Annotated in this window: 34 protein-coding genes and 14 pseudogenes (1 of these 48 running past the window's edge); 22 read left to right on the top strand and 26 right to left on the bottom strand. The window is 47.1% G+C overall.

All coding sequences use genetic code 11. The features are described 5' to 3' along the window. The 12 genes and pseudogenes from JCM10512_RS15995 to JCM10512_RS15940 form a co-directional block, all read right to left on the bottom strand. Window positions 1-635 (bottom strand): annotated as a pseudogene (locus JCM10512_RS15995) (PAS domain-containing hybrid sensor histidine kinase/response regulator) (it extends 2,019 nt beyond the left edge of the window). Window positions 636-768: 133 nt separating this feature from the next. Next, a pseudogene (locus JCM10512_RS15990) lies at window positions 769-1,975 on the bottom strand (glycosyltransferase family 2 protein). Between the two features lie 8 nt (window positions 1,976-1,983). Next, a complete protein-coding gene (locus JCM10512_RS15985) occupies window positions 1,984-3,438 on the bottom strand; it encodes a polysaccharide deacetylase family protein (protein WP_044164698.1) in 1,455 nt (484 codons plus the stop codon). Between the two features lie 4 nt (window positions 3,439-3,442). After that, window positions 3,443-4,300 carry a glycosyltransferase family 2 protein gene (locus tag JCM10512_RS15980; protein WP_044164697.1) on the bottom strand — a complete coding sequence of 286 codons (858 nt, stop codon included), beginning with the start codon at window positions 4,298-4,300 and terminating at the stop codon, window positions 3,443-3,445. Window positions 4,301-4,303: 3 nt separating this feature from the next. Further along, window positions 4,304-5,461 carry a glycosyltransferase family 4 protein gene (locus tag JCM10512_RS15975; RefSeq protein ID WP_044164696.1) on the bottom strand — a complete coding sequence of 386 codons (1,158 nt, stop codon included), beginning with the start codon at window positions 5,459-5,461 and terminating at the stop codon, window positions 4,304-4,306. Window positions 5,462-5,471: 10 nt separating this feature from the next. After that, window positions 5,472-6,622: pseudogene (locus JCM10512_RS15970) on the bottom strand (glycosyltransferase family 4 protein). Window positions 6,623-6,628: 6 nt separating this feature from the next. After that, window positions 6,629-7,530: pseudogene (locus JCM10512_RS15965) on the bottom strand (SP_1767 family glycosyltransferase). Between the two features lie 28 nt (window positions 7,531-7,558). Further along, window positions 7,559-8,681: pseudogene (locus tag JCM10512_RS15960) on the bottom strand (glycosyltransferase family protein). After that, window positions 8,678-10,150, bottom strand: coding sequence for a lipopolysaccharide biosynthesis protein (locus JCM10512_RS15955; RefSeq protein WP_044164695.1), 1,473 nt, complete (start codon window positions 10,148-10,150; stop codon window positions 8,678-8,680). The pseudogene JCM10512_RS15960 and the gene JCM10512_RS15955 overlap by 4 nt, the downstream one beginning before the upstream one ends. 3 nt (window positions 10,151-10,153) lie before the next feature. Continuing rightward, window positions 10,154-11,110: a glycosyltransferase gene (locus JCM10512_RS15950; RefSeq protein WP_044164694.1), complete on the bottom strand. Its 957-nt coding sequence runs from the start codon at window positions 11,108-11,110 to the stop codon at window positions 10,154-10,156. After that, window positions 11,107-12,267: a glycosyltransferase family protein gene (locus JCM10512_RS15945; RefSeq protein WP_044164693.1), complete on the bottom strand. Its 1,161-nt coding sequence runs from the start codon at window positions 12,265-12,267 to the stop codon at window positions 11,107-11,109. Before JCM10512_RS15945 ends, JCM10512_RS15950 begins: the two co-directional genes overlap by 4 nt. 51 nt (window positions 12,268-12,318) lie before the next feature. Further along, window positions 12,319-12,846: a hypothetical protein gene (locus JCM10512_RS15940; protein WP_044164692.1), complete on the bottom strand. Its 528-nt coding sequence runs from the start codon at window positions 12,844-12,846 to the stop codon at window positions 12,319-12,321. A gap of 170 nt (window positions 12,847-13,016) precedes the next feature. Between JCM10512_RS15940 and JCM10512_RS21515 the strand changes: the two genes are divergently transcribed. From JCM10512_RS21515 to JCM10512_RS15925, 3 genes are all read left to right on the top strand, one after another. Then, entirely contained in the window at window positions 13,017-13,880 is an 864-nt protein-coding gene (locus tag JCM10512_RS21515) for a DUF7833 domain-containing protein (RefSeq protein WP_052517251.1), read from the top strand. Further along, a complete protein-coding gene (locus JCM10512_RS15930) occupies window positions 13,847-14,098 on the top strand; it encodes a hypothetical protein (RefSeq protein ID WP_148298434.1) in 252 nt (83 codons plus the stop codon). Before JCM10512_RS21515 ends, JCM10512_RS15930 begins: the two co-directional genes overlap by 34 nt. A gap of 748 nt (window positions 14,099-14,846) precedes the next feature. Next, window positions 14,847-16,679, top strand: coding sequence for a bifunctional DNA primase/helicase (locus JCM10512_RS15925; RefSeq protein WP_044164690.1), 1,833 nt, complete (start codon window positions 14,847-14,849; stop codon window positions 16,677-16,679). A gap of 530 nt (window positions 16,680-17,209) precedes the next feature. On the opposite strand, the gene JCM10512_RS15920 is transcribed toward JCM10512_RS15925, so the two are convergent. Continuing rightward, window positions 17,210-17,470, bottom strand: coding sequence for a DUF4248 domain-containing protein (locus tag JCM10512_RS15920; protein ID WP_044164689.1), 261 nt, complete (start codon window positions 17,468-17,470; stop codon window positions 17,210-17,212). A 249-nt stretch (window positions 17,471-17,719) separates the two neighbouring features. On the opposite strand from JCM10512_RS15920, the gene JCM10512_RS15915 reads away from it, so the two are divergent. The 4 genes from JCM10512_RS15915 to JCM10512_RS15895 all read left to right on the top strand — a co-directional run bounded on the left by JCM10512_RS15915 (window position 17,720) and on the right by JCM10512_RS15895 (window position 20,764). After that, window positions 17,720-17,926 carry a winged helix-turn-helix domain-containing protein gene (locus tag JCM10512_RS15915; RefSeq protein WP_148298433.1) on the top strand — a complete coding sequence of 69 codons (207 nt, stop codon included), beginning with the start codon at window positions 17,720-17,722 and terminating at the stop codon, window positions 17,924-17,926. Between the two features lie 262 nt (window positions 17,927-18,188). Then, window positions 18,189-18,959, top strand: a complete 771-nt coding sequence (locus JCM10512_RS15910) for a hypothetical protein (RefSeq protein WP_148298432.1) — start codon at window positions 18,189-18,191, stop codon at window positions 18,957-18,959. 349 nt (window positions 18,960-19,308) lie between these two features. After that, entirely contained in the window at window positions 19,309-19,800 is a 492-nt protein-coding gene (locus JCM10512_RS15900; RefSeq protein ID WP_044164685.1) for an HU family DNA-binding protein, read from the top strand. A 523-nt stretch (window positions 19,801-20,323) separates the two neighbouring features. Next, window positions 20,324-20,764, top strand: a complete 441-nt coding sequence (locus JCM10512_RS15895) for an N-acetylmuramoyl-L-alanine amidase (protein WP_044164684.1) — start codon at window positions 20,324-20,326, stop codon at window positions 20,762-20,764. Window positions 20,765-20,868: 104 nt separating this feature from the next. Here the strand turns inward: JCM10512_RS15895 and JCM10512_RS15890 are convergent, their stop codons facing one another. The 6 genes and pseudogenes from JCM10512_RS15890 to JCM10512_RS15865 form a co-directional block, all read right to left on the bottom strand. After that, window positions 20,869-22,068 (bottom strand): glycosyltransferase family 2 protein, encoded by a 1,200-nt coding sequence (locus tag JCM10512_RS15890; protein ID WP_044164683.1) that lies wholly within the window; start codon window positions 22,066-22,068, stop codon window positions 20,869-20,871. Beyond that, window positions 22,065-23,003 carry a glycosyltransferase family 2 protein gene (locus tag JCM10512_RS15885; protein ID WP_044164682.1) on the bottom strand — a complete coding sequence of 313 codons (939 nt, stop codon included), beginning with the start codon at window positions 23,001-23,003 and terminating at the stop codon, window positions 22,065-22,067. The genes JCM10512_RS15890 and JCM10512_RS15885 overlap by 4 nt, the downstream gene beginning before the upstream one ends. Further along, window positions 23,000-24,307, bottom strand: coding sequence for an O-antigen ligase family protein (locus JCM10512_RS15880; RefSeq protein WP_044164681.1), 1,308 nt, complete (start codon window positions 24,305-24,307; stop codon window positions 23,000-23,002). Before JCM10512_RS15880 ends, JCM10512_RS15885 begins: the two co-directional genes overlap by 4 nt. Beyond that, complete coding sequence (locus JCM10512_RS15875; protein ID WP_044164680.1) at window positions 24,294-26,507, bottom strand: GumC domain-containing protein; 2,214 nt, start codon at window positions 26,505-26,507, stop codon at window positions 24,294-24,296. The genes JCM10512_RS15880 and JCM10512_RS15875 overlap by 14 nt, the downstream gene beginning before the upstream one ends. An 11-nt stretch (window positions 26,508-26,518) precedes the next feature. Then, window positions 26,519-27,202, bottom strand: a complete 684-nt coding sequence (locus JCM10512_RS15870) for a TolC family protein (protein ID WP_081741385.1) — start codon at window positions 27,200-27,202, stop codon at window positions 26,519-26,521. 369 nt (window positions 27,203-27,571) lie between these two features. Further along, a pseudogene (locus JCM10512_RS15865) lies at window positions 27,572-28,820 on the bottom strand (BamA/TamA family outer membrane protein). Window positions 28,821-29,021: 201 nt separating this feature from the next. Between JCM10512_RS15865 and JCM10512_RS15860 the strand changes: the two are divergent. From JCM10512_RS15860 to JCM10512_RS15790, 15 genes and pseudogenes are all read left to right on the top strand, one after another. Then, a pseudogene (locus JCM10512_RS15860) lies at window positions 29,022-30,420 on the top strand (C1 family peptidase). A gap of 469 nt (window positions 30,421-30,889) precedes the next feature. After that, window positions 30,890-32,237: pseudogene (locus tag JCM10512_RS15855) on the top strand (Na(+)-translocating NADH-quinone reductase subunit A). 35 nt (window positions 32,238-32,272) lie between these two features. Next, window positions 32,273-33,444, top strand: a pseudogene (locus JCM10512_RS15850) (NADH:ubiquinone reductase (Na(+)-transporting) subunit B). An 11-nt stretch (window positions 33,445-33,455) separates the two neighbouring features. Beyond that, complete coding sequence (locus JCM10512_RS15845; protein ID WP_044164678.1) at window positions 33,456-34,133, top strand: Na(+)-translocating NADH-quinone reductase subunit C; 678 nt, start codon at window positions 33,456-33,458, stop codon at window positions 34,131-34,133. Between the two features lie 15 nt (window positions 34,134-34,148). Then, a pseudogene (locus tag JCM10512_RS15840) lies at window positions 34,149-34,786 on the top strand (NADH:ubiquinone reductase (Na(+)-transporting) subunit D). Between the two features lie 101 nt (window positions 34,787-34,887). Next, window positions 34,888-35,514, top strand: coding sequence for an NADH:ubiquinone reductase (Na(+)-transporting) subunit E (gene nqrE, locus JCM10512_RS15835; RefSeq protein ID WP_044164677.1), 627 nt, complete (start codon window positions 34,888-34,890; stop codon window positions 35,512-35,514). Window positions 35,515-35,538: 24 nt separating this feature from the next. After that, a complete protein-coding gene (gene nqrF, locus JCM10512_RS15830) occupies window positions 35,539-36,804 on the top strand; it encodes an NADH:ubiquinone reductase (Na(+)-transporting) subunit F (RefSeq protein WP_148298435.1) in 1,266 nt (421 codons plus the stop codon). A 73-nt stretch (window positions 36,805-36,877) separates the two neighbouring features. Continuing rightward, entirely contained in the window at window positions 36,878-38,212 is a 1,335-nt protein-coding gene (locus JCM10512_RS15825) for a DEAD/DEAH box helicase (RefSeq protein ID WP_044164706.1), read from the top strand. A gap of 300 nt (window positions 38,213-38,512) precedes the next feature. Further along, window positions 38,513-39,580 carry a 3-phosphoserine/phosphohydroxythreonine transaminase gene (serC, locus tag JCM10512_RS15820; protein ID WP_044164675.1) on the top strand — a complete coding sequence of 356 codons (1,068 nt, stop codon included), beginning with the start codon at window positions 38,513-38,515 and terminating at the stop codon, window positions 39,578-39,580. Window positions 39,581-39,722: 142 nt separating this feature from the next. After that, window positions 39,723-40,642 (top strand): annotated as a pseudogene (locus JCM10512_RS15815) (NAD(P)-dependent oxidoreductase). A gap of 77 nt (window positions 40,643-40,719) precedes the next feature. Then, window positions 40,720-41,966, top strand: a pseudogene (locus tag JCM10512_RS15810) (DUF1015 domain-containing protein). Between the two features lie 827 nt (window positions 41,967-42,793). Then, a complete protein-coding gene (locus JCM10512_RS15805; RefSeq protein ID WP_044164674.1) occupies window positions 42,794-43,420 on the top strand; it encodes an IMPACT family protein in 627 nt (208 codons plus the stop codon). A gap of 891 nt (window positions 43,421-44,311) precedes the next feature. Beyond that, window positions 44,312-45,145: a C39 family peptidase gene (locus JCM10512_RS15800; RefSeq protein ID WP_244437237.1), complete on the top strand. Its 834-nt coding sequence runs from the start codon at window positions 44,312-44,314 to the stop codon at window positions 45,143-45,145. A gap of 218 nt (window positions 45,146-45,363) precedes the next feature. Next, window positions 45,364-46,448: pseudogene (locus tag JCM10512_RS15795) on the top strand (HpaII family restriction endonuclease). Window positions 46,449-47,099: 651 nt separating this feature from the next. Beyond that, entirely contained in the window at window positions 47,100-47,669 is a 570-nt protein-coding gene (locus JCM10512_RS15790) for a nitroreductase family protein (RefSeq protein ID WP_044164673.1), read from the top strand. 50 nt (window positions 47,670-47,719) lie between these two features. Here the strand turns inward: JCM10512_RS15790 and gcvP are convergent, their stop codons facing one another. The 7 genes and pseudogenes from gcvP to JCM10512_RS22805 all read right to left on the bottom strand — a co-directional run. Further along, the gene (gene gcvP, locus JCM10512_RS15785) at window positions 47,720-50,569 is read right to left on the bottom strand and encodes an aminomethyl-transferring glycine dehydrogenase (protein WP_044164672.1); all 2,850 of its coding nucleotides are present in this window, start codon (window positions 50,567-50,569) and stop codon (window positions 47,720-47,722) included. An 80-nt stretch (window positions 50,570-50,649) separates the two neighbouring features. Beyond that, window positions 50,650-51,288, bottom strand: a complete 639-nt coding sequence (locus JCM10512_RS15780) for an MBL fold metallo-hydrolase (RefSeq protein WP_044164671.1) — start codon at window positions 51,286-51,288, stop codon at window positions 50,650-50,652. A 17-nt stretch (window positions 51,289-51,305) separates the two neighbouring features. Beyond that, entirely contained in the window at window positions 51,306-51,926 is a 621-nt protein-coding gene (gene rsmG, locus JCM10512_RS15775) for a 16S rRNA (guanine(527)-N(7))-methyltransferase RsmG (RefSeq protein WP_044164670.1), read from the bottom strand. Window positions 51,927-52,014: 88 nt separating this feature from the next. Next, complete coding sequence (locus tag JCM10512_RS15770) at window positions 52,015-52,860, bottom strand: DUF3298 and DUF4163 domain-containing protein (protein WP_044164669.1); 846 nt, start codon at window positions 52,858-52,860, stop codon at window positions 52,015-52,017. 138 nt (window positions 52,861-52,998) lie between these two features. Continuing rightward, window positions 52,999-54,564: a hypothetical protein gene (locus JCM10512_RS15765; protein WP_044164668.1), complete on the bottom strand. Its 1,566-nt coding sequence runs from the start codon at window positions 54,562-54,564 to the stop codon at window positions 52,999-53,001. A gap of 138 nt (window positions 54,565-54,702) precedes the next feature. Continuing rightward, window positions 54,703-56,265, bottom strand: coding sequence for a hypothetical protein (locus tag JCM10512_RS15760; RefSeq protein ID WP_044164666.1), 1,563 nt, complete (start codon window positions 56,263-56,265; stop codon window positions 54,703-54,705). Window positions 56,266-56,736: 471 nt separating this feature from the next. Further along, window positions 56,737-57,671: pseudogene (locus tag JCM10512_RS22805) on the bottom strand (hypothetical protein); the annotation flags it as partial.

Below are 57,671 nucleotides of genomic sequence, written 5' to 3'. Positions count from 1 at the left end.
TAATGAATGCTGTTATCAACCCGGATCCGGTAGTTCATGCTTTCGTCGGTCAGCGTATCGCGGTTGCGTTTCCACCAGTCGATAAACAGCGTGCGATCCTCTTCGATCACCACCGTAAGGTACTGGCTCATGGTGACACTTTGTACCGATTCCTTGCATAGAATCCCCGTATGGCCCATGTACTGGAAAGTATTGTCGTAGCTGTTGTAAATCCATTGGCCTATCTGTGCCGCCTTTTGGATCTCCCGCAGCGTATGGTTAGCGTGTTCGAGCAAGCGTTTGACGTTACTTCGTTTCGTGATGTCGCGATACTGGCAAAGCACTAGATCGTCATACGGATGCATGACACATTTGAAGTAGTATTTCTCCTCGTTTAAAACGATTTTGTAATTCTTGTTAAGTGTGACCCGTTCGTTGAGTACTCTTTCGAAGTCAGGTTTCAATTGTTGCAAGGTGTATTCGGGCAATAAGTCGAATATATTTTTCCCCAACAGCCGTTCCTCCGTCATAAACCAAAGGTCGCTGTGGACATCAATATCGACGCAAATCCCATCCGAGTTGACCAACAACATCGTGTCGGCGGTCATCTTTAGAATCCGTTGGAAATTATCGGGATTATGTAGTGTTCTGCTCATGTTCATTCGCAATTATTAGGCAAAATACTGGTTATTCTGTATTTCATTATAAAGGTAACAAAAAAGTTGAAAGATTGGTTTATCAAAACTGAAAATATCGTTTCAATGCAGTGACGGTTGGATTTTCGGGGAATCATACCTTTGCCCTCCGTGATTTTTCCCAAGCTCCGTTGCCCTGTCTTTTGCGTAGATAACCGATGCCTTTGAGTACGTTGATGTTCATAAATAGAAAGTAATAAGGAATGAAAAGATATTTGTTTCTGATCTGCCGGGTCGAAAGCACATAACCCCTCCATCCTGCCAGATAGAAGACCGCTTGCAGTATCAGTAAGGTGCCGTAAAGGCAGTTATTCCCGCCTGCCAGGCAGATTGCCAGGTTGAGTGGGAGCAGTGCAAAGAGTAGGAAAGGGTGATGGACCACCGCAGTACCCGGTGCGATACATATTGAAAGTTCAGTACACCGTAGCGGAACGGATTTAGTAAAGCTCGCAGCCGTGCGATGGATTGCCACCCTCCGGCAGCGATGCGTACCTTTCGTTTTTCCTCCTCGCGCATATCCGCCGAACCGCTTTCGAGTGCATAGGCGTTGTTGCAGTAGGCGATGATGTAGCCCCGCATGGTGATTCTCATCGAGAGTATAAAGTCGTCGAGAAGCGTGTCCGGCTCCATCGGTTCAAAGAGTTCCCGGCGGATGGCAAACAGTTCGCCGGCCGCCCCAACAGCCGAGTAAAGGCGTGCGTCGAGTGCTTTCAGGGTCGATTCGTACCGCCAGTAGATTCCTTCACCACCGGCTGCCGCTCCATCTTTTTCCTGAGAGGCAACCCGTTTCTCACCTGCCACGCAGCCCACTTTCGGGTTGCAGAAGGCACGAACGATTTCCCGTACCGCTTGGTCGTTAATCATCGTGTTGGCATCGGTGAAGATCACCAACGGCGAATCCACGAGCCCCATTCCCCGCGTCATAGCGGCAGTTTTCCCCTGTCGCTGGGGTTGGAAGTGCACGGTAACCTTTCCCGCCCAACGGGTTTGCAGGCGTTGGTTGGTGTCGTCGGTCGTTCCGTCGGTCACCCAGACAATATGGAGCTTGTCCGCCGGATAGTCCAGTGCCAAACAATTCTCCATCTTCTCGTCCACCACCGCTTCCTCGTTGTAGGCCGTGATGAAGAGCGTCACTTCAGGTAGCAGGCTGTCGGTATCAGGCAGTTGCCACTTCGTGGGTTTGACAAACATCTCTTTCAGCCTGACCAACAGGTAGAGCAAAATCCCGTAGCCAGATAGGTGTAGAACACCACAAACAGGGCGATCCAGAAGATTATCTCGAGACAAAGTAACGTGCTCATAGTTGCTTCTATTTGATTCGTTTATTCAATGCATCCTTTTGAGCCGACTCCTTGAGCATGCTCACAAAATAGGTGGCATCAGCCTTTGCCGACGCGTCCGACCGATTCTTCTCATACCGTTCCACAAAGTGTTCGGCATGCTCCGCCAAGTACTTCCGGCAGTCAATGTTCAGCATCAGTCCCTCGCCGTAATTGGCGTACGACAGCCCGGTGACCGTTTCGTTGGACTCGACCGAAGCAATGTCTTCCAGCTGCAATCCGGCTACGTTCACCGTCACCGAAGGGTAGTAGAAATACGAGCCGGCTGTTAGCGTCAAGGTCAGTTTCCACGTAGTTGCGTCTTGCTGTTCTAACTTTATCAGACTGCGATTGCGGTAATAAGTATATTCATAATACTCCTCTTGATTGGGAAACCATACACTGTCGTCTCCATCTTTGCCATACGAGTCATTGATCCATTTCAGCAGATCCACCCAACCAATATCCGTGTTGTGTACACCTATGTAAATAGCCGGTAACTTCGTATAAGTATCCGAAGCAAGCGTCTGCGTTATTCGCTGTTCTACCTGAGCAGGCCTGTCGTAGAATGCTCTTTCTATTGGCGTATGATCTATATCTAAACCCTCTTTGAACGGATAGACTTTCAACGCTCCGGCTTGGGCAGTGAGTGTTGAGATAAGCGGGTAATTTTGGGCGGCTTCAAGATATGCCTTATCCCCGCCGGGCTCTGCCAACATCTTACATCCTCTTCCGGATAGTTTATTTAGTATAATCTCCTGCGACTTTTCAAAGTGAGTGACTAGGTCTTGTGAGGTGCTGTTATCCATTTTCATATCATGGAACGCAATCCCGACGCCATAGTTTAGCATCTCTCTCACATTGCCCCATATCAACCCCGATTTCAGGAAAAAACGATAGTAGTTTTCGGTGAATCCTTTGAATACATTCGTGGTTGCGTTCATATAATCCCATTCAGGAGCGAGAGTCGTGGTAAACGAGAAACGCACCTCACGCCCCGTACCGTCCGTGGAGCCCAGCGTCTTTCCCAGAAAATAAGCGTCCGGAGGTAGATCCCCTTCATAAAGCTGTGCTACGTCATAATAGTATCTGTCCGATATTGGTTTCCCATGGATGGCAGCCCACGTTCGACTAAAAGCAGCCGGTTTGCAGTCATCCTGTGTAAGCATGAATAACCACTTTTTATTATATTTAAGTGCGGGCATGTTTGCCGTCAGACCAGCTAGCGGCTTGCCGGGTTGAAGGCGGATCGTGATTTCGATTTGTTTTTCGGGCGTTTCGTTTATAAACGGATACAGAAAGTCGGTTTCGCTAATCACCTCTCGCGCTTGTCCTTTGTCCTGTGTCTTATCATCCGGGTCATACAAACTCTGCTGCTTGACACAACTCATCGTTGTCAGGCCAATCCACAGGATACATAGATAAAATAAACTAGTAGAATTCATGCGATTATTTCTTTATCATATTGTTGTCTTTATCTTCGTATTTTTTTTGGGAAGTGAAAAGTCCACTGAGACCTTTCAGCCCTTTAACGACCCGTAGCTTGAAGCTGTTCGCTAAGCTTCCGTCGGTGTTCAGCGTACCGTTGCCCGTCATCACCCGGGCTTTCTTCGAGCGAATGAAAACGAGCTTGCCATGTGGTTTCATAGCCAGAGCCAGCGATCCGTCTTCACCCCGGCGAATATCCGTGCGGAATCCGAAATGTCGTCCCAAAACCGTGTGGAAGCCGAATGTCATACCGCGTACACAGAGTTCGGGACGATTGATAGCCTGAATGTTCAGGTAAATATCCCTGAGTGTCTCATAGCACCATAACCCCAGCTTCGATTGCCCCTCCTGCGGCATGAAACTCCACAAACTGAATGTGGCTGCTACGCCAGGTTTCATCAACGCCTTTACGTGCGTTTCAATATAGTGTGGCGGGTAGATTGTGTCGGCATCGATGCATAGATGATACGTACCTTTTGCATGATCCAATCCACATTGGCGTGCATGTCCCGGCCCTTTCTTCTCCTCGTTGAAGTAGGTTACGCCCAAGGTCTTCAACGCTTGTTCCGTTCCGTCGCTTGAATGATTGTTGACGGCAAGTATCTCAATTGGGAAGCTGCATTGATTTTCGACAAGCGACCACAGGCAACTTGTTAGATGAAGTTCCTCGTTGTAGCAGATTAGAACGACCGAAACCAGCGGCTGTTCATGTGTGTTCAGCGTTTTTAGTTCCCGCTCAATACTGCTAATTATATCTTGCGGAACAGAACCAAAAGGTTTCTCGTATATTGTCAAATACTTTTCAAACCATTTACTCATGAATTAGTTCTTAAGGATTAATGACTCGAATAACTTCTGCCATTGAGGCATTACATTCTCCGGTAGGTATCTTTTCACATTTTCTCGGGCTTTGCGGCCCATCTCCATGCGAATGTCTTCGTGTTCAATAAGATATCCTATGTTTTTGGCCAACTGCTCAACATTACCGTTTTCCACAAGCAATCCGTCTTCTCCATTTTTTATAATGTCCGAAGGGCCATGCGGACAATCAAAAGAAACGCAAGGAATGCCACATGACATTGCTTCTGCTAATACCAAGCCAAAACCTTCCCAGCGGGAACTCATCACATAAAAATCACTCTGCTTATATTTGTCATAGATATCGGGAGTGGCATGATACAGATAGACTGCTGTTTGTAAGCTCTTCTCTTCGATTTGCTTGGATAACATTTCTCTATCCTCTCCATCTCCGTATATCTCTAATGTCCAGTCAGGATGTTGCTGATGTACGATGCTCCAAGTGGCTAATAATAAATCATAGCCTTTCTGTTCGGTTAGTCTGCCTGCACTGATGACCCGCTTATGCGTTGAAGTATTGATTGTTAACTCTGGCGGATAGTAGTGCAATAGGTTAGGAATAACGATCGCATCGGTTATTTCTGACCAGTCTCTGGCATCATTTCGGGTCAGGGTAACGAAAGCCGACATCTGCTGCACAAGGCGATGCAATTGTTTGTTTTTCCATCTAAACGCTAGTCGTGTGAAGGGGTTTTTCACTCCTTCAATATCTTTTTCAATGCTTTTTCGCATGCTATGACTTTCCAATATCGTGCGCACGCTATTACCCAACAAGTTCATTCCCACCATTGTTGGAAACTCACAACTAGCTCCTATCACGATATCCGCTTGGGTATCACTTACCAAATCTTGAATCTTTTTGAAGAATAACTTCTCCATTTGTCGATGCGCCCACATACGTTTAATAAACGTGTAAGTGTACTCTTTGTAGAACAGTATGCCCAAATCGATATGGGTGGCTTTCGGGGATAAGGGATGGATGATGGGGTGTGTACCTTGCTCCCAAGTAACTATATAAATTTTATATCCGAGGTTTTCTGCCAGATAGTTTATCTTGTCGATGAATATTCTTTCTATTCCGCCATACACGGCCAGCGATCGATATAAATAGATAATAGTCATTTTATATGCTTTATTTAGTTGACATAAGTTCTTCAAATAAGGCTTTCCACTGAAGAGAGATGGCTTCCATTGTGAAGTCTTTAGCTCTTTGATGAGCCTTTTCCCCCAACTGCTTGCGAATGTCCTCATGCTCAATCAGGTAACCGATACGATTCGCAAGCTGTTCGATGTTGCCATCCTCTACCAACAAACCGTTTACTCCATCAGTTATCATGTCGCGTGGCCCGCAGGGACAGGTGAAAGCAACCGGAGCGACTCCATACGCCATTGCTTCGCCCAATACCAACGGCAAACCTTCGTAGCGGCTTGATAAAACGAAAATCGAACTCATGCAGTATTTGTCGGCAATGTTCGAAACCGTATGATGGAGTATGCAGTTCTCGTGTAGGCCTAATTCATCTATTTGTTGCTGGAGAACAGTTTGCAGTTCGCCTTCTCCATAAATGTCCAATGTCCAGTCCGGATGCTTCTGAGCCACTATGGCCCAAGCGGCAATCAGCCTGTCGAATCCTTTTTGAGGAGCGTATCGCCCTACTGCAATGGCATGTTTGGACGATATATCCGTTTGCTTTCCTTCCAATGGCGTTGCTATGGGATTGGGAATAACCGTTATGTTGTTTAGTTCAGGCCAGTCTTTTGCACCTTCATGGGTGAGTATGACAACTTTAGATAGCTAGATAGACCCCTGACGAATCTTTTCGACCATCTTTCTTTAATCAGGCCGATCCAGAAATTCTTGCTTTGCACCGCTTCTGCCCCGTAAGCATACCGGCTGACGTGGAATTCTCCCATCTTAATACTACCATCTTTCAAGTCAGTGATGAAAGTAAGCTCCCGGCGTAAAGTCGAGATCGTGATATCCGGTCTCAATGAATTTATGGCATTGGATAACCGTTTGCGGAAGCGGCGGTAGCGAAACGGAAATTTCAACGCTTTACTTAGGCGTGATTGATCATACGGCCAGTCGAAAACAACATCCAAGTCGATATGTTTCACCTTTGGCGAGAGCGGGAAATGCGGCTCCTTGCCCATCTGCTCCGAAGTAATGATGTAGACCTCATACCCTTCGAAATGCTCCGCGAAATAGTTGGCTTTGAAGGTGACAATTCGCTCCAGCCCGCCCGGAGCATATAAAGAGGGTAAATAATAGACGATTTTCATGGTGCGTTATTCATTTATTTTAGCGATGATCTGTTGGGCATATTCCTCTCCGGCATCCGATACCTGCTTGCCGTCGGCTGCCTCGTTTACATACTTACGTTCCACTTCACTTTCCGGTGTGCGCCCATTTTCCACCATTCGTATTCCACATCCACGTGGCCGATGTCGATTGCCTGATAGCCTGCCTTGAACAGATCGTAGGCCAGAATCGTGGCCGTGGGGCCTAACGCGATGAGAAACAAAACTCCTTTTTCCTGTTTTTGGGCTTCCGTCAGAATGTCATCGTAGCGGTCGAACGCGTTGCAAGGCGGACAGAGGATGCGTCGGATGCTGCGTGCTCCGTCGAAAAGGTCGTTGCCAACTCCCAGCCGGCTTTTCTCACCTTCGATGAAGACCACATCGCGCCCTTGCCAGATGTCGCGCATGTTGTGAAACCATTTGGCAGAGTTCGCTTTGTCGGCGAAGTCCATATACGGGCGGGTGACAAATGTGTTGTAATACACTCGGTTCGGCACCAGCAGCCGGTCCCACCAAGAACCGTAAATGAAGAAATGCGTCCGCCAGAAGCGGCGTGCCTTCCGGTTGTATCGGTATAGGTCGGTAAACGTATCGGATATGCAGACCAAATGCCCCTTTTCCTGACTTCTGAGCACCTCCTTCAGGCGTTCCGCCATGCGGGCATCCCCCTTTTGGAAGCCGATGTTTTTGTCCGGCGAGGTGAGCAACATCTCCCCGTCACCGAAGCGGCTCACCGAACAGCGATCTACAACGATGCGCTCAATTGTTTCGTCGATAGAGGCTACGTGCGGAATGACCTTCTGATGGCGACGAAGTACCATGTACCAGAAATTATACCATTCTACGGTGATCCCGTATTTGAGCTTGTAGCGGATTTGTTGTAGATTCATATGAGTAGGCTCCTTTAGGTAAATTAGCTTATAATTGATCTATCACTTGTTGCATCTGGCTTTTCCAGGAAAGCGATTGCTCGATCGAACGGCGTATCTCTTCAGGCGATAAATGGACTGACTCTCGAAAGCGTGCCAATTCATTCATATCCAACGGAGATTCGTCTGCCGGAACTCGCCACACATAGCTGAATGTCGAAATCACTGTCCGTCTCTGAGTACACAAATGGAATACCTCGCACGGCATACTCTCTGTTTTTTAGTGAGCGAAGATGGGTGATTCCACTGCGATGGCGTGCCAAACTGCCGATACCCATCTGACAATGGTCGAACAGCGTATCCAAATCACTACCGAACATGGCTCCGTGAAAATGTACATATTCCACCAAATTGTTTTCTTTGACCAGCCGGTGATACTCGTCTACAACTTCGGGTACGCCTACGCCTACGATATGTAGCATGATGCGAAGCGTCGGGGAAGGACTCTGCTGATAATAGTTCGCAAGCCCACGGATGGCCCGATCGAAACCATGCCACGGATGAATGGTGGCAATAGCAATCAAGTGTAATTCGTTGAGGGGTGCGTCAGGTAAAGTCTTTTTCAGTGGAATCTCATCAGGATCTATACCGTTGGCTATGCGTATCGTCGGTCGTCCGAAGATCGTTTTGTGGTCGGAGAAAGTCACGATTTTATCAATATAGCGGGCCATGGTACCTCGCAAGCATTTGTCCATGAATAAAATATATTGATAGGGCAGAGGCAGGCTCTTGTATTCCTGATCGTAGGGGTAGGTAGGGATTTCCATGATCACCTTGATCCCTTTTCTCTGTAACTTTCGGTAGAGATTGATTAGAAACGGTGTTGTGTTGTGGTCACAGCGGGCATATACCCACTCGATGCCTTCTTCCACGGCGTACCGGTAGATGCAATCGAGTCCTGTACGTTTGCGTATTTTTCCTTTCAGGCCGCTTCCGTAGTCTTCCAGAATGGCGTTGTCAATCATCCGGCGTTTGTGATTGTCGGTGTCGTCCAACCAGCAGACGCGTACATCCGCTCCGCAGGCACGAAGGCCTTTTACCTGGTAATGTATCTTTTTACTGATTCCGCTTGCTTGGCTGAAACCGTGAAAGATAAGAAATAGAGTTTTCATTCCTTTTTCGCTTTTCTCAATCTTTGTACAGCTTTCCGTACGACGCCCCCAATGTCATACTCATGCGTAAGCTGTATATACAGTCCAAAGATACTAAAAGTTAGCAAACTTTTCGCTATAAATGACAAAAAAATGTGCGTCCCGTCCAATGTTATTTGCAAGGGTAGCAAACACCCCGCTAAAAGTAGGCTGAGGGCGAGCGGTGAAAGTAATTGACGGATCAGAAAACGAAACTGCCGACGGCCGAATGTCACCCGGTACATTATCCAGTAACATTGCATGAAGTTGATGGTGAACGTGACGGTGATGCAGGTTGCCACCGCTGTGAGTGTGCCGAAATAGAAGATTCCCAACAGCATGCCCGCTACGTTGAGCGTTGACGAAAACACCCCGCATACGAATAAACTACGGGTGTCGCCCGAGGCTTGAAAGATGGAGCCGGACGAGGAGAGTATGATCTGCACACCGACCGAAAGAGCGAGGATGCGAAACACCGGAACGGAGGGCATCCACTGGTCACCGAAAATGAGAAGTGTCAACTCTTCGGCTGTAAAAAATAAGAACACCGCCATTGGTAGGCCGATGAAGGCGAGGAAGCGGAGGATGCGTTCGTAAGACACTGCCAGCCGTTCCCGGTCGTTCTGAAAATCGCTTAGCACCGGGTGCATCACCGGGGTGATAACCTGCGTGATATTCTGCAAAGGGAGCATCATCAGGCGATACGACTTCTCGTAATATCCCAAAGCGGACATATTCATATACTTACCTATCAGGAGTTTGTCGAGGTTGCGACTGAAGTAGTTGATCACATTGAAGAGGAACTGATAGGCGGAGTAGGAGAAGATGCGCCGAATGGCCGTCAATCCCCACGACAGGCGCAGGCGTTGCGGGTAGCGGGCGTAGGAGACAATAAATATCAGTATGCTCGACAAGATTGGGTTGATAATAAGTGCATACAATCCGGCTCCGCAGAAAGCGGCGGTTACGGCGGCAATTCCCCCGATCACCTGAATGGTGAAGCTCCGCAGGGCGATGAACCGGAACTCTTTGTTGCGGTAGAACATGGCTCCGGGCACGATGGTGGCGGAGGCGAAAAAGAGGTTGACCGACAACAGTTGGCAGAGCGTGCGCAGGATTTCGCTCTCGTAATAGTCGGCAATGGCCCACGAAGCGGCGAAGAACAGCAGGCTGATTACGATTCCCGTCCAGATGGTAAACGAGAATATGTTGGATAACTCGCGCTTGGTAAGCGACTTATGCTGCACGATGGCGGGCGAAATACCCATATCGGTGAGCAGGTTGAAAAAGGCGATAATGACTGTCGCGATGGCCACCACACCGAAGTCGTCGGGGGTGAGTAGGCGAGCTAGTACGCCCGCCACGACGAGGGAAACGATAACACCGCTGTATTTGGCCAGAGCGGTGTAGAATACACCCGAAAAGAGTTGTTGTTTAATACTTTTTGCCATCGGTTACCGATTTTGTTTGTTGCCCGAAAGCGCGGATTTGAACAGTAACACGGCCAGGTTGCGGAATGTTACGTATCGTTTGTATTTGAAAAGGCTGATCCGTGCCAGTCGCAGGCGTTGGCGCAGGGGGAGTACGTGGGCTTCCCACACCATGGCGTTGAACATCTGTCGGAGGTAGGCGTCGATCAGGCTAGCGATGTATACATCGGCTGTCTGCCGCTTGTAGGCGAGTAGCTTATGGGTTACTGTGAGGTAGCCTACCAAGTTACGTTCCGAAAATTTGCGGGTCATAGTGGAGTCGGCACGCATACGTCGCTTGAAAAAGGTGCGGCGGATGCAGGCGGTTCGTTGGGCCTGGAGGTAGAGCAGGGCGGTGAAAAGTTGGTCTTCGTGTACAATGCCGGGGGTAAATCGCAGGTGGTGATCTTCCAGAAAACTCAGGCGGATGAGACTCAGGCAAGGCGAGGGGGTATAAACCTGCCGGTTTATTTGGACTTCGAGTGCCCGAGGCCCGCTGTAAACTTGGTCGGTCAGCTTATCGGTACGTTTGTAGATCAGCGGGGGCGCGTTGGTAATTCCGTCGTAGAAGTTCTCGGCATCGAAAAACACAAAGTCGAGTAGGTCTTTTTCGCAACGAAGGTAGCAGAGTTCGAGGGCGTCTTCTTCCAGCAAATCGTCACTGTCCATGAAGTAGATGTACGCCCCTTTGGCTTGTGCGATGCCGGCGTTGCGTGCCATCGACTGGCCTTGGTTGGCTTGCGGATATATGCTGATGCGAGGGTCGGTGCAGGCGAGTTCGGCCAGGATGTCGGCACTTTGGTCTGTTGACCCATCGTTGATCAGGATAATTTCCAGTTCTTTGAGGGTCTGTCGCATGATGCTTTCTACGGCTGCCCGGACATATTTTTCGGTGTTGTAGACCGGAATGACAACGCTTACTTTGATAGGGTTCGTCTTCATAAATTTATTTCTTGAATGCGCGGCTCTTTTTTCCGCTCTGCCAACTCGTTGTAGAGGTTGGCGTATCGAGTGCCTACTTCCTTGATACTCATTCGATCGAGGGCGTAGTCATGGTTCATTTCTCCTTTCAACTTGCGCGACAACCGGCGTGCCTGAAGCAGGGCGTGTCCGATCCGGAATTTGTCTCCGGGGTGAAAGGTTGGGTTGCCTGTTTCGCGCAGCAATTCGCCGATGTTACCGCTGTCGGGCCCGGCTACAACCTTGCGGAAGAGGAAGGCGAGCAGGATGTCGCTGGTGCTCAAGTCACCTTTCTGACCAATGAGGATCACGTCTGCGGCAGCGATATAGTACGGCAGGTCGCAAGGGTCCACCACTTCGTCACTGGCTCCGGCCCGTAGGTTGAACCAGCGGTTGAGCAGGGGAATCAGTAGGTGATATCCCATTCGTGAAAGGTAGCGTTTGAGTGGTTTCCCGGGGTAGGGGTTTTGCCTTGAAAAGGGGTATAGGCGTGGTGCGAGCAGCAGTTTGTGGTCTACCGGTGTACGACGGAATCCGCCAACGGTCAGGCGTATTTCATCGCGGCTTCGATATTTGCCGAGAGCGGCTACAATAAACGCGCCTTGAGGAAGTCGCAATTTCTGTCGGGCATGTTCGGTGCTGATATCTTCTTTATAAGTATATTGGTAGAGGTGGTGGGGGATGACCACGTTTAGAGCCTCGGGGTAGAGCTCGATAAATTCCCTGTGGCTGAACGCGCCCATGTGTACCACCACATCACTGTTCGATTCAATCACGTCGTAAGCACGGCCAATTATTTCGTTGCCGTTTTTTGGGCGGCTGTTGTGTCGAGTATATATAAATCGGGTGCCGGCGGACCGAAAGTGAGCGATCCGTTCCTCCAATCGGTGGACTGCCAACGGATCGTGACAATTCCACCCTACCACCTCTTCCGGCCATTGAAAGTGTATGACGGCGTAGTGAGTAGATGGATTCCAAAACTCTTCGGTCGAGCACCGGACATCGATTTTCCGTTGCCGAATGGCGTCGCATAGGGTGGGGACGAAGAGGTTGTCCATCTCCCCCGACTCACGGAAGACAATCAGAGCTTTAAACGGTCCGATGTCCGGTGCTGTTTTTTTTAGTTTGTTTTTGTCCATTCCAAATACTGTTTCTTCTAAACACAAAGATAATAAAAGATTTTCGTCTTTCTATTTATTACTACGCTTCTTTTTGACCAAAGTTTGCTTTGCTTTTTCCGCCTCCTGGGCCTTGCGTTCGCAGCTCTGGGTATAGTGGGTGTTAAATTGCACCTTCTTCTGTATGGAACGGCGCCTTTGGATCTCCTCAATATCGTCGGTGTCTTGCACGAAGAAGATTTGGGATTCGTCGTACTTGTCCAGTTCAGAGGAATCAACGGATTTGAACACGATGCATTTCCCGTTGAGCAGGTTGATATACATCATTTTGATAAGCCGATAGGGGTAGATCATGCATTTAATCGACTTCAGGTGATTGAATACCGCTTGTATGAACAAGACCACTAGGAAGTTGCTGTGATTCTCCAGCCTCCATGCACTACTCGAGTTAACGGTGGATCGTAACCCAAGTCCTTTGTGGGACAGAGGTGATAATAAACGCAATCTTTTCACAAAACGACCGAAGATTACATGAACCCGTCTTCTTATTTCTTCAAGTAAAATCTCGTCGTCATTCTTAATTCGTGTTAATTTTTTCATGCTTTTCTCTTTTTAAAAGTTTGAATACAAAGGTTTTAAAAATTTCGCAGATAGGGTTATTCAATAATGAATAACCCTAATTCAAATGAATGAAAGATCTTTGCAATCACGAAGTTAACTCGTATTGAGATGCGTAAAATAAGTAAAAATAATTATTTAAAAAAGAAAAAATGAAGAATGATAATTTTTTTAAGCACGATGCTTCGGCTTGTAACGGAGAAAAGATGATGAACTTAATCGACAAAGAAGGTTTGCGTGGGTACGGCGCTTATTGGGTGTTGTTGGAAGCGTTGCGTAAAGGGGCTGATTTGTGTTGTCCGCTGAGCATTTTACAATCGTTGGCGGTTCGTTCACGAGTACGGGCGTCTTACTTGCTGCATATCGTGCAAGATTTCGGCCTTTTTGTGGTCGAGAAAGATCATTTCTATTCACCGGGTATGAAGCGGCGGATGTCTACCTATTTGCTGAGTAGCAAATTAGAAAGTGTTAAAAAACGACCTAAAGTGTTGGAAATGAGCGAAAGTTCGGCTGTACCCGCGCGTATAACAGAAAAGAACAGAACAGAAAAGAATATTACCGTCGTTGACAGTAATATTGGGGGCGGGCAAATTCCACTGAAGCCCATTATGGGTTGGGAGGCGTTGGTGAACGAAATGGCGCTTTGCGAGGATTACATGAATCAGGCCGGGGTTCATTCGGGATTGGGTGGACTTTACCTCCGTTGCCGGAAACGCATTGTGGGGCTGTTCAAGACGCATATTCAGCTTCAGGGAAAACAGGAAAACCTGCTTACACTGGGGGATGTGAAGTCGTATTTCACGAATTTCATTGCTGCGGGAACGGTGACGAATCGGAAGGTTCGGGAGGCTTTGCAAAGGGAGAAACTGGAGGAGGAACGCTTTGACTTTCATCGCTTTGAGACGGTTGTCGATGGGCAGCGATCGTACTTGGGACATCTCATCCCCAATGACGCCCCGCCACGTCCTGACCCTTCCTCGGTATGGGACAACTTGCTCAAGCAATGGCATCACTGAGTCTGCTCTTGGATGCTCGCTGCTTGGCTTTGGATGTTCGCTGCTTGGCTTTGGATGTTCGCTGTTTTGGCTTTTTGGATGTTCGCTGCTTGGCTTTGGGATGTTCGCTGTTTGGGTTTGGGATGCTCGTTGCTTCGCTCTTGGATGTTTATTGCCCACGTCTTTCGGGAATTTGCCCGGCTCTCCGACGCTCATTGCCCTGGGCAAGCAGTCCGTAAGCCCTGGGCATTTGGAAATTTGCCCAGGGCATTCTGAAGAACGTTTTTTGCAGAGCGATTGCTGGGGTATGATTTGACCGCTAAGGCCATCCAACTCCTGAAAACCCAAGAATGAAGGGGGATTATTCCTCCCCGACAGTCTAAGGCAACCAGCAGCTGCACAACCCTTGATGGCTCACTAAACAGCAGATTAGCTAATTCTGACAGTCTAAGGGCGCAATGAAATTATTAACTTAAAACCAACGAATAAGCATGAAATCAAACGGAGAACTGAAACGATCCGGTTAGCCCAATATCGCTTGGAATGAGCTTTGCAGTCGCTAGAGCTTTCGGCAGCTATCGGTGCGTCCTTGCATCTGCCGGCTCCGAATCAAGCAAATAGGCGGTAAAATAGTCAGAGAACGGACGCTGATAGCCTAACAGTACAGCGAATTTATTGACTTAAAAACCAACGAACTAGCTATGATTCCAAACGGCAACTTGAATCGGTTCGGCTAGTCAAGTACCGCTTGGAGTGAACCGTGCAACCGCTCACGCTTTTGGCGACAATTCATGAATATATCCTGAATCTTTTGACTCCGCACGGAGTCCGGAAATGCTGATGTTGTAAGGTAAAATCATTCTAAGAGTCAACGGCTCAAGAAATAAGCGAATCCAGACTACCTAACGGAAATATGAATTAATTAACTTAAAACCAATCAATTGGCGGCGAACCAATTGACTAATTATATCCCTAAATTAGAACGAAATGAGAAATTTTGCCAGTTATCAAGTCGACGTCCATCACCGTACGAGCGGCGTCATCAAAACCGTTTGTGAAAAATGCCGCCCCACCCGACGAAACAAACGCGATCATTCACTGCGTGTCAATATCGACACAGGACACTGCCACTGTTACCATTGTGGAGCCGATTTCTATGTTCCCGACGAGGAAGAGGAACGACGCAAAGCCGAACGGAAGGCTGAGCGCAAACGTCAGTCCGCCCTCGCTCCCCAGCATTTCCGCCGGCCTGTGTTCGATGCCTCCCGAACTGTACTTTCCGAGGCTACCGAACGGTGGCTTGTCGAAACTCGTTGCATCCCGCAATCGGTCATTGCCGACCTGCGTATCACCGAACAAGAGGAACTTATGCCCCAATCCGGCCAAAAGGAACGTTGCGTCTGTTTCAACTATTTTGAGGGCGAGCAGCTTGTCAACACCAAGTTTCGCAGCGGTGCAAAGCACTTTAAAATGGTGCAGGGAGCCGAACTGATTCCGTACAATATCGATTCCATCCTCGGACAACCTTCCTGTATCATTCACGAGGGTGAATTAGATGCCGCCTCTAGCCTTGCCGCCGGATTCAAGAGCGTCATTTCCGTACCTGCCGGTGCCAATGCCAACCTTGCATGGATGGATCGTTTCATGGAGACTCATTTCGAGGATAAAAAAGAGATCTTGATTGCTGTCGATTCCGATGCTGCCGGACTCAAACTGCGTGAAGAACTTGTCAACCGACTTGGGGCGGAACGCTGTCGCATCGTCAGCTACGGGCCGGGCTGTAAAGATGCCAACGAACACTTGCTTAAATACGGATTAGAGAGTCTTCGCATTGCGATCCAACAGGCGGAGGAGGTTCCGCTCGAAGGTGTTTTTACGGCTCTCGACCTGCATAGCGAATTGCGTGCGTTGTACGACAACGGTTTCGGTCCGGGAGCGGACACGGGTTGGAAAGCGATGGACGACATCTGCACCTACGAGCGTCGCCGCATGATTATCGTCACGGGCATACCCGGATCGGGCAAATCGGAATGGATCGACGAACTGGTCTTGCGGCTCTGTCTGCGTCATCAGTGGAAAATCGCTTTTTTTAGCCCTGAGAACATCCCTGTGGTCTACCATCTCCGCAAACTGATCGAGAAACTCACCGGTTGCCGATTCCAAAACGGATTTGGAATGACCGACGGACTGCTGGCACGTTCCGAAGAGTTCTTGGCTGAAAACGTGTGTCACATCACCCTCAAGGGCAGTGCCACACCCGACCGTGTGTTGTCCAAAGCTCGCGAACTGGTTGCCCGTAGAGGTTGTCGCATCTTCGTTTTTGACCCGCTCAACCGCTTCGATCACACGCCCGAACCCGGGCAAACGGAAACGCAGTATCTGTCGAATCTATTGAATAAAATCACGGAATTTGCCAATCAGTGCAACTGTCTGGTGGTGCTTGTTGCCCATCCCCGCAAGATGAATCGCAATCCGATAACCAATTCCACACCTCGTCCGGAAATGTACGACATCAGTGGTTCGGCGGACTTTTTCAATAAAGCCGACTACGGTTTGGTGGTGGAGCGCGACCGGGAAGTGGGCGTGACTCGTGTGTACGTGGATAAAGTGAAGTTTAAGCATTTGGGGCAGGGAGGAGAGGCGACCTTTGTTTACGACCTTGTCAACGGGCGTTATTTGCCTTGTGAAGAGTCGCACGAAACGGGTGTACCACCTGCTCAACGGGTACGAAATACGCAGTTTGATAACACTTGCTGGTTGCCCGAAAAGGATCTGTTCGGGCAGATGGTGGATGTTGCGGATGATGAAACACAGGGGTAGGGCTGTGCATGGCACGCTTGCGTATGGCTTCGATGCGGTTTCGTTTACCGTTCGAAAAGGGAGCTATATATAAAAGGAGTCAGGGCAATTTACAGCCTGATACGCCTACTCATTAATCGGAGTCAGCTTTGTTTTTCGTTCGGGAAAGGGATTTATGGGTGGAGTGAGTCAGTGCAACTTGAAGCCTGATACGCCTACTTACCATTCGGAGTTAGCTTTGTTTCTCGTTCGGGAAAGAGATTTATGCGTGAAGTTAGACAGTGCAGTTTACAGTCTGATGCGTCTACTTACTAATCGGAGGCAGCTTTGTTTCTCGTTCGGGAAAGGGATCTATGCGTGAAGGGAGTCGGGGCGACTTTTAGCCTGAGACGTCTACTTACCATTCGGAGTCGGCTTAATTTATTGCTTGGCAGAGGGTTTGCAACCTAGAAAGAGTCGGGTTGATCGCCAGGAGGGGCAAAAAGCGTCTGGAAGAGCAGTTGGCCGGATGAGTGACCGGTCGATTTAGCGAGGCAAAGGGAGGGACCTCGCTAAGGCTCTTCCAGCGCTTCAACAATCAGTTTCACCTGTGCAGGCGTGTATCGACGGCTTCGGCTGGTCATTCCCGTAGATAAAAGCCGCTGCCGAAGTCCGGGAGCAGCATCGATCCACTTATTGAATTGTTCAACGGCACTCTGTTGCAAAATGTCGGGTAGATAGAGTGCGGCAAGTTCGCCTTTGCCGTAGCTTCGATATTGGAACGCTTTTTCCTCCTCCGACCAGCCGCTTTTGTTTGTCTTTGAATTGTACATAATAACCTGTTTGTGTGCGCTTTACTGCTCATAAAGGTACTTATTTTCGCCGAATTGAGCAAGCCAATATTGAAAAAAAATAAGGTGAATGAAAAAAAACTTTCGATTGGTATGAAAATTTGTCGATAATTTCTTGCAGGTTTCATTTTATCCATTAACTTTGCAGGTAGATAAAAGGTCGTACTTTATTCAAGGATTCTTGTAGATAAATTAGAAGTCAACTTATTGTTTAACTTAACAAAAAAAGATATGATGAATAATACAAGAATTGGTTCGAACGCAGGCAAAGTTTGGCGCATATTGAATGAGAAAGGTGAGCTTTCGATGTATATGCTATGTTGCGCCACTAGTTTTACTTTCGAAGATGCGGCTTTAGCTATAGGGTGGTTAGCACGGGAAGGTAAAATAACACTTCGAAGAAAAGACAATATGGCTTTTCTGAGTGCAAAGATATAACGTTTTTCTGGGTGAGTGCGATGCACTTTTATTTATTGTTGCAACCTTGTCAACTCTGCATGCTTATTCCCTTTTGCAGGTTGATGAGGTTGCTGAAAATAAGAAACAAATATTTTAAGAAATTTGTTTCTTATGTGTCATGTTTGTTCTTTTTTGTGCTGTTTGAATCTATCCTTTTATTGCATTGCTTCACGCTTCTTTCTTTTCTTGATTTATTATTACTATATTTGCTGATAAGTAATGACGTAAATGTATAAATAAGATGATCGACATAGAAAAAATGGTAAGTTCCCTAAAACTTGCTACCAACAAAAGTATCGCTGAAGCACATCAAGGTAAAGTAGAAAACAAGCATAGGCTAATCATTTTGATCGTAATACTGATTGCTATATGCGGTTTGGCTCTTTTATCTATATTTACGGCCCCGCCAAAATGGGTGATCATACTGTGTTTAGCTGCTGTGATCATATTTGGTTTTATATTATATCGTCTTCTTTATCAAGAAGAAGGTACCAGGCCTAACTTCTTTAGGAATAAGCTTGGTGAGAAAAAGAGTCTTTATAATTATAAGCGGGAAGTGATGTATTTACGTTTACTTCTGGAGGGCAGCATCTCTCCTCATCATAGCAATCTTGATTTTTACGATATTATATTAAATAGGATAGGAGATAAAAAAAAAGTGCCTGAAATTTCTTTCGAGACACTACTTATACTATTAAATATATGTACTCTTATCATAGTACTTTTTGACTTTCTTCTTAACGGTAGTGAACCTATGTCTGCTAAAGCGCTTCAAGAATCTGCTAGGTTTCAAGCTTTTTTATTGGTTTTGAAGTTCGCTATATTCTTTTTTGCTATGTGTGCTGTGGTCTGCTTCCTTATTTATAGACGTGCTAAACCTTACATTGATTTGCATTCCATTATTAGCGATCTCCGTGATGAAGACAAACTAAAATTTAAGAAGGGCAGTCATTGTTCTAATGAACTGCACCTGCATGTATCCATTGATACAGTCGATAAAGAATCTAAATAAGGTTAGGCGGGGGATAGTTTCTCCCCCGTTCACTTCCTTTTCCCGACTCTCTTGGCACTCTTTTTCTTTTGACCTTCTCTTCCTCGCCTTCCCAACTCCTTTGGACATTACTTTCTTCCGGCTTTTTTATCGCTATCTTTTCTTCTGTTCCATTCCTATTCCTGGCTCCTTTAGCATTCCTTTCTTCCGGTTTTCCCTTCAATCACTCCCCGTGAATCCGGTTTAAACAGGTTTAATCCGGCATAGTCCGGTCTAGTCCGGTTGAATCCCGATTTGTACTTTCACGTTGCCGTACCTTTGTTTAACTAACCGAGGGGGAGGTGAAACTTCCGCTCATAAAGTAAATAATATGGCAATAGTAACAGTAGTGCGCTACAAGCGCAGAAAGTTGATTGGTGACAAAGATTCACCGCAGGTTTATTCGCTTCGACCCAAATGTGGCGATGCAAAAGTGTACTCCATCGAAGCCTTAGCCAAGGAAATCGAATCCATTGGATCGTTATCGGCGGAAGATGTGACCCACGTTATGAAGTCCTTCGTCCGCTCGATGAAGCGAGTGCTTGTCGACGGCAATCGGGTGAAAGTGGACGGACTAGGCACTTTTTACACCACCCTCACCTGTCCGGGTGTGGAGGTTGAAAAAGACTGTACGGTGAAAAGCATCACCCGGGTTAACCTCCGCTTCAAGGTGGACAACTCCCTGCGATTGGTTAACGACAGCACGGCAAGTACCCGAGGAGCTGAGAATAACGTCGTCTTTGCGTTGGCTTCCGAAGTGAAGGACTCATCGGGCGAAGGTGGTGAAGAAGGGGGAGGTGAAGCACCCGACCCAACTTTGTGATAATCCGAGGTGAAACACTCCATTGATCGATCTAGCTAGCATGCGCAAATTCACTGAACGGAATTCCACCGAACGACCTCAGTTGCCCGATCTGGCATAAACAGTTTCACGGATCGATCTAATTGGCACGAACCGTTCCCCCGAATGAGTTTCCCGAACGATTCTGCATGAACGATTTCATTGCGATTGACTTTGCACGAACAAATTCGCTGAACGAAATTCCGCCGAACGACCTCAGTTGATCGACTTTGTGTGAACTGTATCACAGACCAATCTGGCTAACGAGAACCCGAATGATTTCACCGAACGATCTCAGCCAAGACAGTACTTAGTGCCGACTACCGTACCGCCTTGGCTTGCTTCGATAGCCGCACCATTACCAAAATGGTATTGGTTGCGCAATGAAAGTAATCATCAATAAAAGTCAGAAGTTATGATGGATAAGATTTTAGATGTAATATTAGAAGTACTCTTTTTCTTCCGCCGGAAGCGAAAAGGTAAAAAGTAGAAGGAGGTCCTTAAAATGAGGAAGATTGACCTGATTGTAGTCCACTGCTCCGCCACCCGTGCGGACAGAGACTTCACCGAAGAAGACCTTGAAATATGCCACCGTCGCCGTGGGTTCAACGGTATAGGTTACCACTACTACATTCGCAAGAATGGAGACATCAAAGTAACCCGTCCTTTGGAGCGTATGGGAGCTCATGCCCGTGGACACAACGAACACAGTATCGGCATCTGTTACGAAGGCGGACTCGACTACTGCGGATGTCCTGCGGATACCCGTACCGAGTGGCAGAAACATTCGCTGCGTGTGCTCATCTCTGCCTTACAGCAAGACTATCCCGGTTGCCGTGTCTGCGGACATCGCGACCTTAGTCCCGATCTGAACGGTAATGGCGAGATTGAACCCGAAGAATGGGTGAAGCAATGTCCCTGTTTTGATGTGGGAAGAGACGGTTAGTACCGTATGATATGAAGTAACTGGGGCTGTCCATTTTCGGGCAGCCCCAGTTCTTTTTATACGAAATGACGAATTACTCAATGCTTTTGTCTACGAGCGAGTGACTAAGACCGATCTGTTTCGTCCTCGCCGTGTTCGGTATGAATAAATTTCTTATTGGCCCCTTTCAGGCTGAACAGGTTGCCGATCATGGCCATGGCAAGTGCCGGAATCTGCAAGACCGCTTTAGCCAACTGTTTGTTGAAACGTGCGGCAGGGATGGGAACTAACATCGCAGCTACCTGTGCGGCCGACAATACCCACCATTTGATGGACATTACCCACTGATCACCTCCCGTTTGCCAACTCAGCAGGAGCCAAGCCAAGGTAAATAGAAAGGTGAAACCGAATACAGTCGCTAGTTGTACAAGGCGTGGCGGAAGCATCCATTGGATAATTTTGTCGCAATAGTCGAAATTGCCCCGAAGTAGCGCGCCGGGAAAATGCGGCAGCGAATTGCGCAGCGCACCGAACTGTGCCGCTATCCAACGCTTACGCTGGTTCTTGATGGCGTCTTTCTTCTGCGTCTTTTCATCGTACACGGGCAACTGTTGCAGAAAAGCGGTGTGAATGCGTTGTTGCAGTAGCAAGGCTTCCAACTCCTTGTCCTCACCGGCTGTTTGAAGCTTTCGCACATTTCGACGGAACCAGTCGGCATCAAACGCCATTCCCGACCCTGCCAGTCCGGCCGATAGTCCGAGTACGTTGTGTCCGCTACGGAAGATTCCGTTGTTTATCTCTTCGCTGATACCATCGAGCATCGAAATCTCGGTGTTCAGGTTCTTTCCGGTTCGGCGAGCTTGCACCGATTGTAGGCCGCTTTCGAAAGCCCGGTTGATCTCCGCCAGAAAGTTAGGTGAGGTCAGGTTGTCGGCATCCATGATAACGACCACGTCGTAGGATTGCACTTCGATGGTATCGATTGCCAGTGCGAGTGCTTTGGCTTTCGAACTTTCGGAGTAGTTGGCTATCAACAACCGGATGGGGAGCGAGTGCAACTCTTCATTGGTGGCGGACTCCATCTGGTCGGAAATGACTACGATGTCGAATAACGATTGCGGATACTCCTGTTGGAGGAAACTGCGCACGGATGATACGATGACACGATCTTCTTTGTAGGCGGGGAAAAGCACCGCGAATCGGCGAAAGCTGTTCGCTTCGGGGAAATGTGGGTTCCGGTAGAACTTAGATGCCAGGGCGTAGATCAACAGATAGGCTACGCAGAGGGCAAGCGGGAGAAAGAGTATCCAGTCAATGTAGATCATGGTTGTGAGGGATTAGGCGAGTTTACACAAAGCTTTTCTTCACGCAGGGTGGGCGACCATCCGTCTTTGGTTGCCCGGCATACTTCTCCGGCAAGATCCCACCGGCGTTGTAATAGATAACTCAGCGCGTTTTTGGCTGCGGCTATGGTGCTGAGGTAGATCAGGGAGACGGTCCGACGCGTGCCCCGCAGGTTCCGTCGGGCATAGAGCAGGCGGTTGCGCGTGAGGTAATAGGTGCGGGTTTTGCTGAGCTGTCCCGTGCTCCGGCTCTCTTTGTGGAAAACGGTGCAGCGAGGTTCGTACCAAAGCTCGTAGCCGGCACGGGTCATGCTTGTACACCAATCCAGTTCTTCGTAATAGAGGAAGAAGACTTCGGGCATCAGTCCGGCTTCTTCGATCACCCGTCGTTTGATAAGCATAGCGGCGCCATGCAGGTAGGGGGTGGGGTGAGCGGTATCGTAGCTTCCATCGTCCACACAATCGTAGCCCAGAGTCCGGTTGCGTAAGGCGAAACGGGAGAGAGGCGTGAATCCGGCAAACTGGACGTGTTGGGGCGGAAAGGCGAAACGAAGTTTGGGAGAGACGCCACCAATCTGCGGACTGCTTTCCAACCGTTCAACCAAGGCCTGTATGCCATCTTCTTCGATAAAGGTATCGTTGTTGATAAAGAAGAGGTAGCTGCCTTGGGCGTGCCGGATGCCTACATTGTTGCCTCCCGAAAATCCGTTGTTCACAGGGTTGCGGATGGCGGTAACAAACGGGTACCGGCTACTGATCGCAGCGGCTTCGTCCTCACGGGAGGCGTTGTCGACAATAATAATCTCGTAGCTCACCGAATGTATCTTGTTGCGGAGTGATTCGATCAGCTCACACGTGTCTTCCAATCCGTTGTAGCAGATTGTGATGAAGGAGATGAGCGGCTGAGCAGGATTCATGGCAGTTCGTTTAGGGGTTGTTCCGGTGTAAGGGCTTTCTCTTTACTGATTTGCTTGTCGATATGTTGCGCGGCAAAACACAAGGCGAATCCGGTGTACACAGGTAGTTGGTTGGGGTATTGCATCACGTCGTTGACGTAGGCGGCTATGAAGAACCCGGCGTCCATGCTGAGCCAAGCGGCTACCAGTCCCCGCAATCGTTTGTCTCGTACTTTAACCAACAAGATCCAAGCTCCCCACGCGAAAAGTATTCCGTGTATGGCGAGGTACAGTATGAGTCCGATGATACCGGTCTCCACCCATACGCTGACCAACCAGGAATCCGGTGGGTAGGGCATGCTTTCTTTGGGGTTGAAACGCTCCGATTTGGATAGCCCGATGCCATAGCCTATAGGCTTACTAGCCATCAGTTCTTTCATTCGCTCCCTGTTCTGTACACGTACCAGGTAGGAGGCATCTTCGGTAGGATGAAAGGCGGAACGTATCTTAAAGATGTATTGGTTGCCGCTGCCGATATTGGTGAAATAGAAAAAGCAGAATAAAGATATGAATAAGAGGACTCCACCAATCAGCATTTTCCAGTTCTTGGAGATGACAACGACCATGAGTATACCTCCTGCAATAACCGCTACGGCAGCTCTGGTTCCGGATATGGCCATCCCGTAAAGCCCACAAAGGGCAATGAAGAGGAAGAAGAGTTGCTTCCATCTTTCTTTGACAAAGAAGGCGGAAATGCCGAATAGGGTTGCCGACATAGCAGCGTGGACTCCATAGTTGGCCGCATCAGAGAAACAGGAGAAAAAGCGAATGCCCGACCAGATGATATGGGTACGCCATCCGCCTGAATTGTATAGGAAGAATAGGTCTTTTTCGCTGAAGCCGTGGTTTTTCTGCCAATAGCCTTTGATGGTGAAGATCAGCACAAAAACAGACCAGATGAATAGGAGTATTTCGATGCTCTTTGTACTACGGATGACTAATGGAACGAGAAACGCACATAACAGGGGGATAAGTGCATAGGGTAAGAATCCAATATTCCATGCATCTAAAACATTGTTGGGGTTGAATAACTCTAGCAGGTAGTAGCCAAGCCATATCAAGCACACAGTGAACATGAGGTTTCGCCCTTTACTCCAATCAGTACTCTTGTCTTTGTCGAGCTGAAACAAACAAATGGGGACGAGTAGGAGGGTCACTATAAGAGTGGCAACTCCTGCTTTCACATTGATAAATATTCCCAGTGCCATGAGGAGGAACTGGGCTAAAAACAGAAGATGAAAGCTTGTAAACTTATTCGTCATCATTGTTGGCTTGCTCCGATCGCTTGCGGAAGCTACCGGAACGTATCTTTTCGGTTAATGATAATTGGCTGAAACGGTATCCTAATCGGCGTAGCAAGGTGTACGGCGGGAGCATTCCGGTAAAGTCTTCTACGGCATTGGGCAGGGTGTGTGTAAGACACATTCGGAAAGGCACATCCGATTTGTTGACTTGACACAGGAACTGAGACGCTAGCTGTTGGTCGACAGTTTTCCATCCTCGATCGGCCGGAGACACCAGTAGGTTGACGTTAGAGTCGAGTAGTAATTCGGTCGGAATATTGCTCTGAATCAATGCCGGATAGACAACAATCAGGATGTCTTCTCCTTGCGGGGTATAGAAGTCGGTCACGCTCTTGGCTAGCAGGTAACGGGAGTCTTCGGTTTGGAAGTCCTCGCCATACACCAATAGCCGGGTGCGGAGGTTACGGCTTTTCCAGAACTCATCAAGCTGCCTGCCGAGTTCTTCTTGTCCGGAGTCTTCAAGGGTGCTGAAGAGGTTGACTATAAAGAGTTCCGGCGATTTTCGTTTGGTGAAGTAGCGCAACAGTGAATTGCTTAACTCCTGTATGGCGGCCTGAAAATAGATTTTACTCTGTGGGCTTGAATTGCTGTAGGGTATCGCACCGACAATTTTAAAGCCGGTAACTTTGCGGGCACGGGGTGCGTCGCGCAGCGTCCGGTCAATAAACTCGATGAGGATAAAGAGCAAGACCAGAAAGAAGAAGGTACCGACACAGGATGCTATCACGATTTGCTTCCGGTTGGTGGAATTGGCGGAAATCGGATAGGTGGCGTCGTTCAACACTTTGAGGGTGGCGGAAGTCATCTCCAGATTTTTCTTTCTCAACAAGGCGTCGTTATAACTTTGAAGAACGGTGAGGTAGTTACGTTCGGTAAAGTTGATCGAGCGTTCTTTCTGCTTGATGGTGGTTCCTACCGGAGCAAAGAATACATACCGTTCGTTGAGTTCACGACGGGAATCCTGAACGACCGACAACTCGGCTTTGGCCTTTTCGAAGGCAAGTGTTTGCTCTAGCCATTGCTCGATAATATTGGTTCGGGAAGTTCCTTCCTTGGTGTATTTATGGCTTACGTAGCTGTCGGATAAACTATTCAGCTCTTGCTTCAGCTGTGTCAGGCGTTTCTTGGATGCGTCTAGACTTTGATCATTCTTTTGTTGATTGGTGGGAACAGCCTCTGCCTCCGAAATTTCACCGGTTAGCGTCGATGCTTCTCTTACTTTCTCAATGAATTGCATATTCTTGAGCACTTGCTTGGCATTGCTATCCATATGTCTTTCGAGTTCTCCGAGCATGGATCGAGTACTGTTGTAAGCAAAAAGGGCATCTTGCTCGCGGAGTTCAAACTCTTTATTGATCGCTGCTACTTCTTTGGTCTCATCGTAGTAATTGATAATACGCTTTTCTACGTTGTACTTGGTCAGGTCGTCTTCTTCGTTACGCAGTTGTTGGCCGATACGTTCCAACTCGGATTTGAAATATTCGATTACTTTATCGGTCTCTCCATAACGGATGCGGCGGTATTCGTTGACGAACTCTTCCATCAGGATGCTGACGGTGTTGTAGGCAATACCCGGATCACCGGAGCTATAGCTGATGTCCAGCAGGTCGCTGGTCAATCGGCGTTGTACCTTGATATTCTTGAGTGCGTTGTAGCTATAGAAAGGATGGTTGTAGTAAAACAGCCCGTAGATGTAGTTGTCTTTCTGGGGTTTCATATATTTCTCCAGATTAGCAACGGTTTTGTCTTCACTGGTTTTGTCGATCAACGCCAGTATTTCTTTGCCATGCGGACTGTTTCGCACATGATCGTAGGTGGATCGGTAACTGGAAGCGGTGATTCCATCCATATCTTTATTCGGATCGCCTTTGATCAGCACGCGGGCGTATAAGCGCAAGCAAACCTGCTTCAAAGTACTTTCCGCTTGGATGATACTAATCAGGTTGTCCATTGAGTTTTGTATGATAGACCAATCGGTCCGTTTCTCGCTTTCCAAATTGTAGCCGGAAACAATGCCTGTATAGAGAGTAGCTTTCACATCGTAGCCTCCTCGCATATGGCGGGTATAGAAGATCGCAAACAGGGAGATAAGTACAGTGACTGAGATAATTACCCAGCGGTGGCGGAATAGGGCCCGTATGATGGATATAATAAAGTCCATAGTCTTGTTTTTTACTTTTTGATAATAGGAGTACGTGCAATAACCTCGAGAATCATTAGGCTCTTTGTTAACTCAAACTTACTATTTTCATAGGCTTCACGGGCTTGTGACTGTCTTTCTTTATAGTCAGCTAGTTCATTGGACTCGATGGTTCCGTTGGCGAAGTTCTTTTCGGATATCTCGTATTGTAGGTTGGATAATACCAGATTCTCGCTTCGCAACTGGAGTACTTTCAGTTGCGAGGTTGCCATGGCGTACATTTCGATAATGTTCTTTTTGATCTCATCATACTTGATCTCTCTTTCCAGTTCGGCACTTTTCACGCTGAGCTTCTGGCGGGTGACACGTGCTTTCAGATCAAACAATTGATCGAGCGGAATGTTTACGCCTGCCCCCACGGTATAGCCGTTTTGTGCTTGGGTGGAGTAGGTGAGGTAAGGGGCAATGGCGACATCGGTATAGGTTGATTCGTTGCCGAACATACCGTATTGATAGCTGCCTCGCAGAGAGAAGAATCCGAGAACCGAACGTTTCTCTTTGGCGAGCAGTTTGCGCTCTATGGCAGCCTTTACATCGGCCATTTCGTAAACGGGACTATTTTTGGCATTCTCAAACAATACGTCCAAAGGAGGTAGGAGGATGTTGCTAAAGTTGTCATCTAGTAAGTTGGCATCGTTGTTGGCTTCCTGCGCCATTACGTTTTTTATACAGCCCAACAGAAGGCTGATACTAGGAAGTAGAATTTAAGTTGCTTCATAAATCAACTTTATTTATTTGCTACTGGAACATTACAGTGATGCAAATATAGAAAATAAATTTATTTGTTGCCTATCTTATATGGGAAATTGTAAATAATATGCTTTTTTTCTGTGAAGAAGCTCTACTCGATCCGCTTGTTTGCCGAATAAAGAACGAGCACCCCGCTTGTTTTTCAGTGTAATGGAGGCTATCGGATGTATCCGGTAGCCTCGGAAAAAAGAAAAGCACTTTGATCGGAATTGCTCATTCGACGTTATTATGTCATCATATCATGAGCGAATTTGTCACGATATCGCCCCGTTGACTTAAAAAGCCTCCGTCATGTTGAAGTAAAACAAGTTCTGTTTGTTGATAGGGTTTCGGCCGAAATCAAGGCGCACGTTCATGCGGGGTTGAACTTCGATACGCAACCCTGCTCCGAAGTTAGGCAGGACGCCTCTATCTTGCCGGGAGTCGGTCCCATGAAACCGCAGCCGGCCCATCCCACATAGCCGATGTGGCTGAGTATCTTCTTGAATCGATTTCCTTTGTCGGTGTTGATCATCTGCCGGTATTCCGCCATCAGGACGTGGGAGGACTTGTCGCGGTATTGCCCCATGTAGTAACCCCGGAGGTCGAAAGGGGTTCCGCTGAGACTATATTTGGTCAGGGGGACATCGCCGAACACATTTTTGGTTTGCACGGTCCATGCCAGTACCCGTCGTTTTCCGAGCGTCTGGTATTGGCGGTAGTCGATCTCCATCCGGTAAAAACGGTTGTCGCTTCCGAACCATTTCTGGTACATCATGCCGCGGAAGTCGAGATAAGTACCTGATAGGCGTTGGCGGGGACATCGCGCGTGTCGTACGTCAGCAGAAAGCCGAGCCCGGAGCTGAATGAGTTGTAGCCGTTAGCCGTTCCACCGGCGCCGACGTAGGAGGATTGTGTGGCCATTCCTTCGGCCGGCTTGCTTATTTTGTCGTAGTTGATGTCTATCTGCGGACCGGAAAAGAAGTTACTTTTACCCAGCCGGAACAGGAACCAGGGATTGACCTGTATGCCACTGTAACGGTACTCGCTGGTCTCTTCGCCACGGGGGTAGTTCTTATTGGTGGAATAGCCGATGCCGTAGAAGTTCTCGAGCGTGTTCTTGTATGCAAACACGCCAAAGATACGGAAACGGTCGCCTGCAAAGAACAATTGAGGCTTGGTGAACAAGTTGAGTCCGCCTTCGAACATGAATGCGGCAGCCGTGGGGACGACCGAGCGTTGCTGGGTGGTGTCACTGGGATTCATGCGGAACGTAATCAATGCGCTACCGCCTATCAGGAATCCGAAGTCAGGGCTGTAACTAGGCCCTCCCAGTATGTTGTAGTGCAGGTTGCGTTGGGCTACGCGTTGCTTGCGTAACTCACGTTTGGACAGGCCAGGCAGGCTGTCGGTCGGCATACGGACTGTTGTGGTTTTTACACTTCCCTCTATTTCCCCTTTATTTACTGTAGTTAAGTCGTTTTGTGCCCTTAAACAGCCAATGAAACAGGTCATTAGCCAAGCACTCAGTATATATCTTTTCATATTTCTTCTGAATGAGCTGACAAAGAAAACCCTTTTATTCCAATTAGTTTCAACCTTGCTTGATAATATTTCTAAAAAAGAATTGTATTTTTGCAAAAGGCTATCTGTTTCTTGCAAATAGCTGTCGGAATACCGGACGGAAACAGGGAGCTGTTCGTCCAACTTATATAAAGTATTACCTATTAATATATAATGTGTAAAATGAATAGACAATTTTTATCGGCATTGGCTTTTAGTGCACTTGTTTTTTCGGCACAGGCACAGGACACAAAAGGAGGCATCAGCGAGGGGATGCTGCAACAACTCAAGGAAAGTTACCAGGGAACGCCCAGCGATCAGGCGTTGCGTAATGCGATCAGTGGCAACGACATTCGGAAGCTGGCACTGAATCTGGACAATCTCAAAGGCATGGATACCCATTTCTCCATCAAGGTGAAATCGAAGGGTGTGTCCGATCAGAAGTCGTCGGGACGCTGCTGGCTCTTCACAGGGATGAACGTGATGCGTGCCAAGGCGATCGGCAAGTATGATTTGGGATCGTTCGAATATTCGCAGGCGTACTCTTTCTTCTACGACCAACTGGAGAAGGCGAACCTTTTCTTACAGGGGGTGATCGATACGGGCAAGAAACCGATGGACGATCAGATGGTGGACTGGCTCTTCCGTCATCCGTTGAGCGATGGAGGAACATTCACCGGGGTGGTCGATATTGTCAGCAAATACGGCTTGGTTCCGAAAGATGTGATGCCGGAAACCAACAGCAGCGATAATACGGCTCGCATGGCGAATCTGCTGGGGCTGAAACTACGTGAACAGGGTTTGCAGCTTCGCGATATGGTGGCCAAGGGAGCGAAACCGGCTGCAATCGAGAAAAGCAAAACTGAAATGCTGGGTGTGATTTACCGTATGTTGGTGCTTAACTTGGGTGTACCGCCGACCGAGTTTGAATGGACACAGTACAACCCGAAAGGAGGTGGTGGAAACGGCTACGTATACGCCGATGAGCTTCCTGAAAAAGTTCGGTGACGAAAGTCTGCTGAACAGTTACGTGATGTTGATGAACGATCCGAGCCGCGAATATTACAAATCGTATGAGATCGACTTCGACCGTCACCGCTACGATGGAAACAACTGGCTATACGTCAACCTACCCATTGAAGATATCAAAGAGATGGCAATCGCTTCGTTGAAAGATAGCACGATGATGTATTTCTCTTGCGACGTAGGTAAATCGCTCAACACGGATCGCGGACTGCTCGACCTGAAGAATTACGATTACGAATCGCTTATGGGAACATCGTTTGGCATGGATAAGAAACAACGGATTCAGACTTTTGCCAGTGGTTCCAGTCACGCTATGACGCTGATGGCGGTGGACCTGAATAAAGGGGGAACGCCTACCAAGTGGATGGTGGAGAATAGTTGGGGAGCTACTTCGGGCTATCAGGGGCATCTCATTATGACCGACGAGTGGTTTAACGAGTATATGTTCCGTCTGGTCGTTGAGAAGAAATATGCTACCGCCAAGGCACTCGAAGTACTCAAGCAGAAGCCTATCCGCTTACCTGCATGGGACCCCATGTTTGCCGGAGAGGAATAACAACGGGTAAACGGCTTCATCATCATTTTGGGGTGATCGCAAAGTAAACGCTGTAACTCGCAAATAAATAACGGGCAAGAGGTCGGAAGCTTTTTGCCCGTTTCATTTTGGGGGTAGAGCGGAATAGGTTGTTGTATTACTCAATCGAACCTCTTATTTACATTACTCTAAGCATCCCGTTATCTCATCTGACGGCAGCGAGCGTCCCAACTTAAAAAGTCAGTTGGATCGCTTTTTAAAAGTGATCGACAAGGCTTGACTGCCCTGTTAAAGAGTATCAGTCTTACTTTTTTATCACCCGGATCAGTCGTTCTGCTAGCTCATACTTTAACCGGAAACTGACTAAAAACCTCAAAATAAACGGAAAGGTATTGCATTTTATTTTGCATTTCCTCTCTTTTTTCTGCCCGTTTCTAGTATTATTTATTATTTTTGCGATAAGACTGTGAAACCATATATTTAATATAGCATGCTAAATGTAATAAAGTTGCGTAAAGGGCTCGACATAAATCTGAAAGGAAAAGCAGCCGGGACGTATACAGCTATGAAAAGCCCGGGATTCTATGCGCTTGTACCCGACGACTTTCCGGGCATTACTCCGAAAGTGGTTGTGAAAGAACAAGAGTACGTGATGGCAGGAGGTCCCTTGTTTGTCGACAAAAATCATCCCGAGCTAAAGTTCGTTTCACCGGTAAGCGGTGTGGTGACAAGTGTCGAGCGGGGAAGCCGACGGAAAGTGCTTAACATCATTGTTGAAGAAGCTACCGAACAAGACTACGAAGAGTTCGGCAAGAAGGACGTCTCGTCTATGGATGCCGATTCAGTGAGAACCAGCTTGCTAGATGCCGGACTTTTTGCATTTATCAGGCAACGGCCTTACGATATCATAGCCAATCCCACCAATCTCCGAAAGCGATTTTCATTTCAGCCTTCGACAGCCATCCGCTGGCTCCCGATTTCGAGTTTGCCTTGAAAGGTGAAGAGGCGAATTTCCAAACCGGACTGGACGCATTGGCGAAGATCGCGAACGTATATCTCAACATACACATCAAACAACGGAACAGTCAGTTGGCAGCGATGCGGAATGTGACTCTTACTGCATTCGACGGTCCCCATCCGGCAGGAAATGTGGGCGTACAGATCAATCACATCGATCCCGTGGTGAAAGGTGAAACGGTCTGGACACTCGATCCGCAGGCCGTTCTCTTCATCGGACGCCTGTTCAACACGGGGCGAGTGGATTTCACCCGAACCGTAGCTGTGACAGGTTCCGAGGTATTGCATCCGGCTTATTGCAAGCTACAAGTGGGAGCTTTGCTGACGTCAGTCTTTGCCGGGAATGTTACCCGCGGCAAGGAACTTCGGTATATCAGTGGCAACCCCCTTACCGGCAAACAGGTTTCCCCAAACGGATTCCTCGGAGCCTTCCACAATCAGCTGACCGTCATTCCCGAAGGAGATGACATTCACGAGATGTTGGGGTGGATCATGCCACGCTTCAAGCAGTTCAGTGCCAATCGTTCGTATTTCAGCTGGCTGATGGGGAAGAAAGAATATACGCTCGACGCACGTGTCAAAGGTGGAGAGCGTCACATGATCATGTCCGGCGAATACGATAAAGTGTTCCCGATGGACATTCTGCCCGAGTTTCTGATTAAAGCGATCATTGCCGGCGACATCGACCGCATGGAAGCTTGGGGATATACGAAGTGGCTCCCGAGGACTTCGCCCTTTGCGAATTTGTCTGCTCCTCGAAGATGGAGTTGCAGCACATTGTCCGTGCCGGGCTTGACAGGCTTCGCGTTGAGATGGCATAACCTTATAAGTACTAATTGATAACTCTTAGATAGTAATGAAAGCGTTAAGAAAATACCTGGATAAGATCAAACCGAACTTTGAAGAAGGAGGCAGGTTTCACGCCTTCCATTCGGTATTCGACGGGCTGGAGACTTTTCTGTTTGTACCCGGCAAGACGGCGAAAACGGGTACTCATATACACGATTCGATCGACAGTAACGAATCATGTCGATTGTCGTAATCGCCCTGATGCCCGCTCTGCTGTTTGGAATGTACAACGTCGGTTACCAGCACTTCTTACATACTGGTGTGCAGGGAACTTTTGTCGAACTGTTCGCGTACGGCTTTCTGGCCGTATTGCCCAAGGTTATAGTCTCCTACGTGGTAGGGTTGGGCATCGAATTTGTGATTGCCCAATGGAAAAAGGAAGAGATACAGGAAGGCTTTTTGGTTTCCGGGATGCTTATTCCCCTGATCGTTCCGGTGGATTGTCCGTTGTGGATCATTGCCGTAGCCACCGCATTTGCTGTGGTGTTTGCCAAAGAAGTGTTTGGCGGAACAGGGATGAATATATTCAACGTGGCTTTAATTACCCGTGCCTTCCTCTTCTTCGCCTATCCAACCAAGATGTCCGGTGATGCCGTATGGGTGTCGGGTGACAGTATGTTTGGTTTAGGGAAAGCAGTCGACGGACTGACGGTGGCTACTCCACTCGGAGAAGCGGCTACAACCGGTGTAGTTCCGGCTTTCCATATGGATATGGTGACCGGATTTATCCCCGGCTCCATTGGCGAAACAAGTGTAATTGCGATCCTGATCGGAGCGGTGATCCTGTTGTGGACAGGTATTGCCAGTTGGAAAACAATGCTGTCTGTCTTTGTCGGTGGTGCGTTGATGGCTTGGATATTCAACCTCGTCAGCATCGAACATAACGCCATGTCGCAGATGCCGTGGTACGAACATCTGGTGCTAGGCGGTTTCTGTTTCGGAGCCGTGTTCATGGCAACCGACCCGGTCACTTCCGCCCGTACGGAGACCGGAAAGTACATCTTCGGCTTCCTCATCGGTGTGATGACAATTGTAATTCGTGTGCTCAATCCGGGATATCCGGAGGGCATGATGCTCGCCATTCTGCTGATGAATATCTTTGCTCCGCTGATCGACTACTGTGTGATGCAGAGCAATATCAGTCGCCGGGAGAAACGGGCTATAAAATCTAACCCTTAAAACCGAAAGAGATGAATACAAATAGTAATACCTATACTATTATTTATGCTTCGGTAATGGTTGTTATCGTTGCATTCCTACTGGCCTTTGTCAGTTCCGCGCTGAAAGATACGCAGGACAAGAACGTGCAGTTGGACACCAAGAAACAGATTCTCGCTGCGTTGAACGTCCGGAAAGTGACGGATGTCGAAGCGGCCTATAATACGTATGTCAAGGCGGATATGCTGATGAACGAGGACGGTTCGCTGACTGAAAACACAGGAGCTTTTGCCATGAACTACGAAAAAGAGGTGAAGGAATACCAACGCCTGCATGTGTTTGTCTGTGAAGTAGACGGTCAGCGGAAATATGTGATGCCTGTCTATGGAACCGGTCTATGGGGAGGCCTTTGGGGCTATGTGGCACTGAATGACGACAAAGATACGGTGTTCGGGGTTTACTTCTCGCATGCCAGTGAAACGCCGGGTTTAGGTGCCGAGATTGCCCTGGAAGGATTCCAACGTGAGTTCATGGGCAAGAAGACCTTGGACAATGGGGCAGTGGCTCTGAGTGTGGTTAAGCATGGGAAAGTAGAGAAGCCGGGCTATCAGGTAGATGGAATCTCCGGTGGTACAATTACTTCGGTAGGAGTGGATGCCATGTTGAAGTCTTGTCTGGGCAACTACATTCGCTTTTTAACAATCAAATAAGGAGGAAGACTAGCTATGGGACAATTGTTTTCTAAAAAGAATAAAGAAGTATTCGCCGCTCCGTTGGGAATGGATAATCCGGTAACCGTTCAGGTACTGGGCATCTGTTCGGCACTGGCGGTGACGGCTAAGCTGGAGCCTGCGATTGTGATGGGGCTTTCGGTGACGGTGATCACAGCCTTTTCGAACGTGGTTATCTCACTGCTGCGCAAAACCATTCCGAATCGCATCCGCATCATTGTGCAATTAGTTGTGGTTGCCGCTCTGGTGACGATTGTGAGTGAGTTCCTGAAGGCTTTCGCTTATGACGTCAGCGCGCAGCTCTCCGTATATGTGGGACTGATTATCACCAACTGCATCCTGATGGGACGTCTGGAGGCCTTTGCCATGCAGAACGGGCCGTGGGAATCTTTCCTCGATGGCTTAGGAAATGGCTGGGGTACGCCAAAATTCTGGTGATTGTAGCATTCTTCCGCGAGCTACTAGGCTCAGGTACATTGCTCGGCATCAACATCCTGAACTACGAACCGGTGCAAGGAGTGGGTTATATCAACAACGGACTGATGCTAATGCCTCCGATGGCGTTGATTCTCGTAGCGTGCATCATCTGGTATCAACGGGCACGCCATAAAGGTTTGCAAGAAGAGAAATAAATAGAGATATTAATGTGTACTGAACCTCGGAACACGGCGTTTGCTTGAGTTAGACAGCTACTCGTTTTCCGAAGCCAGGTATTCAAAGTTACCAAATAATTATGGAACATTTAGTAAGTTTATTCGTTCGCTCCATCTTTGTGGACAACATGATATTCGCCTTCTTCCTGGGTATGTGTTCGTACCTGGCTGTGTCGAAGAATGTGAAAACAGCCGTAGGACTGGGTATCGCCGTTACGTTTGTACTCGTGGTGACGCTGCCTATTAACTACCTGCTGCAAACCAAAGTACTGGCAGCCGACGCGATCATTGAAGGAGTCGATCTGAGTTTTCTGGGCTTCATTCTTTTCATTGCCGTTATTGCCGGTATCACTCAGCTGGTTGAAATGGTGATCGAACGTTTCAGTCCGGCACTGTATGCTTCGTTAGGCATCTTCCTGCCACTGATCGCTGTAAACTGTGCCATCATGGGAGGTTCGCTGTTTATGCAGCAACGTATCAATCTGGGCGAGAGCGATCCGAGGTATATCGGTGATGTCTGGGATTCGGTATCCTATGCGTTGGGTTCGGGCGTTGGTTGGCTGTTGGCGATTGTCGGACTAGCCGCTATCCGTGAGAAGATGGCTTACTCCAATGTGCCTGCTCCCCTCAGAGGTTTGGGGATCACGTTTATCACAGTCGGCCTGATGGCTATTGCGTTTATGTGCTTCTCGGGGTTAAACATTTAAAAGGAAAGGAATCAGACGATGGATATGACTTTAATATGGACAAGCGTTGGTGTATTCCTGATCGTGATCTTGTTGCTCGTTATCATTCTCTTGGTTGCGAAGAACTACCTGGTACCCTCGGGGGATGTGAAAGTCACGATTAATGGCGAAAGAGAACTAGATGCTTCTTCCGGTTCTACGTTACTCAACACGCTCTCGGTGAATGGAGTGTTTTTATCCTCCGCTTGCGGTGGAAAAGGCTCTTGCGGGCAATGTAAATGTCAGATTACGCTAGGAGGGGGTGAGCTACTACCTACGGAGGTTCCGCATTTCAGCCGCAAACAGATACAGAACCACTGGCGTTTGGGCTGTCAGGTGAAAGTGAAGAGTGATATGGCTATCACTGTACCCGAAAGTGTGTTAGGGGTAAAAGAGTGGGAGTGCGAGGTCGTTTCCAATAAGAACGTGGCTACTTTTATCAAAGAACTTATCGTAACCCTTCCGGCGGGTGAACACATGGATTTTATTCCGGGTTCGTATGCGCAGATCAAGATACCGCCCTATGCAATGGATTATAATAAGGATATAGACAAAAGCCTGATCGGGGATGCGTATCTTCCGGCATGGGAGAATTTCGGATTGTTCGGGCTGAAGTGTACCAACACGGAGGAAACGGTCCGAGCCTATTCCATGGCGAACTATCCCGCTGAGGGTGACCGCATGATGCTGACAGTACGTATCGCTACCCCGCCATTCAAGCCGAAAGAGCAAGGCCCCGGATTTGTGGACGTGATGCCCGGCATTGCCTCTTCGTACATCTTCACCCTGAAACCGGGCGATAAGGTGAGCATGAGCGGACCCTATGGTGAGTTTCATCCCATCTACGATTCCAAACGTGAAATGATGTGGATCGGTGGAGGGGCAGGTATGGCTCCGTTACGTGCACAGGTTATGCATCTGCTGAAGACCCTGCATACTACCGACCGCAAAATGAGTTACTTCTATGGAGCCCGTGCCTTGAACGAGGTTTTCTATCTGGACGACTTTTTGAAACTGGAGAAGGAGTTCCCGAACTTTACGTTCCATCTGGCTCTTGACCGTCCCGATCCGGCAGCTGATGCGGCGGGTGTGAAGTATACACCGGGTTTTGTGCACCAGGTAATTCTGGAAACCTACCTGAAAGACCATGAGGCTCCCGAAGATGTTGAATACTATATGTGTGGTCCCGGCCCGATGTCGAAAGCGGTCGAAAAGATGCTCGACGATCTGGGTGTACCGCTTGAGAACCTGATGTTCGACGACTTCGGGTAATAAAACACAATTCTTTTGGTTTGGGCGGTGGTTGATGTCAGTCAGTTACCGCCTTTTTTCGTATCTTTGCCCCATGATACAAAAAAATGAAATCATACAGGCAGCTCTCCGCAATCTAAAGATCGAAGAGCTGAACCCTATGCAGGAAGCCGCAATCGAACAGGGAACAGGCAGGAAAGACGTAATTCTCTTGTCGCCCACAGGTTCGGGAAAGACATTGGCCTACCTGCTTCCGTTGTTGCTTACGCTAAAACCCGATACGAAAGATGTTCAAGTACTGATCCTGGTTCCCTCGCGTGAACTGGCGTTACAGATCGACAGTGTGTTCAAAGGAATGGGCACGGTGTGGAAAGCTTGCTGCTGTTATGGCGGTCACCCCATTGCCGAGGAAAAGAAAAGTATTGTGGGCAATAGTCCGGCGGTCATCATTGGTACTCCGGGACGTATTACCGACCATTTGTCGAAAGGGAATTTCAATCCCGAAACGATTCATACGTTAATTATCGATGAGTTCGATAAATCACTCGAGTACGGCTTTCACGACGAGATGGCGGAGATAATCACGCAACTTCCCGGACTGAACAAACGGGTGCTTCTTTCGGCTACCGATGCGGAAGAGATCCCTCTTTTCACCGGATTGAACCGGACTGTGAAGCTTGACTTTCTGCCGGAAACAGTCGAGGAACAGACGTCCCGCTTGCGATTGATGCAGGTTATTTCTCCATCCAAGGATAAGATCGATACACTCTACAACCTCCTTTGTACGTTGGGAAGCAGTTCCAGCATTGTGTTCTGCAACCACCGCGATTCAGTGGACAGGGTACACCAGTTGCTTGCCGGTAAGAAGCTCGTTGCCGAACGCTTCCACGGAGGTATGGAACAGCCCGACCGCGAACGTGCGCTGTACAAGTTCCGCAACGGAAGCTGTCACATACTAATCTCTACCGATTTGGCTGCTCGCGGACTCGACATCCCCGAAATCGAACACATCATCCATTACCACCTGCCGGTCAATGAGGAGGCGTTTACGCACCGGAATGGGCGTACTGCCCGTTGGGATGCGAAAGGTACATCCTACCTGATTTTGCACGCGGAAGAGAGGTTGCCGGATTATATTCCCGAAGAGGTTGAAACGCTTACGTTACCGGAGAATCCTTCGCGTCCTCCCAAGTCGGTTTGGACTACTATATATATAGGTAAAGGAAAAAAGGAGAAACTGAGCCGGATGGATATTGCCGGATTCCTTTATAAGAAAGGCAATCTGGGTAAAGAAGATGTAGGGGCTATCGATGTCAAAGAGCATTATTCTTTTGTTGCTATCCGCCGGGTTAAGGTGAATCAATTGTTAACGCTGATCCGCGGCGAGAAGATAAAAGGGATGAAAACCGTTATCGAGGAAGCAAAATAAGGACAAAACCTCGTTGAATGGAGCATGCTTGCAAGAGGCTTATTGTCTGAGATTTTCTATTTCAGGCTTCTTATTCGGGTTCATTTTAGATGTCGTGAATTTGCCTATTTCCCGGGTTCTTGCTATGTATAGATAACAATTTGGTGTATATATCCTGCATAAACAAATAAAAAGTAAGGTAAGTCAGCCTTTGAACGGTATTTTTATAAGGAAAGATTTGTCCGCCGGAAATTAATTCGTAAATTCGCAGGGTCAAAAGACATAAACTAACGAAATTGTTAAACCCAAAACAAACTTCAAATGAAAAAGCATAATTTCAATGCAGGACCTTCAATTCTTCCGAGAGAGGTAATAGAGGATACAGCGAAGGCTATTTTAGATTTCAACGGCTCCGGACTTTCTCTAATGGAAATCAGCCACCGTGCTAAAGATTTTCAACCGGTGGTTGACGAAGCTGAGGCATTATTCAAGGAACTTCTTAACATTCCCGAAGGCTATTCGGTACTGTTCCTTGGCGGAGGTGCCAGTCTGGAGTTCTGTATGGTACCCTATAACTTCCTTGAAAAGAAAGCTGCTTACCTTAACACAGGTACATGGGCAAAGAAAGCCATGAAAGAAGCTAAAGGTCTTGGTGAAGTTGTAGAAGTTGCCTCTTCGGCCGATGCTAATTTCTCATTTATTCCCAAAGATTACACGGTGCCTGCTGATGCTGATTATTTTCACATAACCACAAACAACACGATTTTCGGTACGGAACTTAAAGAAGATCTTAACTCACCGGTTCCTATGGTTGCCGATATGTCTTCAGACATCTTCTCACGTCCGATCGATGTGTCCAAATACATCTGTATCTATGGCGGTGCACAGAAAAATCTGGCTCCTGCCGGCGTGACATTCGTAATCGTAAAGAATGACGCTTTAGGCAAAATGTCCCGCTATATTCCTACGATGTTGAACTACCAGACTCATGTGGAAAGTGGTTCCATGTTCAACACTCCTCCGGTAGTACCTATCTATTCGGCCCTGCTTACGCTACGCTGGATCAAGGCACAAGGCGGTGTGAAAGCGATGGAAAGTCGTGCGATTGAAAAAGCTGACCTGCTTTATGCAGAGATCGACCGTAACAAGCTATTTGTCGGAACAGCTGCGAAAGAAGACCGTTCACGTATGAACATCTGCTTCGTAATGGCGCCCGAATACAAAGAATTGGAAGCTGACTTCCTGAAGTTCGCTACCGAAAAAGGTATGATAGGCATCAAGGGACACCGCTCAGTAGGTGGCTTCCGCGCTTCTTGCTACAACGCATTACCCAAAGAAAGTGTACAGGCGTTGATCGACTGTATGCAGGAATTTGAGAAACTTCATTAATAGGTCTTTCTCTCGTCCCCGCTCCCGAGGAGAGGAGACGAGAGGCTACCTTACTGATCAATAAATTATAAACTAAAACCGAACCTGTCTTTTTCCTTGTCTCTTGAGGGAGAGGGTTGGAGGAAGGTTCCTGTAAGTTACTATGAAAGTACTTATCGCTACTGACAAACCGTTCGCTAAAGTTGCTGTGGACGGTATTCGTAAGGAAGTTGAAGCAGCCGGTTATGAGCTTGCTTTACTTGAGAAATACACAGAGAAAGCACAATTGCTGGATGCTGTGAAAGATGCTAATGCGATCATTATCCGCAGTGATATTATTGATGCTGAGGTGCTTGATGCTGCTAAAGAATTGAAGATTGTAGTTCGTGCCGGTGCAGGATATGACAATGTAGATCTGGATGCTGCAACTGCGCACAACGTTTGTGTGATGAACACGCCGGGGCAAAACTCGAATGCTGTAGCCGAATTGGCCTTAGGTATGATGGTGTATGCTGTGCGTAACTTCTACAACGGAACTTCCGGCACAGAGTTGATGGGTAAGAAACTAGGTATTCATGCGTATGGTAACGTGGGCCGTAACGTGGCTCGTGTAGCTAAAGGCTTCGGTATGGAAGTATACGCCTACGATGCTTTCTGTCCCAAAGAAGTGATTGAGAAAGATGGAGTAACCGCTTTAGATTCTGCTGAAGAACTCTACAAGGCTTGTCAGTTTATCTCTCTCCACATTCCGGCAACTGCTGAAACAAAGAACTCGATCAATTACGCTTTGCTGAAAAACATGCCTAAAGGTGCGTTGTTGGTAAACACTGCCCGTAAAGAGGTGATCGATGAGGCTGGTTTGGCGCTGTTGATGGAAGAACGTGCCGACTTCAAATACGTGACTGATATTATGCCTGCCGCTCATGCAGAATTTGCTGAGAAGTTTGCAGGACGTTATTTCTCCACTCCGAAAAAGATGGGTGCCCAGACTGCTGAGCTAACATCAATGCCGGTATTGCTGCTGCCAAGCAGATTGTCGGCTTCCTGAAAGACGGTTGCGAGAAATACAAAGTAAACAAATAATATAAAGGAGCCTCTCCCCATCTCTTTCCTTCGACGGGGAGGGATGGGGAGAGGTTCCTTTTTAAAATAATAATACTATGGCAATAATTAAACCATTCAAAGGTATCCGTCCTCCGCAAGAACTCGTGGAGCAGGTTGCTTCCCGCCCCTACGACGTATTGAACTCCCAAGAAGCACGTGAAGAAGCTGCTGGTAATGAGAAATCATTGTATCGCATCATCAAGCCTGAAATCGACTTTCCGGTCGGTACAGACGAACATGATGAGCGTGTTTATGCCAAGGCTGCTGAGAATTTCCGTATGTTTCAGGACAAAGGATGGCTGGTGCAGGATGGCAAAGAGAACTACTACATCTATGCGCAAACCATGAACGGAAAAACGCAGTACGGACTGGTTGTGGGAGCTTATGTGCCCGACTACCTGAATGGCAGCATTAAGAAGCATGAGTTGACCCGTCGTGACAAGGAAGAAGATCGCATGAAGCATGTCCGTGTGAACAATGCCAATATCGAACCGGTATTCTTCGCTTATCCCGATAGTGCAGTGTTGGATGTCATTGTGAAGAAGTACACGCTGAATCTCCGGTTTATGACTTTATTGCTCCCGGTGACGGTTTCGGACACACCTTCTGGATTGTCGATCAGCAAGCCGATATTGCCACGATTACAGCTGAGTTTGCCAAAATGCCGGCTCTCTATATTGCGGACGGACATCACCGTTCTGCGGCTGCCGCATTGGTTGGTGCCGAGAAAGCCAAGCAAAACCCGAATCATCAAGGCAACGAAGAGTATAACTACTTCATGGCTGTATGTTTCCCTGCCAACCAGCTGACAATCATCGACTACAACCGAGTGGTGAAAGATTTGAATGGGCTGACTGCTGCCGAGTTCCTGACTGCTTTGCAAACGAATTTCATCGTAGAAGAGAAAGGCACGGACATCTATAAACCGGCTGAATTGCATAACTTCTCACTCTATCTTGACGGGAAGTGGTACAGCCTTACTGCCAAACCGGGAACATACGATGATAATGATCCGATCGGTGTACTTGATGTTACGATCTCGTCCAATCTGATTTTGGATGAAATGTTGGGCATCAAAGATCTACGTTCCGATAATCGCGTGGATTTCGTGGGTGGTATTCGTGGTTTGGGCGAACTCAAGAAACGTGTCGATAGTGGTGAAATGAAAGCAGCTCTGGCTCTTTATCCGGTATCCATGAAGCAACTGATGGACATTGCCGATACAGGCAATATCATGCCTCCCAAAACAACTTGGTTTGAACCGAAGTTGCGTTCGGGATTGGTTATTCATAAGTTGGATTAAGATATAGCTCTCAGCTTACACCGGGCAGATAGACCCTTGCGGGGTCTCTTTCCTGCTCTATGTTTGCATACTCCTCAGGATGCTGGCATTCCACTTTTGCCAATGGAAGGAGTGCTATGTTAACCGTTTACCGGAGCTGAGTCTTTTATAGAATTGAACGGTCGGTCTGTTACAGTCATTGGGTTGACTGCATCAGACCGACCGTTTTGCTAATTGTGTAAATGGTTTAATATCATTGACTAAGTGGCTGGCTCTATTCGATAGGCTGCTCGGCATCATCGGACTAAGGCCATACTTCTACCGGATGGATGTATGGTAGCATGGATTGAGAACTCGATCTCATCGGAGTGGAACATTGGTTTTTATTGAATTGAGTACACGATTTCATCAGAGTTGACTGACGTCCGCTTTCATTGGATTAACAGCTCAACCTCATTCGATAGGATGTTTACCAGCATCGAATTGACGGTCGGCTTTCATACGATTCTCCTCTTTGTTTGCAATTCATCATATACTTGCTGTTTCTCAGTGATTGTCTTTGCTTCTTTATCAAGCCGTTTATAAACAGTTGCTTGTTTACCCTCGCTTCTTCACCCGCTTGCTATTTATAATTTATCCGCCTTCTTCGCAACCGATTGCCCGGCTCATTTCGTTCGAATGCCCTGGGCTTTTGCACAAATGCCCCGGGCTTTCCGGCAAATGCCCAGCCCTCCGTAACCAAACGCCCCCTTGTAATGATGAAATGCCGACACTTTGACAACGCACCAATCGTTTAATATTTCCAACCGATCGATTGAATTTTCTCAATAAAGCCGTATCTTTGTCACATGACCGTTGAAGATACTTATAAAACCATACTAGAACCTTCCGAAGGTATATTTACGGAAAAACGAAGTAAGTTTATAGCATTGGCTTTTCCCGTTCGTACGCTTGATGAGATCAAGACGCTGCTTGATGCGCATCAGAAAAAATATTACGATGCCCGTCATGTATGTTATGCGTATATGCTCGGAGCCGAGCGGACTAACTTCCGCGCCAATGATAATGGAGAGCCTTCCGGAACAGCCGGCAAACCGATTCTGGGACAGATCAATTCAAATGAACTGACAGATATTCTGGTCATTGTAGTCCGCTATTTTGGTGGAATCAAGCTGGGAACCGGCGGTTTGGTTGTTGCTTATAAAGCTGCTGCCGCTGAAGCTATTGCTGCTGCCACCATCATCGAAAAAACGGTTGACGAGGATGTTACCGTATTGTTCGAATACCCCTTCATGAATGATGTCATGCGAATCGTTAAAGAGGAAGAACCGGAGATTCTCGACCAGTCATACGATATGGATTGCAGCATGACGCTGCGTATCAGACGCTCGATGATGCCTAAGCTGCGGGCTCGTTTGGAGAAAGTGGAGACTGCCCGAATTCAGGAAGAAGAACCGACTGAGTTAACTGACTAGCTTTGTAGCCGTATCAATTGCCGTCATCGAAAAAAAACGGAGACGAAGATGTTGATGCATTGCCTTAACTCAAATAATCCGTTATGCGTCTTGCGATATCCACCTATTCATCGTGCCGGCATTTGCTGAGTAATTCCTTTTTGAAATGCTTCCCTCTCTTTGGATGGCACGGAATATTTATTTCTGTTAGTGAGTTTTCCCTCACGATATAAAAGCTCCCAAAGAAGCTCTATCAGCAATAATTTGACGACTTGGACTTAGCTGTTTTAATTGGTTGAACGCTTTTCATTACTGTCTTTAGAAAGTAACCCGACGGCCTGTTTTGTAGAAACAGGCGATTAGAATAAGAGGGATGTTGCAAGGAATCACCGGAATTGAGTGCTCAAGGTCAATTGTTTCACGACCAGCAGACGTCCGTTTATCGATGATTACCAAAGAAAGAAGGAGGAGAAGAAGAGACAAATAATCATGAAAAAAGAGAAGATAAATGTAAAATGTGCTACGACAACAGCTCAGTGAATAGAAAAAATGTATCTTTGCAACTATTGAGAGGTTCTTTTGTTGGATGCTGGTTGGAAGAGAGACACTCTGGAAGGGGTGGCAGACAGTCCGACAACATAAATATTTTCTCGCTTTTTGCGGAGGACTCTATGCGGAACGATTCAATGATGGGCTAGAGAATTTGGCTAGTAGCTCTTGCCGACCAGTACTTTTTAATGATTCGTGCGCGGAATAACCCGACAGATAATTGGAAGCCGGATAAGTCTTCCCGCGTGCATGGGCTGTGATATGCATGAGATTGTATACATTCAAATGTCCGAAGTTGCCTTTCCCCGGAGATGCGACTTCGATAAAATAAGAAACAGATCAAATAAACAAACGAAGCAAAGGTTGAAGATAGAGATGATTGAGAACACTGAAAAGAAAAAGCATAGACTGACGAATGTAGGTTTTATATTTCCTTCTTTACTGTTGATTTGCAGTCTGCTGGTCTCCTATACCGTACAAGCACAGGACGTTGCTCCCAACAATATTCCTGTCCCCTGGTATTCGCAGAAAATCAGCGGATGCCCTTATGCCCATTGTTCGCTTGCCTCTTCACTCATGGTATTCGATTATTTCAAGGGGATGAATGTCGATGCACAGCGTTCTTCGCAAGAAGCCGAGCAGAAGCTGATCGAGTATCAAAAGAACTATTTCTTGAAGAAACGCGCTCCTTTCAAACGGCGTACCTCTGTCGGACAAGGTGGGTATTATTCCTTTGAAATAGACTCACTCGCACGTTACTACGAAGATATGGTGAGTGCCACCCATTTCATGCAAAAAGACTATCAGGTTCTGAAAGAATATATTGATCGGGAGATTCCGGTTCTTGTCAATGTCAGGTATACCGGTGCGGTTCGTGGATTGCGTCCCGGACCCCGTGGACATTGGATGGTGCTTCGCGGAATTGATGAGAACTATGTGTGGGTGAATGATCCCGGACGCTCTCCGGAAATGAGAGACAAAGGTGAAAACATCCGTTATCCGATCAAGAAGCAAGCCGGCAACCCGTCGTATTTTGATGGTTGTTGGACAGGGCGGTTCATCATTGTGACTCCGAAGGAATGGGTACGCAATTCTCTTTTTGCTCAGGTCGGGAAGCTACCGCCTTTGGAAGAGGTTACGCAGATTCATCCGCCGGTTGTTTGTCCGACTGAACTGCCGGAAGTGCTTAGGCAATAAGGATCGACGGTCGATGCTGGGACGTAGTCTGAGACAGAAAAGCATTAGATCGGTAAAGTATGGAATGATAAAATAAGCTATCCTCATGCAAACGGAGTGGTAGCTTTTTTGAGTGAAGATAAAGAGAGTGTTGCAGTGAAGCAATCCGGGAATGAGTTTCCCGATGGTGTCAAGCTGCACCCCATTATATAAAACAATAAAATAAAAAATAAGAGCGAATGGCATTTGAAGCAACCAAAAGAGAATGGTGCGAACTTTATACCTTTCTTCGCCTGTTGGCCGAAGGGAAAGTAGCCTTGGGTACTGCACAGGGGAAAAAGGACGACGTTTATTGGCCCATTGCGATGATTCAACGAGAAGAACACGATGGTACACGCCGTTATTATATTGAAAACGAGTCGATCCGTATCGTAGGTGAAACGATGGAACAGACAATTTCCCGGGAAGATTTTGGTGTTGTGGCAGGTTTGATTCTGCAAGCAGTCAAGTCCTCTTCGGAGAATGATGTGTCGTCCCCGGACGGTGTGGAAGAGTTTCTGAATGAAGCCGGTATCTACGACCTCGAAGCAAAGACCGAAGACCGTACCGATTTCTCTGTTGCGTTTTGGCATTCGGAAGCCCCGTTAAGAGGTTTCTGTGTCCGTTCGCGATTGGGAACCATGAACCCGTTGCTCGACGGTGGCCGGGCTGCGAATCTCAAACTGGAGCAGAGTGGAGCTAAGTTTGCCACACCTGCCGTAAGTAAAATCAATGCCTTGCCGGAATCTCCCAACGAAGTTTCCGAAAGAATGATGCTGATCGAGCGACTCGGTGGAGTACTCAAATACTCGGATGTAGCCGATCGCGTTTTCCGTTGCAACCTTTCGATGATCGACCTGCATTTCCCACGCATGTTGACAGAAATGGTCCGTATTATGCATTTGGATGGCATCTCACGCATTAGCGAACTGACAGAGATTATCAAGCAAATGAATCCGTTGAAACTCAAAGACGAACTGATCAACAAGCATAGTTTCTATGAATTCAAGATGAAGGAGTTTCTCATGGCATTGGCGTTGGGTATGCGTCCGGCGAAGATCTATACCGGAGAGGATTCCGCCGTTGAAGGCTCTTATTGGTTGATGGGAGCGGAGAGGTGCTTTGCTATCACAAGTCGGAAAAGAAGATGATGGAAGATTTCCTATTCTTGAATACCCGGTTGGAAAAAGGATCGGTCGATAAGGATAAATACGGTTTTCTGGAACGAGAAAATGGTGTTTACTACTTCAAGCTGAATGCTAAAATCGCGTTGGTCAAGCGATAAGACTGATAACTGTTGCGGGCATTTCGTTGCTGCTTGTTTGGGCATATTTCATCATGAATAGCCGTACAGACTAAAGAGGTTGTACTAATCTGATTATGCAGAGTTTGTCCGGTTGGCAAGTTTAGTGGGCTTGCATCAATTTAGAAGCAAGGTGAGCTGACCATCGTTGTTAGCTTTAAGGATTGTAATCCTTCAAGAAGCTTGTAGAAATGCTAGTTGAACACTTGAACATCCTGTTTGAGAATGAGAGTTTGCCCTTAAACTGATCTTTTATCAGTTTAAGGGCAAACTTCTGCATAGAGGCGTTTTGCTTGCTTTGTCTGCGAATATCTGATTTTACCCACCATACTATCCGCCTAGTGTTTTGAACATCTATTGTGTGCTTGGCTATGCTGTAGCGGTAGTTTACTACTTGAGATTTTTCCGCGGACCTTGTGAATGGATCTGTTTTACTTGCTTGACTACTCAAAAAACTATAACTTTGTAGGCAAATATAGATTGAGTAACTCGATAGGTAGCTCCATGAGGCGTATTATATGAAAGAGTAGCGTGCACATAACCAAGCTACATCTATGGCCGGAATCCGGATATACCTCGGTAACAGAATCTATAAAAGGAAAGAATAATCATTGTATAAGACATCGATAGTTTATGAAAACAAATGCAGTTTTAGAGAATATCAAAGCTCGTCGCAGTGTGCGGGCATATACCAGTGAACAAATCGCAAGAGAAGACTTACAGGTTATCCTGGAAGCAGCAACATACGCCCCGAACGGAATGCACCTTGAGACGTGGCATTTTACAGCTATTCGGAATGCTGATAAATTGGTCGAACTGAACGACCGAATCAAAGGAGCATTTGCCAAAAGCGATGAACCCCGTATCAAAGAGCGCGGGCAAAGTCAGACTTACTGCTGCTATTACCATGCACCGACAGTCGTCATTGTATCTAACGATCCTACGCAATGGTGGGCGGCCATGGACTGTGCCTGTGCCATCGAGAACTTATTTTTAGCAGCCCGCTCTCTGGGCATTGCCTCTTGTTGGGTTAATCAGTTGGGTACGACTTGCGACGATCCGCAGGTACGTGAATACCTCACCTCTTTGGGAGTACCTGAGGGACATCGGGTCTACGGTTGCGTGGCTTTAGGTTATGCTGATCCGCAAACGCTGATTAAGATGAAAACGGTAAAAGCAGGAACGGTGACTATAATCGATTGATAAAAGAAACTCCCGACAGACGCAAAGATCTGCCGGGAGTTTTTTTATTATCAATCAAATGTTCCGTATTGGGTAGGGAGCAACTTTCGATCTCCCAATGTATTATCAATACGAGCTACATTGATCCAGAACTTATTGTTGCGTACACTCTCGATGGGGTATACCGCTTTCTTACGCGTGTAGCTGTGTTCCCATTGATCGCTTACCGCTTCGTATTCAGGATGCGGAGCATTGATCAACACATTATCCACCTTATCGGCTTCACCGTCTTTAACCTCCTGAATCTCTTTCCAGATGTTCAGCATCACATCTACGAAGTTGTTTAGTTCCGCCAGACTCTCACTTTCGGTCGGTTCGATCATCAGTGTGCCGTGAACCGGGAAGGAAAGGGTGGGAGCATGATACCCATAATCCATCAGACGTTTGGCGATGTCATTCTCCGTGATTCCGGTTTCTTCAAATATCTTACGGCATTCCAAAATCATTTCGTGTCCCACAAAGCCGGTTGCACCGCGATATACGATGCCGTACGTGTCTTGCAGGCATGTGGCAAGGTAATTGGCGTTCAGAATCGCGATGCGGGTTGCCTGTGTTAAACCCTCCGTACCCATCATACAGATATATCCATAGGTTATTGGGAGGATTCCGGCACTACCGAAAGGAGCTGCTGAAACTTGGTTTTGCGAATTACCGAACAGGACGTGTCCCGGCAGGAATGGCGTGAGATGTTCTGCCACACCGATAGGACCCACACCCGGACCGCCACCGCCATGCGGAGAAGCAAATGTCTTGTGTAGATTCAAGTGACAAACATCCGCCCCGATAAATCCGGGATTGGTCAGGCCGACCTGTGCATTCATGTTTGCACCGTCCATATAAACCTGAGCCCCACAGGCATGAATGATCTGGCAAATCTCCCGGATCTCCGTCTCAAAGATACCATGCGTAGAAGGATAGGTAATCATGAGAGCAGCCAGGCTCTCTTTGTATTCTTCGGCCTTGGCACGTAGATCGGCCATGTCCACATTACCCTCTTTGTCGCAGGCGCAAGTCACAATGTCATAACCCGCTTGTATGGCTGATGCCGGATTCGTTCCGTGAGCAGAAGACGGAATCAAGACCTTATCCCGATGTCCTTGACCAATACTTTCGAGGTAAGCACGAATCACCCGAAGTCCGGCATATTCGCCCGCCGCTCCGGAATTCGGTTGCAGGCTGAAACCGGCAAAGCCTGTGATCACCTTCAGATACTCGCTCAGGTTGTGAATCAATTCCCGGTAACCTTCAGCCTGATCTTCAGGAACCAGCGGGTGCATACTCATAAACTCCGGACAACTCAATGGCAACATTTCGGCTGCCGCGTTCAGTTTCATGGTACACGACCCGAGTGATATCATCGAATGAGCCAACGAAATATCTTTGCGATCGAGACGTTTGATGTAGCGCATCATTTCCGTCTCCGTATGATATTTACAGAACACCTCGTGCGTGAGGAAACTGCTGGTACGTTTCAGGGGACCGCTGATCGTCGACACTTTATTTACTGCCTCCACTTTCTGGTAATCTTTACCCGCGGCAATGGCAAAGATGGAAATCAATACATTCAGAGCAGCAATGTCTGTTGTTTCATCAATACTGAAACCCACATCGCCATTCTCGAAATAGCGTAAGTTCACTTCCTTGCTTAGCGCGATGGTACGTACCTGTGCGGCCGATAAATGGTCGGGCAATACAAACCGAAGCGTGTCGAAATATTGTTGGTTCACCTGCGTGTAGCCCAGTTTCTTCAAATGCTTTTCGAGCGACGCGGTGATGCTGTGAATCTGTGAGGCTATGTTTGTGATACCCTCCTGACCGTGATAAACGGTGTAGAAACTTGCCATTGTTGCCAGCAAAGCCTGCGAGGTACAGATGTTGGACGTTGCTTTCTCCCGTTTGATATGTTGTTCACGGGTTTGCAGCGCCATGCGATAACACAGCTTCCCATATTTATCTTTAGACAGGCCGATGATGCGTCCCGGTGTGTTGCGCTTAAATTCGTCACGTGTTGCAAAGAATGCAGCAGATGGTCCGCCATAGAACATAGGAACACCCAGACGTTGGGTGCTTCCGAACACGATGTCGGCTCCCCATTCGCCCGGAGGAGTCAGTAACGCCAAGCTTAGTATATCGGCGGCAACGGCTACTTTACAGTCGGCAGCGTGTGCTTTTTCGGTGAAACCGGCATAATCCTCCGCGCATCCACTGGCATTGGGATATTGCAGCATGCAACCGAATACCTCTTCCGAAGGTTCGAATTCGGTGTATTTACCTACGCGCAATTCGATTCCCTGTGGTACGGCACGCGTGGTCATAACCGCTAAAGTCTGCGGGAAGATTTGTTCGTCAACAAAGACCACATTGGCTCCGGCTTTCTGTTGGGCACGCGAACGCAGTGCATACATCATGCTTACGGCTTCGGCAGCGGCAGTCGCTTCATCGAGCAACGAACAGTTGGCCAACGGCATGGCTGTAAGATCGCAGACAGCTGTTTGGAAGTTGAGCAATGCTTCGAGACGTCCTTGTGAGATTTCCCCCTGATACGGAGTGTACGATGTGTACCATACCGGATTTTCAAATACGTTCCGTTGAACAACGGGCGGTGTTATGGTGTCATACCAGCCCATACCGATATACGTGGCGTAGCGTTTGTTCTTGGCAGCCAGTCCGGCAATGTGCTTGCTAAACTCATATTCCGACAGAGCTTCGGGAAGTGCCAGCGGTTCTTTCAAACGGATGTTGGCAGGGATCACTTTGTCGATCAGTTCATCCAGTGAGCTTACACCTATCTTGCGAAGCATCACTTGCGTGTCATGTTCATTAATGCCGATGTGACGGCTAGCAAACAAATCGGTTCTCATATGCTTAGGGGTTAAGGCTTCCCCCATCCGTGTCCGGCAATGAAAACAGGCCGTCGGGAGGAGAGAGGCTTGATTTTATGTTATCTAAAAAAAGGATTTTCGGCTTTTTCCATCCCGATGGTAGTAGGCGCTCCGTGTCCCGGATAAACGACTGTTTCGTTGGGTAGGACAAAGAGTCTGCTGCAAATATGTTCGATCAGCTCGTCGAAGTTACCGCCTGTGAGGTCAGCCCGTCCGATACTTCCCTGAAAGAGTACATCACCGGAAAACATGCAGTTCTCCTCTTTGCAGTAAAACACCAAACTTCCCGGTGAGTGGCCCGGTACATGAATCGCTTCCAGCGTTGTATTGCCAAAGGTGATGATGTCTCCGTCGTGCAGGTAATGTCCCAGTGGAACAGGAGGCTCCTGTAGTTGGAAACCAAACATCCGGCTTTGCTTCGGAGCTTCCTCAATCCAGTATTCATCTGCCTGACTGGCTTCTGCCGATAACCCGAACTCTTTCAACATGAACGGGTTGCCAAAGATATGATCCAGATGCAAGTGAGTGTTGAGCAGATGCTTCACATTCAACTCGTTGGAGAGTATGAACTTTTTCAGTGCCTGCTTTTCCTCTTCATAGAAGCAGCCCGGATCAATCACAACCGCTTCTTTGGTCTCATCCCATAAAATGTAACAGTTTACGGGAAACATATTAAATTCAAATCTCTTTATTTTCATGTCATTCAGTCCTTTATTTATATGGGAACGTAGACTACCTTTTTGGTTTGGAAAAACTCTTCGGCAAAGTCTTCGCTCAAATTGTGAATCATAACTTTCTGCTTAAACGGCATCGTTTCATTCTCCAGTTCACCGCCTTTCAGACAAATGAGGCCGTTGGGCAGTGCGTTCCGTTGCTTGGGAGAGATGTTCTTCTTGATAATCTTCATCAGATCGGTCAGCGGCATAACGGCACGGCTTACTACGAAATCGAATGTCTGTTTCTCCTCTTCAGCCCGTGCATGACGGAATGTGATGTTCTTCAGCCCGATGGCTTGCGATACTTCGGTTGCCACCCGGACTTTCTTACCGATACTGTCTACCAAATGAAACTTGGTTTCGGGAAACATGATTGCCAGCGGTACACCCGGGAATCCTCCGCCTGTGCCCAAATCCATTACGCTGGTTCCGGGAGTGAAACGGATTACTTGGGCGATGCCCAATGAATGGAGCACATGATGTACATACAGGTTCTCGATATCTTTGCGAGATATCACATTGATTTTTGAGTTCCAGTCGGTATAGAGGTCGTATAAAGCTGCAAACTGTCTGTGTTGCTCCTCCGTCAGATTGGGGAAGTATTTCAGTATAATATCCACTTCTATAAAAAACGTTTTACGGATTATTAATTGTAAATAAAGGCTTTGACCGACGTTTGGAGGTGTGGTACAAAGCCCGGTAAGTTGGTTATTTCAAATTGCCCAAAACAGGGCTGCTACCCAGCAAATGCTCCATCATGGAGAATGGGATTTTCACGATAACCGGTCCCATGGCATACGGTGTGATGTCGTACACATTATAGTGGAAGGTTATGCCCTCTTCGCTCAGGAAGAAATTCTCTGTCGGGGTGATGTCACCTGTGGAGCCATATCCCAGGTCTTCGAGTGCTTCGCGGGTAGTTACTTTGTTTTCGGTCATCAGCTGGTTCCAGATCAGGTCGGCCAGCGGTTCGGTGTATTCGCCCACAAAGATATCATCGAGACGAAGCGGACGCATGAGTGTGAGGTCCATATTGAGATAGGTGGTCATGTAGATGCCATGAGCACCACCGGTATATTCGTTGTAGTTGATGCGGTAAACGAGCAGATCTTTCTGGTAGAACTGCACGCGGCCTTCTATGCTTTTATAATAGGAGTACCAGGCACCGATGGAAGGTTCGTCTTGCTTGTTTTTCTCATCTTCTGCGTACATCGGTTCGAGGTCGCGGCGGTAATCGGTTATGTATTGTTCGGTATATTCTTTAACCACGTCTTTGGGTTTCTCACCGATGTATTTATCGCCAAAGCAAGCCGACAGAAAGTAGCTGTTCAAACTGTCTTTCAGCATATTGTCAGTCGATTTAACCGGATAGGCAAAGTTAATGATGATGTTACAGCCCGGTTTTGCCGTATCTCCGAAGAGATGGGCGGTTTGGTTGACCTGTATACTATCGAATTCAAGTTTTCCTGTATCCTTACTTTTGTCATGACAAGAAAACAAAAAACCGCTTACTGATAGGATTATTGCAAGCAGGCTGACATATTGTTTTTTCATATAGGGTTATGTTTAAATTCTAAACTCCTGTTATTACTCCTTATCGACAAATATAGAGTAAATTCGTGAATTCGGCGAATAAAAAAGAAAAAATATTCGACCGCCCGAGCTTTGCTTTCAAGGGAGAGAGCTTAGTCACTATCGTATATTCCACACAAAGAAACTCTCATGTGTAGGAAGAACCTGGCCGCGTTTGTATTGCACACTCCAGCTAACAGGTTCTAATGTCTTCCGGCATGCTTTGATATATGGGTTTTCGGGGTCGGTAATTGTATATTTGGTCTTGTCTTCTCCGCTTCCTGATACGTTTATTTTGATTGTCAACTTGTCCGCCTTTCCAATTTGATTGGGGGCGACATCGCAACTTACTTGGATATTCTTTCCGACAAATTCGGGTTTAAGATTCCAATTGATGGACTGGAGTGATCTGAGACAATCGTTATAGTTTTGCTGCGTCATTGACTTTCTGAAGTTTTGGTAGGCTGTTTGAGAGGTAAGTACGCCATCTTTGAGGGTGCAGAATATTTCTGTTGGATAGTAAGCTTTGTTAGACCCATATGTCAGATCATTACCTTGTGTACAAAACAATTCACCGCTATACCAGGTTGCCTCGATTGGTTCGCCGGGACGCGCTTCGGGGAAGATACTTTTCAATGGGAACGGATCGGAGGTTTTCCAAAGCTGAATACTTTTGAGGAATAAGCGTTTGTCGGCTAGTTCCCAGATAGCGGTGTAGTTTCGCAAACCGTTTACAGGCAGGAAGGGTAATAGCCGGGCATAAATCTGTGTGTCATACTGTAGTGGAAAACCTCTCAGCGCATAGCGCTTTTGATCAATGTATATGGAGTCAGGATTATCCGCTGGCTGAGCAAGGCTACGGCATCCTTTTTTATCCCATAAGCAAACTACTAGCCTAATTTCTTCTATTTTTCCACGGATGAAGGCTACTTCCCAATCGGGAATCAGGTCTACGCATCTCTTCAATTCTTTCATATAGGGGTGATCTGGAGCTAATGAAATACCCCATTCACGGTTTATTTCCCACGTAATTGTATTTATACGATCTATTTGCCCATTTATGTTAGGCTGTATGATTAGATCGGCAGTTACTCGTTTGTCGGCTAGTTCGGGAAATAGATCCCCGTTGAAATTGAACTTTACAATATTTTCGACAGACTGTCTCTTCGCAAGGGAGGCTTTTTTGACATAATTCCGGTAATGCTGTTCGTTAATGACGATTCCCTTGCATATGTCGTACATCATTTCATTTTCGTACTTGCGTTCGAATCCATCTCCGTCAAGTTGGACTATTCTGCCACTTCCTGCGTATATTTTCACGTTGAACCAAGAAGCCAGAATCCTTCCTTCTTCATCTTTGTAAGCATCGAATATTCCTTCCAGACTCACAGGCGTATACTTCTCGTTTCGGTCCCAACCCTCGCGAATTTCTTCAAGATATATTTTGCCGTTCTCGATTCGCCAAGTAGCGATGTACCCTCTCCAACATGCGGTTGATTCTACTTTTTTCAAGAGACGTTGATCTACTTTGGCTCGTAGCAATGGATCGTATACTATGGGGCAGTCAAGTAATTCCAATGTATCTTTACCTATAACCAGGCGATCACCGATTTGTGCGGTAGCCTTGATTTCTGCCAGAGAGCTTATGCAGCAGAAGATAGTGAATAGTAGGAGATGCTTTTTCATCCTGATTCGAGTGTTGGTAAACTTTCCAAATGTAGCAAAAAGTGATATTTCTATCCAAATAAATATAAAGAAAATTTATGTATTCAACGAGAAAAAATGATTGTCCGAGCTTTGCTTTCAAGGGAGGGAGCTTAGTCACTACCACACAAAGAAACTCTCATGTGTAGGAAGAACCTGGCCGCGTTTGTATTGTACGCTCCAAATGACATGTTCCAATGTCTTCCGACACGCTTTGATATATGGATTGTCGGGGTCAGTAATTTTATAATTCAAATAGTTTTTTCCGAATCCACTTACAGATATTTCGATCTCCAACTTTTCCGCCTTTCCGTCTCGATTGGGATAAGCTGTGCATGTTGCGTAGATACGCTTCCCGACAAATCCGGGATCAAGAGTCCAGTCTAAAGATTGGAGTAAATCTTTGCGATGTTGAAAGCTTTGCTCATTGATCGGAATTACATAGTTTTGGTAGGCTGTTTGAGAGGTAAGCCGACCCTTATTGAACGTACAGAGTATTTCCGTTGGGTAGTATTCTGTGGAGTAATTCAGCGTTTCTCCCTGTGTACACAGCGTTTCACCGTCATACCAACTTGCTTCTATCGGTTCGCCGGGCCGCGCTTTGGGGAATATTTTTTCCAATGGGAACGGTTTTGGATCATTCCAAAGCCGAATACTTTTGAGGTATAAGCGTTCGTTGGCGAGTTCCCAGATAGCGGTGTAGTTTCGCAAACCGTTTACAGGTAGGAAGCGTAGTAGACGGGCATATAGGCGTGTATCATACTGTAGTGGAAAAGCTCTCAATGCATAGTACTTCTGATTGATGTATATGGAATCGTTATTCTCTTCATTCCGAGTGATGCTGCGGCATCCCTTTTTACTCCATAAGTCAATCGATGCCTCAATATTTTCTATTTTCCCACGAATGAAAGATACTTTCCAATCAGGCACGAGCGCCAAACATCTCTTCAATTCTTTTGCATAGGGATGGTTGGCTGCAAATGGCTTAATCTTTTTACCATCCAGTACCCAATCCAGAATTTTCAGGCTGTCTATCTGACCATCTGTATTGGGTCGTATAGACAGGTCAACCTTGAGATTCTTATTAGCCAAGGCGGGAAATAAATCCCCGTTAAAGTTAGACATGATGACTTTATAAAAAGCGTCCTTATAGAAAGGGTTCTCTTCCCCAAGAGAGGACTTTTTGATATAGTTTTGATAATGCTGTTCATCGACGACGACTCCTTTTTGTATGTCGTACCTTGTTTCGTACTCATAGTTGCGGTAGAAGTCCATATTCCAATATCGAAGCCTCTTACCGCTTGCAGCATATGTCTTTCCACTGACCCAGGAAGCTAGAATCCTTCCCTGTTCATCTTTGTAAGCATCGAATATACCTTCCAGACTTACATCATTATTGTTGTTTTCTTTGGGGTACTCTTGAATGGCTTCAAGATACAGTTTATTGTCAAGGATTCGCCAAGTGGCTACATATCTTCTCCAGCATCCGGTCGAAAGGGATTTCTTTAAGAGACGCTGACGAACTTTGCTACCCAACAATGTATCATATTCTATGGGGCAGTCAAGTAATTGCAGGGTATCCTTGTTAATAATCAGGCGATCGCCTTGTTGTGCAGTAGCCTTGATTTCTACTAAAGAGCTTATGCAGCAAAATAAAGCGAATAGTAGAACGTATCTTTTCATGTCGATTGAATATTGGTTTACATGCTAAATATAACTAAAAACAAATATAAGGTAACTTCGTAAAATCGGCGAATAAAGTAGTAAAGAGCAAAGGATTGTCCGGGCTCTTTTTCAACGGATAATCTGTTGTGACTACTTTTTTATTCTTTGCACAATGAAATTCTCATATGTAGAATAAATATTTCCACGTCTGTATGCCACTTCCCAAATGACTGGTTCTAATGTCTTCCGACACACTTTGATATATGGATTGTCGGGGTCAGTAATTGTATATTTGGTATTGTCTTTTCCAACCCCTTTTACCGTTATTTCAATTTCCATCTTTTCTGCTTTTCCGTCTCGATTGGGATAAGCTGTGCATGTTGCGTAGATACGCTTCCCGACAAATCCGGGATCAAGAGTCCAGTCTAAAAATTGGAGTAAATCTTTGCGATGTTGAAAGCTTTGCTCATTGATCGGAATTACATAGTTTTAGTCGGCTGGTGGAGAGATAAGCCGGCCCTTCTTGAGCTTGAATGCACAGAATAATTCCGGTGGGTTGTATGCTGTGGAGTTACTAATCTCTTTTCCTAGTTTACACACTATTTCACCGTTATACCAACTTGCTTCTATCGGTTCGCCGGGGCGAGCTTCGGGGAATATTTTTTCCAATGGGAACGGTTTGGGATCATTCCAAAGCCGAATACTTTTGAGGTATAAGCGTTCGTTGGCGAGTTCCCAGATAGCGGTGTAGTTTCGCAAACCGTTCACAGGTAGGAAGCGTAGTAGACGGGCATATAGGCGTGTGTCATACTGTAGTGGAAAAGTTTTCAGTGCATAGTACTTCTGAACGATGTATATGGAATCGTAATTCTTTTCATTCCAAGGGGTGCTGCGGCATCCTTTTTTATTCCATAAGGCAATCGATACCAGATTCTTCTCTATTTTCCCACGAATGAAAGATACTTCCCAATCAGGCACGAGCGCCAAGCATCTCTTCAATTCTTTTACATAGGGATGGTTGGCAGCAAATGGCTTTTTCTTTTTACCGTCTATTGCCCAACCTAAAATCTCCAGACTGTCTATCTGACCATCCGCATTGGGTAGTATAGACAGGCTAACCCTGAGACGCTTATTAGCCAAGGCGGGAAATAAATCCCCGTTAAAGTTAGACATGATAACTTTATATAAAGCGATCTCATAGTAAGGGTTCTCTTCCACAAGAGAAGACTTTTTGATATAGTTCTGATAATGCTGTTCATCGACGACGACTCCTTTTTGTATATTGTACCTTGTTTCGTACTCATAGTTGCGGTTGAAGCCCATATGCGAATATCGAAGTATCTTGCCGGTTGCAGTATATGTTTTCTTACTGAACCAGGAAGCTAAAATCCTTCCCTGATCATCTTTGTAAGCATCGAATATAC

The sequence above is a fragment of the Bacteroides reticulotermitis JCM 10512 genome (genome assembly GCF_000517545.1).
GTDB lineage: Bacteria > Bacteroidota > Bacteroidia > Bacteroidales > Bacteroidaceae > Bacteroides > Bacteroides reticulotermitis.
This window is presented reverse-complemented; position numbering and strand designations above follow the sequence as displayed.

Excerpts from the sequence above, each read along its gene's own strand:
- JCM10512_RS15985 (WP_044164698.1), bottom strand. The coding sequence starts at position 3,438 with ATGAATTCTACTAGTTTATTTTATCTATGTATCCTGTGGATTGGCCTG.
- JCM10512_RS15980 (WP_044164697.1), bottom strand. The coding sequence starts at position 4,300 with ATGAGTAAATGGTTTGAAAAGTATTTGACAATATACGAGAAACCTTTT.
- JCM10512_RS15975 (WP_044164696.1), bottom strand. The coding sequence starts at position 5,461 with ATGACTATTATCTATTTATATCGATCGCTGGCCGTGTATGGCGGAATA.
- JCM10512_RS15955 (WP_044164695.1), bottom strand. The coding sequence starts at position 10,150 with ATGGCAAAAAGTATTAAACAACAACTCTTTTCGGGTGTATTCTACACC.
- JCM10512_RS15950 (WP_044164694.1), bottom strand. The coding sequence starts at position 11,110 with ATGAAGACGAACCCTATCAAAGTAAGCGTTGTCATTCCGGTCTACAAC.
- JCM10512_RS15945 (WP_044164693.1), bottom strand. The coding sequence starts at position 12,267 with ATGGACAAAAACAAACTAAAAAAAACAGCACCGGACATCGGACCGTTT.
- JCM10512_RS15940 (WP_044164692.1), bottom strand. The coding sequence starts at position 12,846 with ATGAAAAAATTAACACGAATTAAGAATGACGACGAGATTTTACTTGAA.
- JCM10512_RS21515 (WP_052517251.1), top strand. The coding sequence starts at position 13,017 with ATGAAGAATGATAATTTTTTTAAGCACGATGCTTCGGCTTGTAACGGA.
- JCM10512_RS15930 (WP_148298434.1), top strand. The coding sequence starts at position 13,847 with ATGGGACAACTTGCTCAAGCAATGGCATCACTGAGTCTGCTCTTGGAT.
- JCM10512_RS15925 (WP_044164690.1), top strand. The coding sequence starts at position 14,847 with ATGAGAAATTTTGCCAGTTATCAAGTCGACGTCCATCACCGTACGAGC.
- JCM10512_RS15920 (WP_044164689.1), bottom strand. The coding sequence starts at position 17,470 with ATGTACAATTCAAAGACAAACAAAAGCGGCTGGTCGGAGGAGGAAAAA.
- JCM10512_RS15915 (WP_148298433.1), top strand. The coding sequence starts at position 17,720 with ATGATGAATAATACAAGAATTGGTTCGAACGCAGGCAAAGTTTGGCGC.
- JCM10512_RS15910 (WP_148298432.1), top strand. The coding sequence starts at position 18,189 with ATGATCGACATAGAAAAAATGGTAAGTTCCCTAAAACTTGCTACCAAC.
- JCM10512_RS15900 (WP_044164685.1), top strand. The coding sequence starts at position 19,309 with ATGGCAATAGTAACAGTAGTGCGCTACAAGCGCAGAAAGTTGATTGGT.
- JCM10512_RS15895 (WP_044164684.1), top strand. The coding sequence starts at position 20,324 with ATGAGGAAGATTGACCTGATTGTAGTCCACTGCTCCGCCACCCGTGCG.
- JCM10512_RS15890 (WP_044164683.1), bottom strand. The coding sequence starts at position 22,068 with ATGATCTACATTGACTGGATACTCTTTCTCCCGCTTGCCCTCTGCGTA.
- JCM10512_RS15885 (WP_044164682.1), bottom strand. The coding sequence starts at position 23,003 with ATGAATCCTGCTCAGCCGCTCATCTCCTTCATCACAATCTGCTACAAC.
- JCM10512_RS15880 (WP_044164681.1), bottom strand. The coding sequence starts at position 24,307 with ATGATGACGAATAAGTTTACAAGCTTTCATCTTCTGTTTTTAGCCCAG.
- JCM10512_RS15875 (WP_044164680.1), bottom strand. The coding sequence starts at position 26,507 with ATGGACTTTATTATATCCATCATACGGGCCCTATTCCGCCACCGCTGG.
- JCM10512_RS15870 (WP_081741385.1), bottom strand. The coding sequence starts at position 27,202 with ATGGCGCAGGAAGCCAACAACGATGCCAACTTACTAGATGACAACTTT.
- JCM10512_RS15845 (WP_044164678.1), top strand. The coding sequence starts at position 33,456 with ATGAATACAAATAGTAATACCTATACTATTATTTATGCTTCGGTAATG.
- nqrE (WP_044164677.1), top strand. The coding sequence starts at position 34,888 with ATGGAACATTTAGTAAGTTTATTCGTTCGCTCCATCTTTGTGGACAAC.
- nqrF (WP_148298435.1), top strand. The coding sequence starts at position 35,539 with ATGACTTTAATATGGACAAGCGTTGGTGTATTCCTGATCGTGATCTTG.
- JCM10512_RS15825 (WP_044164706.1), top strand. The coding sequence starts at position 36,878 with ATGATACAAAAAAATGAAATCATACAGGCAGCTCTCCGCAATCTAAAG.
- serC (WP_044164675.1), top strand. The coding sequence starts at position 38,513 with ATGAAAAAGCATAATTTCAATGCAGGACCTTCAATTCTTCCGAGAGAG.
- JCM10512_RS15805 (WP_044164674.1), top strand. The coding sequence starts at position 42,794 with ATGACCGTTGAAGATACTTATAAAACCATACTAGAACCTTCCGAAGGT.
- JCM10512_RS15790 (WP_044164673.1), top strand. The coding sequence starts at position 47,100 with ATGAAAACAAATGCAGTTTTAGAGAATATCAAAGCTCGTCGCAGTGTG.
- gcvP (WP_044164672.1), bottom strand. The coding sequence starts at position 50,569 with ATGAGAACCGATTTGTTTGCTAGCCGTCACATCGGCATTAATGAACAT.
- JCM10512_RS15780 (WP_044164671.1), bottom strand. The coding sequence starts at position 51,288 with ATGAAAATAAAGAGATTTGAATTTAATATGTTTCCCGTAAACTGTTAC.
- JCM10512_RS15770 (WP_044164669.1), bottom strand. The coding sequence starts at position 52,860 with ATGAAAAAACAATATGTCAGCCTGCTTGCAATAATCCTATCAGTAAGC.
- JCM10512_RS15765 (WP_044164668.1), bottom strand. The coding sequence starts at position 54,564 with ATGAAAAAGCATCTCCTACTATTCACTATCTTCTGCTGCATAAGCTCT.
- JCM10512_RS15760 (WP_044164666.1), bottom strand. The coding sequence starts at position 56,265 with ATGAAAAGATACGTTCTACTATTCGCTTTATTTTGCTGCATAAGCTCT.